Source organism: Aquimarina spinulae (genome assembly GCF_943373825.1).
Taxonomy (GTDB): domain Bacteria; phylum Bacteroidota; class Bacteroidia; order Flavobacteriales; family Flavobacteriaceae; genus Aquimarina; species Aquimarina spinulae.
Window position 1 is genome coordinate 461,372 of the sequence record NZ_CALSBP010000002.1, and the last position, 57,671, is coordinate 519,042.

Sequence of the window (57,671 nt, forward strand, 5' to 3'; positions counted from 1 at the left end):
AAGTATAGCTCTATAGATGAAAAAATCTATGGCAAGCTATTCATTATAAAAATTACTGGTGATATAATTACCGATACTGTACTAAATATTGATTAGTTGTTCATAGTTATTTCCTAAAAACTTCATTTATAGATTATTATTATTATGCAATATGATGACTTAATCTTTGCATAAAACACGAACGAAATATCTCACATAGCAAAAGTTAAAGTGATACTATTGCCTGTACTTTATCGAAAAGTACGATAATCCACTACTACATATTCAAAAAAATAATACTTTCAGAATTATCAATAATTACCTCTTCTTAAAAGCATTTTATTTTAAAAATACATCTAAGTAAAATTGAAATAAAAAAGCGTAAGCACTCCTAATTTTACATTAAAAAATAATCAAATTAATATAAACTAATCTTTTAAAACCGAATCATGAAAAAAGTAGTATTAAATTGTCTGGCCATATTAAGTATTTCTTCAATTTTTGCGCAATCTGAAATAAACGATGTTAAGCAAACCGGCAAATCCAACAGCTTAACTATATCTCAACACGGTGCTCCAAAAGTTCTAAACGTCACTCAAGTTGGAGATAAAAATACATCAGAAATCATTCAAGGACATAAAGAAGATCCATCTGTAGATGGAATAATTATTCAGACCCAAAATGGCAATCAAAATAAAGCATTTATCTCACAAATGGGAGGATACAATAAAATCTACCAGACCCAAAACGGAGATATGAACACTGCTAATGCTTCTCAAGGTTTTGTATCCAACTTCAATCATATTAAACAAATACAAAATGGAACAAGCAATACAGTTACAGCTACTACTAAAAACTATTCTTTAGGAAGCCAAATCAAACAAGATCAAAGCGGAAATGAAAATAACGCAGAAGCAATAAGTTTTGGTGCAAGCACTATACTTCAAATGCAAAATGGTGTCGCTAATACAGCTTTTGTCAAATCTTCGGGTAATCAAGGAGATATTAAACAAAACCAAACCGGATCAAATAATAAAGCTACTGTGAATCAAAGTAGAAATAATAACGTTATTCAAACCCAAGAAGGAGAAGAAAACGACAGTAATGTAACGCAAAAAGGTAGTGGAAACGAAATTTCACAAGATCAAAAGGGTTCTTATAACATTACAATTGCATCACAAGACGAACAAACAAATAGCATACTACAAAGCCAAGATGGACAAGAAAATTACAATAACATAGAACAATCTGGAAGCTTTAATAACACTAGAACAAGTCAAATAGGCGAAAAAAACTCTGTTGTTATAAAACAATCAGGCCTTACTAATTACATTAATAGTAATCAGAATGGAGAACTAAACGGTGTGATTATAAAGCAAAAAGGAGATACAAATCAAATCACCCAAACCCAAGACGGAAACGAAAATCAATCTAATATTGAACAAAACAATGGAGGGAATAATATAATTTCTCAAAAGCAAATAGGTATTAACAATTCTGCTACTTCAACACAAAACGATGGGGCTATTAATGTTATTTCGCAAACTCAAAACGGGGTAGAAAATACTATTTTCACAATACAAGAAGGTGGTGAAAAAAATGAAGCAATAGCTGTGCAAAATGGAGACAAGAACTCTATTACTCAAATTCAAAACAAAGGAAATAATAACCTAATTACAGCTAAACAAGAAAGTACTCAAGGAAACCGTATTAATCAAACCCAAAATGGAGAAAAAAATAGCAGTTTTGCTTCTCAAAAGAATGGATTGTATAATGAAATCCAACAAACCCAAACCGGATTAAACAACTCTTTAGAAGCGACACAACATAATTCTTCTTATGATATTATTAAACAAACCCAAATTGGAAACACTAATATTGCTGAAGCGATACAAGGAGAAGACAGCCTCTTTTCGGTAAGCAATACGATTATACAAATTCAGGAAGGAAATGAGAACAATGTTCTTAGTATTCAAAATGGGATAGAAAACAATATAGAAAGTACTCAAATAGGAGAATTAAACACTGTAAACACTACTCAAATTGGAGAATTAAATACTATAATTCATTCTCAATCGGGTAAAGGGTTATCCAGTATATTATTACAAAATGGAGAAAGTAATTCTATTATATTCTCTCAGAACAAATAATTTATTACTTTAAAAAATACAGAAAGGTCAAAAAGCAGGTGCAGCTTTTTGACCTTTCTGTATTTTATTAAAACAACTGACTTGACTCCTAAATTAACAACAGTCTCTTTCAATATAAACGTAAATATCCTCTAACTCTATTTTTGAGAGTAATTTTAGTTGTTTTTTTTCAAATAGTTTGTCAAGATTATGTAGTGGCGTGGTTAAGTCTTCTGTTTTATAGTTTTTATAATCTACAAAACGTATTCTGTTTATACTTCTTGGATTATAAGCTTCTCTAAACCGTATTCCTCCTCCATTCACGGCATATTTATATGCTAGATAATCTACGGTAAAGTTCTCCTTATGGATCCAGTACATAAACTCATCTTCAAAATCGGTTCCGCCGCCTTCTTGATCAAAAGTTACTTTAATTTTATAATACAAAACTCCATTGATAACCGATTCACCAACTAGTTTTTTATGTACTGCCGGAGCATTAAGCCCATACGGAAGGCTTGCAAAATAATGTACAGAATTTACTCCGTCACTTATTTTTGTGACCAAAGAATCTGCAACTGCCACCGGGCAATTTTCTATAGTTCTTTTCAAACCAGAATTACTTATCACATCATGAGTTACCCCTTTAGATCCTTTTACAAATCTCTCTAATTCATACACTCCTTCTCCTCTTTTACTTCGATATTGTTTCCCTCTAAAAACGAAATGTATAATGGCTCTATCATAATTGGCCCCTCCTGCCTTCTCTATTGTTTTATCTACTATTTCCTGAGCAGAAAACTGAGCAAAAGCAGTAGTAACAGAAGAAAAAACAAATACTAATACTATAAAATAACGTTGCATAAAAATCGCTTTAAAAAACTAAATTAATCTTTCTCTTTTCATTAATTGTAACAATTTTGTTAAACTAAATAACAGATACAACTAATTATTTTTTTAGACGAAAACCCAGTTTTATACTTACTCTATAAATGTGAATTGAAGATTGTTTTTTTTTAATTTTAACGAAAAGATAATTATTTTGCAATACCTAACCTCAAAATGAGAATGCTATGAAATATATAATCTTACTGTTAACTTGTTTTACCATTCAATATGGTTTCGCTCAGGATGCGAGTACTTATGAAAGTACCACAAAGACTTTTCTAGAAAATTATAATGCACAAGATGTAAATGCAATTTTTGAGATGTATACCTCAGAAATGCAAGAAAGTATGACAAAAGAGGGAGTGTCTAATTTTATAAATGGTTGTTATGGGCAATTTGGCAATATGAAAAATATAGCTTTTGTTGAGACCGCCGAAGGGGTTTATAGTTATAAAGTAGCATTTGACAAAGCAATTTTAGGGATGGACCTTCAACTTAATGCTGATGGTAAGATTTCAACAATACAATTTCAAGAGCTATAAAAAGTATTTAGAATATTCGTTTTTTGTTTAAAGCTTTCTTTCAAGAAAGCTTTGTACTTTTGTAAGCGTTTACAAAAGTATTTCGGAATACCCATATGAATCCAAATAAAATCAACATATTAAACCGTAAGGCCAAATTTGAATATGAATTCCTGGACAAATATACCGCGGGAATCAAACTCGTTGGCACAGAAATAAAGGCTATAAGAGAAGGAAAAGCAAATATTGCGGAGAGTTTCTGTGAGTTTAATAACAATGAATTATTTGTTATTAATATGCACATAGAAGAGTATTCTCATGCCACCTATTTTAATCATAATCCCAAAAGTGAACGAAAACTATTACTCAACAAAAAGGAGTTAAAAAAACTTGAAAAAGAAGTAAAAAACTCTGGATTAACCATTATACCCACCCGATTATTCATAAATGATCGTGGATTGGCAAAGCTTAATATTGTCCTTGCACGTGGTAAAAAGATGTATGATAAACGAGAAACAATTAAAGACAGGGATAATAAAAGAAATCTTGATCGTATCAAAAAAGAATATAAGTAATTATACATTTTCGAAAATAATAAACAATCCATGAATCAACCCGATATAATATACCACAAAAAAATTATTTTCGATTCTTCCTATAGTATTTATCAAAATAGAATGACTAAGTAATTAACCCTATATTCATCGCTTTCGCAGATTACACATGGTATTTAGTAGCGCTTATTTTTTACTTCTTTTCTTCCCTTTAACATTACTATTATATTTTATTGTTCCTAAAAAGTATAGAAACCTGGTATTACTTATAGCCAGTATCTATTTTTATACCTACGGCGAGAAACTCTTGGTACTTGTAATGTTGTTTTCTACTTTGGTTGATTACAAGTGCGGCATCCTAATTGAAGAAGGGAAGCGAAAACTTGGTTTAAGAATCTCTATTCTCACAAATTTAGTAACACTTGGGATTTTCAAATATTTCAATTTTGCTATCGATAATTTATACGCTGTATTAGACTTACTTCAAATAGACTCTAGCAGTTTACATAACATTCCAGAAGTTGTGTTACCATTAGGGATTAGTTTTTATGTTTTTCAAACCATGTCATACACTATAGACGTTTATAGAGGAAATATAAAGGCTAATAGAAGTTTACTAGAATTTGCCACTTATGTAACCATGTTCCCCCAATTAGTTGCAGGACCTATTGTTCGGTATATCGATATTCAGCGAGAAATAGCCAACAGAGAAGTCAGCATTTTTAGTTTTGCCAAAGGTTTAGAACGTTTTATAATAGGGTTATTCAAAAAAATGATTATTGCCAATACTTTTGCTCGAATAGCAGATAGTATTTTTACAGAAAGCGGAGGTGATGTTTCAACATATTATGCCTGGTTAGGTGTTATTTCCTATGCTTTTCAGATTTATTATGATTTTTCTGGCTACTCAGATATGGCGATTGGATTAGGCAAAATGTTTGGTTTTAATTTTTTAGAAAACTTTAATTATCCGTATATATCAAAAAGCATTCAAGAATTTTGGAGACGATGGCATATATCGCTTTCTACCTGGTTCAAAGATTATCTATACATTCCTCTGGGAGGTAACAGAAAAGGTAAATATCGAACTTATGTAAACTTATTTATCGTATTCTTTATTACCGGTTTATGGCATGGTTCTGAATGGAATTTTGTAATCTGGGGGCTATTTCATGGTGTATTTATAGTAATAGAAAGAATTGGTTTTAATAAAATTTTAGAAAAAGCCTGGAAACCTTTACGACATCTCTACACATTGCTAATCATACTTGTTGGTTGGGTTTTATTTAGAGCTGATACTCTTGAGCAGGCTATTAAATACCTAAAGACAATGTTTATTTATAACAAAGGGAATGCTTCTGTAAATGATTTTATAACATATTTTAATTATAACACCGAACTCCTATTTACCTGTATATTAGCACTTATCTTTGCAATACCTACATATCCTTATTTTGAAAAAAAACTAAAAAACCCAAAGCTTCTACCTTTTAGATATATTAATATTTTAATACTTCTTATATTATCTATTATATATATAGCTGCTGATTCTTATAATCCTTTTATCTATTTTAGATTTTAAAAAATGAAAAGAAAAATTACGATTTCCTTTATAATTATTTGTGTCGCTATTATTTCGACACCTTTTATCCTGGTTAATCTAAGGATAAAGGTTGATCCGCTTAAAGAAAATGAAAAAAAAATCAGCTTAAATTTTAAACGAAACTTCCCTTTAAAATCTGATTTACTGAAAATTTACACCAATTTTAAAACCAATATTCTGAATGTAAATCCAATTCCCAACAAAGTTATTGAAACAGAAAATGAGTGGAAATTTTTAGGAAATAATTTTAGTAATGCACTATCAGAATCAAAAGGTTTGGTCGTATTCACCAAAAAAGAATTAGCTTCTTTAAAAAAATTTTTAATTCTGAAAAAAGAATGGCTTAAAGAAAGAAATATTGCCTTTTATATTGCAATAGCACCCAATAAGCATACTATTCATAGTGATATGATTAAAATAAAAAAATATGAAAGAAACACAAAACTTCAACAATTAGACTCTTTATGTAAGATTATTGATGTTAACTTTATAAATTTAGGGGCAAATTTCCCTAAAGGAAATGATACAATTTTGTATCACAAAACAGATACTCATTGGAATGGCTATGCTGGATTTTATGCCTACCAATCTAGTATGAATTTTATAACTCGAGACTTTAAAAAAACCATATTTGGCCAATACAAACTGGATAATATGGAAGCATATGTAGAAGATAACAAAATTGGTGATCTAAACAATATGCTAATGAATAATAAGACGGAAGATTTTATTCATCTAAAATTTAAAACTCCCGAAAAAGCAATAGAGCAAACAGATCAATTAACAGTACCTATCGGTTACCATAATGCGGATAGGCTTTATGAAAAACGTTTCCAAAATGCATCTTCCAATAACAACCTCAAAATATTAGTTTTTCACGATTCCTTCTTTCCTTATTATGAAAAATATTTTAGTGAAACCTTTAATCATTCTGTTTTTATCTGGAATCACAAATTCGATAAAGATGTGATCGAAATAGAAAAACCAAACATTCTATATCATGAAATTGTAGAAAGAGATATAGATGTTTTATTAAATCGATAACTTCACAATTAAAATAAGCTATTTTATTCGCGTAATCACCTTCTTAATTAAGTATCACTTAGTAGTTCTTCTATTATTTTCTTTACCGAAATCGAATCGACTATAGACAATAGAGAATAAATTTCATCACATTTTTTAATATTATAATAGTCTGCCAGATATTTTATCAAATTGATATCTTCTAATAAAACTGCTTGATGAAAAGCTGTAAAACCATCATTATCTACTAAGTATAAGTTTGCTTTTTCTTCAATAAAGAATTCTATTAAACTTCTATTTTCTTTACTCACACTTGAAATCAAAGGCGTCGATCCTCTATATTTTTCACTTCGAACATTAATATTTGCTCCCTTCTGCAATAAAATTTTAGCCATTTCTACAGATTGCACCATGAGTAATATAGGATTTTCTTCTGTTATGGATTCAATTCCATTATCGAATAATAATTCTACTAATTCAAAAAAATCGTTATTTACTGCATTCTGTAGGGGAGCTAGAGATGAATTGGGTAAACCATTAGGATTTGCTCCTCTATCTATCAAAAACTTCGCAATTGTTACTCCGGGTAGAATATCATATTCTTTTTTTCTATCTCTTATTCGATATGGCTCTGTGCAATAATTTAGAAAAGGCACATCTAATCCTTCATGCATATCAAGATCAATACCTGTATCAATCAATATTTTTGCAATTTCCATATGATCTCCTTCAATTGCTATTTTCAAGGTTGCCTGCAAACCTTCATCTGCTCCATTTTCTAATAAAAATTCAACTACTTTTTCATCCCCTTTTCGAGCTGCATGCTCTATTGGTAAAAAAATATCGCACTCTACATTTACATCTACATTATAAGACCGCAGAAGTTTCACAACCTCTAACCTTTCTTCTTTTTTCCAGGAAGAAATAACTCTATAAAGTATAGTTTCAAAAGGGTATTCAGGCTCCTGATAATTAACATCTGCTCCTTCTTCTAATAACAATTTAATTTTTGTTATGTCATCAGAGCTATACTTTCTTTTGTCTACAAGCTCAAATAATTCTATTGTGATTGGTTTCTGTCCTTCCATAACACTAATTTTTAAAAGAATATTATTTTAATACTTATTCCTTTTCTAATTTTTATCTTCTAACAAAGGAACAAATCTAAACTCTCCAAATTCTCGTTTTTCGAACTCTGTTTCGCTTTTACGAATAAAAAGTGTCATTATTTGTACATCCTCTCCTACCGGGATTACTAGACGGCCATTAATTTGTAGTTGGCCTAATAATGGTTTTGGAACAAAAGGAGCTCCTGCTGTTACTATAATTCCATTGTACGGCGCATGCTCTGCTAGGCCTTTATATCCATCTCCAAACGACAAGTGTTTTGGTCTATATCCAAGTTTAGACAAAAACAATTTTGTTTTTTTAAACAATTCTTTTTGACGTTCTATACTATACACTTTTGATCCCATCTCGCATAAAACTGCAGTCTGGTATCCCGAACCAGTGCCAATTTCTAACACCTTGTCTCCTTTTTTTATTTCCAATAATTCTGTTTGAAACGCTACAGTATAGGGTTGAGAAATGGTTTGATCTGCTGCTATCGGAAAAGCTTTATCCTGATATGCGTGATCTTCAAAACCAGAATCCATAAATAAGTGTCTGGGTATCTTTCCAATAGCAGATAACACCGTTTTATTTTTGATTCCTTTTTTAATCAATACATCTACTAATTGTTTTCTTTTTCCGGCATGTCTAAGGGTATCTTTCACTATTCTAAGGGTTATTTAGCAGGCTAAAATTACATAAAGATTTTAAAGATTTGCAAACTATTTCTTTCTTCGAACTAAAATTTTGCATTTTAGATATAATTAGGATTTAAAATTTATAAATAATACTATTTTTGTGTAAAATCAATATATTATGCTCAAAGCCGGAGTACTCGGTGCGGGACACCTTGGTAAAATCCATTTACGTCTTCTACAACAATCAGAAAATTATGACCTTATAGGTTTCTACGATGCTAGCGAAATTCAAGCTAAATCCATAGTAGAAGAATTTGGTTATCAACTCTTTAACTCTATTGAAGAATTAATTGATGCTGTAGATGTAGTTGATATTGTTACCCCAACTTTTGCTCATTTTGATGTAGCTAAGCAAGCAATAAAAGCAGGCAAACACGTCTTTATAGAAAAACCAATTACTAATACTGTAGCAGAAGCCCAACAACTTATTGATTTGGCAAATGCGCATCATGTAAAAGGACAAGTAGGACATGTAGAACGTTTTAATCCTGCATACACTGCAGTCGCCAGTAAGATTGACAATCCAATGTTTATCGAATCTCACAGATTAGCAGAATTTAACCCCAGGGGTACAGATGTCCCTGTAGTTCTTGATCTTATGATTCATGATATAGATGCTATACTAAGTGTAGTGCACTCTGAAGTAAAACATATTAGTGCCAGTGGAGTATCTGTAATTAGTGAAACTCCTGATATCGCTAATGCTAGAATAGAATTTGAAAATGGTTGTGTAGCTAACCTTACTGCCAGTAGAATTTCTCTTAAGAATATGCGAAAATCCAGGTTTTTTCAGCGCGATGCCTATATCTCGGTTGATTTCTTTGAAAAAAAATGCGAGGTCGTAAAGATGAAAGATGCCCCCGAAAGTCCAGATGATTTTGCTATGATATTGCAAAATGCTGAAGGTGTGAAAAAACAAATTTATTTTGACAACCCTAATGTTCCTTCTAATAATGCAATATTAGATGAATTAGACACCTTTGCAGAAGCCATAAAAAATGATACTACACCTGTAGTATCGCTGGAGCAAGGAAAAAAAGCATTAGAAGTTGCCTTAAAAATCATTGATTGCTTTACTCATTAAAAACAAAATTTACACATATACATCAAATAAACAATATACATATGAAAAACATTGCAGTAATCGGTGCAGGAACTATGGGGAATGGTATTGCACATACTTTTGCTCAAAAAGGCTTTAAAGTACAGCTTATTGATATTTCTCAGCAATCTTTGGATAAAGGTTTAGCTACAATCACAAAGAATTTAGACAGGATGATTGCTAAAGAAAAAATATCAGAAGCCGATAAAGAAGCTACACTTGCCAATATCTCTACTTATACAAACATCAAAGAAGGAGTAGAATATGCAGGTCTTGTCGTTGAAGCCGCTACAGAAAATGTAGATTTAAAGCTAAAAATTTTCAAAGAGCTTAGTGAGGCATGTCCAGAAGATACAATCTTAGCTTCTAATACTTCATCAATATCGATTACACAAATTGCTGCTGTAACCAATCGTCCTGAGATGGTTATAGGTATGCATTTTATGAATCCCGTGCCTATTATGAAATTAGTTGAGATCATTAGAGGGTACAACACCTCTGATGAAGTAACTTCTACTATCATGGAACTCTCTAAAACACTAGGTAAAATCCCTGTAGAAGTAAATGATTACCCTGGATTTGTAGCAAATCGTATCCTCATGCCAATGATTAATGAATCAATAGAAACTCTATATAATGGTGTCGCAGGAGTATCAGAGATTGATACCGTTATGAAATTAGGAATGGCGCATCCTATGGGGCCATTACAATTAGCAGATTTTATTGGTCTTGATGTTTGCCTTTCTATTCTTAATGTAATGTATGATGGTTTCAAAAACCCAAAATATGCTCCTTGCCCATTATTAGTTAATATGGTTATGGCCGGTAAACTCGGAGTAAAAAGTGGAGAAGGATTCTATGATTATTCTGAAAGCAGAAAAGCAGAAAACGTATCTAAGCAGTTTATATAGTTCGTAATTTAGTATTTACTTCCTGATTTTACGATGAATAAAATCCTGATGCTGATTATAGTTTTAACCTTTATTTCCTGTAAAAACAGAAATGAAACATCTAGCCTTGCTATAGATGAAAATCAAGATCCTTATCAGATCTACACCTCTCTTTTTAAGGAAAATCCAGAATTTATCGCTTCTGATTTTGATTTTCCAATTGGTAAACCAAATGCTGAGGGCTATTATAATGCCCAAAAATTTAGAGAAAACAATCACTTAGGTGATGACTGGAATGGTACTGGAGGAGGTAATACAGATCTGGGAGATCCCATATATACCATTGCTAATGGATATGTTTCCTTTGCTAAGGATATTAAAGGAGGTTGGGGTAATGTTATAAGAGTAATACATAGATACAAAGGAAAATATTATGAATCTGTATATGCACATTGCGATTCTATACTTGTAAAAGAAGGAGATTTTGTAAAAAAAGGTGCTTTAATAGCAACTATAGGTAATGCAAATGGCATATATTTGGCCCATTTGCACCTAGAAATCAGAGATGATATTTTTATGGATATCGGTGGTGGATACGCAAATGACAGATCTGGATATCTGGATCCTACAAAATTTATAAATAATAATTAATGGCAAAAATTCATCCGTTTAAAGCTATACGACCAACAAGAGATAAAGTAAATCTGGTTGCTTCCAGATCATATCAAAGTTACACTTCGTTTGAGCGAGATTCTAGAATGGATTACAATCCTTATTCTTTTTTACACATTGTAAATCCCGGATATAAATACCATAAGGAGATATCGGGAGAAGAACGTTATAAGTTAGTTCGAAATCGATATCTGGAGTTTAAAGAAGATCAAATTTTTATGCAAGAGGATAGTCCTTGTTATTACATTTACAAAATTGTAAATCGTGAACAAGAATCATTTTGTGGTATTATAGCTGCTGCCAGTACAGAAGATTATCATAATGATGTTATCAAAAAACATGAAGATACACTTCAAGATCGTGAAAGTACTTTTAAAGAGTATCTAAAAACGGTTGGCTTCAATGCAGAACCTGTATTACTTACCTATCCTGATAATGATTCTATTTCAAAAATTATTTCAGAAACCGTTGGAGCAAGAGCAGAATATGAATTTACAACTACAAATCGTGATACGCATTACCTATGGAAAATAGAGGATCAAAAATCTATTTGCGAGATACAAGAAGCCTTTTCTTCTATTAAAACTATATATATAGCAGATGGCCATCATCGTTCTGCCTCATCTCACCTATTATCCCAGGATTTAAAAGAAAATAACTCTGAGCATAACGGCAATGAAGCTTATAATTTTTTTATGAGCTATTTGATCCCTGAATCTGATTTGAAAATTTATGAATTTAATCGATTAGTAAAAGATTTAAACGGATTATCCAAAGAAGAATTTCTAATCAAACTAGATGAATGGTTTCGTATCGAAAATAGAGGACCAGAAGTATACAGACCTTCAAAACCTCATCATTTTAGCATGTATATTGACGATGAGTTTTATTCGTTATATCTAAGAAAAACAACTTACGAATTTACAGATGCACTAGAGGAATTAGATGCGCAGATTTTATATAAAACGGTATTAAAACCTATTTTAGGCATAGAAGATTTGCGTACAGATACTCGTATCGAATACTCACATGGTAAGAATGGAATTGTAAAAGTAAAAAGCGATGTTGATAATGGAGAATACAAAGTAGGATTTGGACTTTTTCCTGCATCTGTAGAGCAAGTCAAAAAAATTGCAGACGAAGGATTGAAAATGCCTCCAAAAAGTACATACATAGAACCAAAATTAAGAAGCGGAATCACTATTTATGAGTTTTAACATTAACTAATCATTTTTATTTATAAATAATAAAGGATGCTTGAAATTCAAGCATCCTTTGTCTTTTTTCAATACACTTTGGTTTTAAGAGAATTGAACACTTATATTTTATAAGGTATGAACATAAAACCCAATTCTATCAATATTTGATCCTGAACGGCCATAGAAACCTAATATTTCAAACCCACTAGGCGGGATTGAAGCATTAAAATAACTACCTCCATTACCACCATGGGTAAATGTTTTTTTATTAGTATAGATAGTTAACTTATCCAAACGACTCCCACTTCTTCCTGAAATTCGTTTTATATACTCATCACTGCTAAAAAAATGAAGGTAATAACTCCCTCCATTACCACCTCTATTCACACCTGTATAAATAGTACCAGAAGGTGATTTATAGTAAACGATCAATTTATCTACCCTACTACCTGTTCGCATGGCAATTGCATGAATTCTTGTTCCACTAGGAGGGTTTACGCTAAAAGCACTACCTCCATTACCTCCAAAAGGGCCAATAGAGTACGAATATGCCTTACCACTACTTTCTGTTACATTCTCCTCAAAAGGGATAGCATTTTTTAATTCCTTAGGGAAGCTCTCCCATTCTACCGATAAAGAATTAGTATCATCATAAATAGGTAATTCCTGGGTATTTTCTACACCTTCTTTTATCTCATCTTTCTGACATGAGATCATAAAACTGAACAGTGCTAATACTGTTAAAAAAAATAATTTTTTCATAAAAACTTAATTTAAATTGGTTAAAATAAAATTGTTAATTATCACTTTTAATTTCCTTTTTAAAAGCACATTAAGATACGATCACTACCAAAATCCTTAATATTAATTAACATATATATGAGAGTTGTACGACTTAAGCCACGAATATTTTTGACATCTGTAGAAATTAGAAATATGACCTAAATACTTACCTTTTATCCAAGAAAAAAGAGATTAGTTATTTTATATAAAAAAGATCAAAATTAGCCTTTGATTTATAAATAAATAACGAATAATCAATATCAATAAAAAAATGATTTTAGATATCTTTGCAAACTATGAATGATATCGAAAAAAACCTTCATGAAATAAAAACATCAATTCCTGAAGGAGTTACTCTGGTAGCAGTATCCAAAACTAAACCTGTTTCTGATCTAATGAACGCCTATGATGCTGGTCAAAGAATTTTTGGTGAAAATAAGATTCAGGAAATGACCGAAAAGTGGGAAACCATGCCAAAGGACATTAGCTGGCATATGATAGGACATGTACAAACTAATAAGGTTAAGTATATGGCTCCCTTTGTAGATCTCATTCATGCAGTAGATAGTTACAAATTGCTTAAAGAGATCAACAAACAAGCAAAAAAATACAATAGAACCATTAACTGTCTCATACAAATCAAAATTGCTAAAGAAGAAAGTAAATTTGGTTTATCAGAACAGGATGCTATCGCTTTATTAAACTCCGAAGAAGTTAAGAATTTAACCAATGTTAATATTCAAGGGCTTATGGGAATGGCAACTTTTATAGATGATGAGCAACAAATACACGATGAATTTAAAAAGATTGCTTCTTTTTCTGAAAACATAAAAACAAAATACCCTCAACTAAAAACCTTATCGATAGGTATGAGCGGAGATTACGAAATGGCTATTGACTGTGGAAGCACTATGGTTAGAATAGGAAGTTCTATTTTTGGAGCCAGAAATTACCAATAATATATACTTTTTGATCATTAGTACTTGATTTACCAAATTGATAAATAAAATAATAATAATAATGTCCCTTATTAAACTAAGCTTGAAAAAATAAAGATTACCGAACTATATGTATGCAATTTTAGATATTGAAACAACCGGAGGAAAATATAATGAAGAAGGAATTACTGAAATTGCTATTTATAAATTTGACGGACATGATGTAGTGGACCAGTTTATAAGTCTGGTTAATCCCGAACGTCCCATACAGCCATTTGTAGCTAATCTTACCGGGATAAACAATCAGATGCTTCGCAATGCACCCAAGTTTTATGAAGTAGCCAAAAGAATTGTTGAAATTACTACCGACTGTATTATTGTTGCACATAACTCTAGTTTTGATTACAGAATTTTAAGAACCGAATTCTCGAGATTAGGATTCGAATTCGAACGGCAATCTTTATGTACTGTAGAGCTTTCTAAAAAATTAATCCCAGATCAACAATCGTATAGCTTAGGCAAACTTGTTCGAGGACTTGGCATCCCTCTTTCTGACAGGCACCGAGCCAATGGTGATGCCCTGGCTACAGTAAAATTATTTAAACTCTTACTCACAAAAGATATAGAGAAAAAAATAATTACAGAAACCGTTAGAACAGAGACTAAACGCCAGGTCGATGATAAGCTTCTTAGATTAATTGAAGACGCTCCTGCAGCAACAGGAGTATATTATATGCATCGTGAAAACGGGACTATTATATATATTGGAAAAAGTAAAAACATAAAAAAACGCCTCAATCAACATTTTACAAACGACAATAGAAAATCTAAAAGAATACAAGAAGAAGTTGTTAGTGTAACGTATGAAAATACAGGAAGTGAGCTTTTAGCATTACTAAAAGAAAGTGAAGAGATAAAACGTAACAAACCAAAATATAATAGAGCACTGCGTAAAACAAAATTTGATCAAGCCCTATACCAATTTACAGATGACAATGGGTATATAAATTTCAAAGTTCAAAAAGCAGATCATCGTAAAATAAGCATCACCACTTTTTCTAATAAACAACAAGCTAAGACTTACATGCATCGATGGACAGAAGAGTATAATTTATGCCAAAAATTAATGGGGCTGGATAATGGCGAAAGCAATTGTTTTAACTACACTATAAAACAGTGTCATGGCGCTTGTATTTATAATGAACCTGCAGAAGAATATAATATTAGGGCACAAAAACTTATTTTCAATACCTCGTTTCAAAGTCAGGATATGATCATTGTGGATCGAGGAAGAGATATTGACGAACAAAGTGTAATATTGGTTGAAGAAGGAAAATTTAAAGGTATAGGATACTTCAATCTAAATCATCAAATCAATAATATAGAGATTTTACGCTCTATTATTACCCCAATGACCCATAATAGAGATGCCCAACACATTATCCAAAGTTATGTGCGCACACATAAAAGACTAAAGATTATCAAACTACAAAAAAATGTATAGAACTCTATTCTTTGTATTTTTAACCACTTTCTCTTTTTTAATAAGCGCTCAAGAAGCTTACAATGATAAAAATATGGTTGTGAGCATGATTGATTTACAAAGTACAACATATAAAAAAGACAGTACCGCAACTGCATTTTTTATATACGAAAAAGGGTTTAGCAGAGTAGAAAATGGTGGTGGTTATGATTTGTTAACAGATTATGAAGCAAAAGTCAAAATATTAAATGAGCAAGGGTTTGGTCATGCTACGATAAAAGTTCTTTTATACAGAAATAAAAGGGACAAAGAATCTTTCAATAATCTTGTAGCATACACTTATAATCTGGAACAAGGTAAGATTATTAAAACCAAAGTAGAAAAAGACCAAATTTATTATGAAAAACATGATCAAAACTTCACTTCTGTAAAATTTACATTTTCTAATATAAAGCCAGGATCTGTACTTACTTATAAATACCAGGTAGAATCTCCTTTTATGTATAATTTTAATGGATGGGAATTTCAAGATGATATTCCAAAAATGTATAGTGAGTTTATAGCTGATCTACCCGGTAATTATGTCTACAATATAAAACTCGTAGGAACTCTAAAACTAAATACCAGTGAATCTACTATTAAAAAAAATTGTCTCCAAGCATCAGGTTTAGGATCTGCTGATTGTTCTCATAACACATATATCATGAAAGATATTCCTGCTTTCAAAGAAGAAAAATATATGACAGCAAAGAGCAATTATTTTTCTCGTATTGAGTATGAATTAAAAGAATTTAAAGGATTTGATGGGGTCAATAATAAATATACCGAAACATGGAAAAATGTTGATATCAAATTAAAAAAAGAAATAGCCATTGGAGTACAACTTAAAAAAACGGGGATTACTAAAAATATTCTTCCCGATACTATACAATCAATGCCTAATAACGTGATCAAAGCAAAAGCAATATATCGCTATATTGCTGATCATTATAAATGGAACAAAAAGAATGACATTTTTAAAGGTAACTCTATTTCTGAAGTAATTAACTCTAAATCAGGTAATGTCTCTGGTATAAATATTTTATTACATAACACACTGAAACAACAACAATTTAAAGTTTATCCTGTATTACTATCAACAAGGAATAATGGCTACGCTACAACTATACACCCTGTAATCTCTGATTTTAATTACTTAATTACACAATTAACTATCGAAGATGAAACATTTCTTCTAGATGCTACAGAAAATAATTTAGCGTTCGGAGAAGTACCTTTTAGATGCTTAAACGTGCATGGTAGGTTATTAGATTTTAAAAATGGTAGTTCCTGGATAGATATAAAACCCGCAAAACGTTCTTTAATTTTTCATAAAGAAGAATTAAAACTAAATGAAAAATTAGAATTAGACGGTAAAGCAAAACACGTTTTCGCTGGTTACCATGGATACTACAAGAGAAAAGAACTGGATCAGGTAAACAAACAAAGTTATTTAGACTTAAGGAAAAAGAAAAACTCCGAAGTAAAAATAACCAACATTAGCATTAAAGATGAGAAGGATTATGAAAAACCATTTGAAGAAGAATTTCAATTTACAAGAAATACAGAAACAATAGATAACACGATTTACATAAAACCATTTACTCTACCTTTTTTCAAAGAAACTCCTTTCAAACTTAATCAAAGAACATATCCTGTTGATTTTGGCTATCCAGATTCATATACATACCTAGTTTCTATCGAGTTATCCAAAAATTATGAATTTGTCGACATACCAAATAATTCTTTGTATGCTATTCCTAATCATCTAGGTCAGGTAGGTGTCAATTTTCAGAAAAATGAAAAAAAATTAATTATTACCCATAGAATAACATTTAATTCTTCATATTACCCTGTAGAATACTATAAAACACTTAAAGAATTTTTTAATCTTATTATTGAAATAGAAAATAATACTCTTATCGCCGTTAGAAGGGTACATTAGTTTTTTTAGTATTTTTATTCAAAATCAAGAAATTTGGACAATAATTCATCTCATAAGAACTGGAAAAACCGATTGCACGACATCATTTATGAAGCCGATACTCCGATAGGAAAAATATTTGATGTAACTCTACTTATCTTAATAGTATTGAGCATCATCTTTGTAATGCTCGAAAGTGTAAAAGGGTTATCTGCTGAAACCTACACATTATTATATTACGCAGAATGGATCATCACCATATTTTTTACTTTTGAATATATAGCCCGTATTATTTCTATTAAAAAACCAGCTTCCTATATTTTTAGTTTTTATGGGATCATCGATCTTTTATCTACCTTACCATTATACCTATCATTTTTTATCACAGGCACCAGTGCATTGTTGGCTGTTAGAGCATTACGATTACTTCGGGTTTTTAGAATTTTAAAAATCTCGAGGTATATTGGTGAATCCAACAGATTAGCCAAAGCTATAAAAGATAGTAGAGCCAAAATATTGGTATTTCTATTTGCTGTATTAGTGTTATGCATAATTATGGGTACGGTAATGTATATTATAGAAGGAGAAGAAAGTGGTTTTAAAAGCATACCTATAAGCGTATATTGGTGTATTGTCACCCTAACAACAGTTGGTTATGGTGATATTGCTCCGGTTACTCCGCTAGGACAATTTCTTGCAGCTATTATTATGATTATGGGTTACGGTATTATTGCTGTTCCTACTGGTATTGTTAGTGCCGAATACACGCATCATCAAGCTAGTAAAGTACATTTAAATACTCAATCCTGTAGTCATTGTAGTGAGAATGAGCATCGCGATAATGCTAAATTCTGCCATAAATGCGGAGAAGACTTACATCATGACCATGAATAAAAATCTAATTGTGGTTGTTGGCCCAACTGCTATAGGCAAAACCAGCTTAAGTATTGCACTTGCAAAACATTTTAATTGTGAAATTGTTTCTGCAGACAGCAGGCAGTTTTATAAAGAAATGAGCATTGGTACTGCAGCTCCTTCTCTTGATGAATTAAAACAGGCTAAACATCATTTTATTCAACACATAAGTATTAAGAATGAATACAGTGTAGGTGATTTTGAAAAAGATGCTTTAGATAAACTTAATGCATTATTCAAAAACAATGACTACGCTATTCTTGTTGGAGGCTCTGGGCTTTATATTGATGCAGTAACCAAAGGGTTGGATCGTTTTCCTGAAATAGATATAAAGATTAGGCAAGAACTTCAAAAAGAATATAACGACAAAGGAATCGAAAATTTGCAGCAACAATTAAAAATTTTAGATCCATTGTATTACGAGAAGGTAGACCTAAACAATACACATAGAGTTATGAGGGCTCTAGAAGTATGTATTGGTAGTGGAGAACCTTATTCATCGTTTCTTACTAAACCACGAAAGAAACGATCTTTTAACACTATTAAAATCGGAATTACCGCAGAAAGACAAACTATTTATGACAGAATAAACCAACGCGTAGAGCTAATGGTTGAAGGGGGATTACTAGATGAAGTAAAAAGCCTTTACCCATATACATCATTAAATGCATTAAACACTGTTGGATATAAAGAAATATTTAAATACCTGGATAAAGAATGGGATTTGGATTTTGCTCTTTCTGAAATCAAAAAAAACACCAGACGTTTTGCCAAAAGACAGCTTACCTGGTTTAAAAAAGATTTAGAAATTAGTTGGTATGACTACAAAGAAGATATTAAATCTATTATAATGCATATAAAAAAAAGCTCACTATGATAATTGCACATAGTGAACTTTTTTAGAAGTTAGTTACCGTTACTATTCCTACGATTCTTCGTTTCTTACAACTAGTCTAAATCCTTCTCCATGAATATTAAGAATTTCGACATTTTCGTCTTTCTTCAAATATTTTCTAAGTTTGGCTATATATACATCCATACTACGAGAGGTAAAATAATTATCATCTCTCCATATTTTTGTTAATGCTAATTCTCTAGGCATTAAATCATTAAGATGTAACGCTAGTAAGCGAAGTAATTCATTCTCTTTTGGAGAAAGTTTAATTGGATCTTCTTCTTTAAACGTTAAAAAGCGAAGTTTCGAATTAAGATGAAAGCCTCCAACGTTAAACTCAAACTGTTTACTATCGGCAACAGATTCTGTGCTTTTACGCTGCATAATAGCTTGTATTTTCATTAACAACACTTCGCTATCAAAAGGCTTATTAAGGTAATCATCTGCCCCTACTTTGTATCCTTTCAATACATCTTCTTTCATTGCTTTTGCAGTTAAAAAGATGATTGGTATTTCTTCATTTTTTTCTCTAATCTCTTTTGCTAATGTAAATCCATCTTTATAGGGCATCATGACATCAAGAATACACATATCATAATCATCCTTTTTGAATTTTTCGAAGCCTTCCATACCATTTTTAGCATGCACAACATCATAATCGTTCATTACAAGATAATCCTTTAATACTGTTCCGAAGTTTGGATCATCTTCTACAAGCAAAATCTTTTTGTTTTCTGTTTCCATATTTTAAGATATTAACGGTAATTTAATTATAAATGTGGAGCCTTTTCCCCTTTCACTCTCCACCCATATCTGACCATGATGATCATCTATAATTCTCTTTACGTATGTTAGCCCTAATCCGTGTCCTTTTACATTATGAAGATCTCCGGTATGTTCTCTAAAGAACTTTTCAAAAATCTTTTTCTGTGCTACTTTACTCATTCCAATTCCTTGATCACGAACTTTTAGAACAATACTATTTTTTACATTTTCTGTATATACATCTATTTTAGGCTCATTTTCTGAATATTTTATTGCATTATCCAGAATATTCACAACTACATTAGTCAAATGACTATCATTAGCTAATACTGTTGTTTTAAGCGCTCCTAAATGCATTTTCACATACCCTTCTCTATTTTCTACAAGTAGAGACACATGAGTAATTGCATCTTCAATAATATCGTGCAACTCTTGTCTTTCTTTTTTAATGTTAAGCTCATTTTTCTCTAACTGAGATATTCTTAACACATTTTCTACCTGGGCATGCATTCTTTTATTCTCTTCACGTATCATACTCATATAACGCTGCACTTTCTCTGGATCCCCTCCTATTTTAGGATTCTTTATAGAATCTAATGCCAAATTAATAGTAGCAATGGGAGTCTTAAGCTCATGCGTCATATTATTAATAAAATCTGTTTTAATTTGTGATATCTGCCGTTGCTGCATCAATTGTGATAAAGCACTGGAATATGCAACTACAATAATTAACGTAAATATTATAGATAATATGGCCATTCCCTTGATAGAAGAAAGTACATATTGTTTTTTTCCAGTAAAGTTAACATATAACTGATACTCACTTACACCTTCATCATTTACAAAAAGTGGTATTGCATATGTTGTTGGATAATCCAAACTAAAATCATCAGAACGTACTTTGGTTGCTAAAGCATTACTATATATAGCATATTCAAAGTCTACTTTTATATCTCTCTCTTCCAGTTCTTTCCTTAATAGATAATCTATTTCTCTTTTTTGAACTCTTCTATGTATTGGTATAAAACTGGCAATTTCGCTTATTACTATTTCATAATCCATTCTCTGGAGATCTGTTAACCCACGTATTCTCTCTAGTTTGGATTTAGAATTTTGCCTTACAAAATCACTTTTATCATTTTGTGTAACAGCATCAGTATTACGATTTAAAATATTTTTTAACCGAACCGTATCAATATTTAAATTTATAAAAGACGAAAACAACTTATGGTCTTCTTCTAAAATACCATCTGTATGCGTAAACGACTTTGTCGTATTATCAATACTAATATTTAGAAGCTGACGTATAGTTTTGTTATCAGGCTCTTCTATGCTATCCAGAATCTCTTGTAATGGAAAAAACATCTCTTCAAACTCTCTGTATTGAATTCTATGAGATACAGATATCAATATTTGTTTCGCATTAAAAGAAAACTGTTCTTCATTATTCTCTACAGTGTTGTTAATCCAATATCCCTGAACAAAAATAATCCCAATTAACGATAAACTCATCAGGATTATCAGCAACACGAATAACCTTTTATTCATAACTCAAAAGTAAGACTTTAACATTTAGCTACTTTAGGGTTTAACCAAATGTTAACAAAATGAAAGATTCGGATTACAAACATTTTATAAAGATATTTCCTCATGAACCCTACGCACTTGATTTTCAGTATCTTTCATATTTTCATTATATATTACAAAATCGGCTAATGGGATTTTTCGAGCATCTTCCCACTGATTATTCATCCTAGAAAGGACATCTTCTCTCGTAGTTTCGTCTCTTTTTAGGACTCGTTCAATTCTGGTTTCTATTGGTGCCGATACAAGAATAGTATAATCACATTGTTTATGACCTTCATTTTCAAAAAGTATAGCCGCTTCTTTTACGACATAATTCCCTTTTTGTTTACTTTTCCAGCAATCAAAATGGTTTGCCACAGCAGGGTGAACAATTGCATTTAACTGGAGTAGTTTTGAAGAATCGTTAAACACTACATTTGCTATATATGGTCTGTTTAATTCTTCGTTTATATAAGAATTACTTCCTAATAAGTCGACAATTTGCTTTTTAACTAATGCATCCTCATTCATAAGTCTTTTAGCTTCAATATCGGCTATATAAACTGCAACCCCTAGTTGTTCAAACATTTTGGCCACTGTAGATTTTCCGCTACCTATCCCACCTGTTAAGCCTACTACTTTCATATCCTAACTTATTTCAAAACTACAAATTGAACTTGTTTTACCTGTAACCGTACATCATGAATGTAATCTGGTTTATTTACCAACTCTAAAGTTAAAAACAAACTTTCTTCAGATGCTTTAGCATAATCAGCTACTACCATAAAATCTCTGGGACTTATTTCATTATATTTATCTAATCCTACCCTGTATACTACAGAAATTTCTTTAGGAAAAATCTTAATTTCTGTACCTTCTGGTATATTATTTAATGTGATAGGAATTTTTTGATCTCCCTCTGTAAATTTACTCACCAAAACGTTAGCCTCTACTTGTGCAGGAGTAACAGTAATGGTGGCTGGTAATTCTTCAATATCTATATCTAATTTTGAAGTATAATTAACGTTTAGCCCTTCTAGATTTAAATTTTCTGTTGTTATATATTGTATAGTATCTATAATTTGTGAAGGACCACTAATTGTTACAGAATCAGGAGAAACTACTAACCCCTTATCACTACCATATCCAATAGCATACTGAATTTTCTCGGCGATTTTAACCTGGATCTTTTTTTCCAGATTACGATCTAGTTTTAATCGTATGGTATCTTTTTGCACAGATAAAACCCTTCCTTTAAAGTCTAATTTATTTTTTAACACCGAAGACTCTTTATCAACACGAAAATAATATTGATCTCCGCTATTAATAACTGCATCCTCTACATTAAATTGTAATGTTGGTCTGCTCCAATTATGATTCATCAGTCTAAAACCATTTCCATTAAGGACCATTCTTAATGTTTGGTCACTCTGCTCATTAAAAATTTTGTCTTGTGGTATATTAGTATATCGTATAGCTACTTCTACTTCTTGGGTATAATTTTTAGAGAATTGTATAAATAACCACAAGATTGAAGTAAATATTAGAAAAAACAAAAAGGTTTTTACATTATTCCTTTTTAAGGAAAATCTATTCTTTTTTCTAGCTGACATACAAATTACTTTGAAAAAAACAATTTCTTAAATTTCTTTTCGGGTACTTTTTTCAATAGATGAATATAATAATAAGATTTCAGGAATCCTTTTCCGTATCCATAAAATTGTATCAAAACTGCCAAAATAGATTGCACGCCTATAGACAGATTCTTATATTCTAGCGTAGCGCCTAGAAAAATAATCCCTAAATACATGCCCAAAATAGCAACAAAGTACCACCATCCCAAAAGTGCAGTCACTAAAGAAAATACGATGTATAGCAAAAATAAGGTAGGGAACCAATATGTAATTTTTGCTGTATCTGGATGCCATTGATTTAAAATAGGTCGTACCAATCCAAATTTATTCACCTGGATATAGAATTTTTTCCAGGAAATTCTTCTTTTATGAAACACTTTGGCATCAGGAATTAATGTAGTGTCATATCCTAATTTCCATAATCTTATGGTAAGATCCGGGTCTTCTCCTGGGTGTATGTTTCCGAAACCACTCGAAGCTTCAAAAGCTTCTTTTGACAATCCCATATTAAAACTACGGGGCTGAAATTTTCCCAATGTATTTTTACGCCCTCTAATTCCGCCAGTTGTTAAATACGAAGTCATACTATAACTTATTGCTTTCTGAAGGTTAGAAAAGCTTTGATGGGCGTCATCGGGGCCTCCGTAACAATGTACAAAAGTATTGGATAAAAAACGTTCTGCCTTAGACAAATACTCTTTTGGTAATAGCACATCACTATCGAGAATAACAAAATAGTTACCTTTTGCCTTACGCATACCATAGTTACGAGAATCTCCCGGGCCAGTATTTGGCTTTTGGTAATAGCTTATAGATAACCTATCTGCAAAAGTAGCTATAACCTCCTTTGATGTATCAGACGATCCATCTTCGACAATTACAATCTCATATGGTTTGGTATAATCCATATCCACCATGCTATCCAGCAGCTCTTTAATCTCATTTGGCCTGTTATATACTGGCACAATAAAGGAGAAATATATTTCCATATTGCAAAGGTAAGTGGTCTAAATAAAAAATCCCATTACCAATTAAGAATGGGATTTTTCACTAATTTTATAGTAGTTCTTTTTTAGAAAACCTTTATTATTCTCCTACAAATTTATCCATCACTAACTGGCTTACTCCCATATTAGAAAAACCTCCATCATGGTATAAATTCTGAAGGGTTACTTTTTTGGTTAAGTCAGAGAATAGTGTAATGGTATAATCGGCACATTCTGCTGCCGTGGCATTACCTAAAGGAGACATTTTATTTGCGTATTCTATAAATCCATCAAACCCTTTCACTCCTTTTCCTGCGGTTGTTGGGGTTGGGGACTGAGAAATTGTATTCACTCGTACATTACTATCTCTACCAAAGAAATATCCAAAACTACGAGCAATAGATTCTAGATATGCTTTATTATCTGCCATATCATTATAATCAGGAAACACGCGCTGTGCTGCCATATATGTCAATCCAACTATACTTCCCCAGTCATTCATTGCCTTTTTCTTATATAGGGTTTGCATTGTTTTATGAAAAGAAAGTGCAGATACATCTAATCCTTTTTGTGTCCAGTCATAGTTCTGATCTGTATAATGACGTCCTTTACGCACATTTATTGACATCCCTATAGAATGTAAAACAAAATCAAGTTTACCGCCCAAAATTTCTATTGCTTTATCTACAAGATTTTCTAAATCTTCTAACGAAGTAGCGTCTGCAGGTATAACTTGAGTATTGGTTTTTTCTGCAAGAGTATTTATAGCCCCCATTCGCATTGCGACAGGAGCATTAGTAAGAACAAAACTTCCTCCCTCTTCATAAACACGTTCTGCGGTTTTCCAAGCGATTGAATTTTCGTCAAGTGCCCCAAAAATAATTCCTCTTTTACCTTTTAATAAATTGTATGACATTTAATTATAAATTAAAGTATGGTTATACGAGTGGTAAAGATAATAAAACGACCCAAACCACAACCAATCGAAATAGAATTTAGTTAAGTATGTAAAAAAAATAATTAACAGTGCATGGCAATAAAATATTAATCAAACCTCTACATGATAAACTAATAATATTTCTATCTCTATAAGAAATACAAACCTATGATTGCGATAACTTATAAATAACGTTGGGAGTTTTAAAAAAACCTGACTTTTAAAATCTAAAAAAAATTAATTTATTATCAGTTGATTTTTATCAACATATACCTTATATTTGACATATAATTTTGATTGAGTATTGTTTTCAAAATATCATTAATTTGATATGTAAGATTATGATATGAAACACCCCCCATAGTGTATATTATTTCTCCCCTTAGAAAAAATATACTATTTCATCCCCCCCTTAGTATTGAAATAATTATAGAGTTATTTCTATAACAGAATTTTTAGTTACACAAAGATGATGTACCTATTTCTGAAAAAATTTGTTTTCATTAATACAAGTAGGTAACTAACTTTTAGTAATATAAAATACAGTCGATTTATGTGTTGAAATAATTCTTTATAAAAAAAAATTAACCATTATTAAGAATATACGTTATGGAAAAAAATTACCAAGCTACTTATTATCATTGTCAGATGTTTTCATTTTTTGATTTTTAAACCACTAAAAAAACAGGGGCTTTTTTCTTAGAACAAATTAATAAAACGGGGCATATGAAAATTATTACGTTAACTCTCTTACATAAGAGAATCACCACTCTTATTTGTCTTTTTGCACTACTATTCTCTTCGGTTTGTGTTTACGCACATTATCCTCATGAATACAAGTACACTTCTTTGATCTCAAAGGATACTACTACAATTAATACCAAATATACCAATCCATTAAGTCTTACTATACTAAAAATACAGGATGCTACAACTACAGGAATATGTTGTGATGGTAAAGCCAAAGCTATCGCTTCTGGCGGAAAACCTGGCTACACATATCAATGGAGTGCTTCTGCTAACAATCAAACTACAGCAACGGCAAGCCTTCTTACCAATCGCACCCACAGTGTTACAGTAACCGATACCGATGGAACTCAAGTAACAAAAAGCATTGTTATTCAATGCTTAAATACTTGTGATATTAAAGCTACAAATACTATAACTCATGTATCTTGTAATGGCGATGCTACAGGATCTGTTGATCTAACAGTAGAAAACGGCACTCCTCCATTTACTTTTGCATGGAGTAATGGTTCTTCTAATGAAGATTTAACTAATGTAATTGCCGGAACATATTCGGTAACGATCACCGATGCTTCAAATTGCACTACTACAAGCTCAGCCACCATAACCGAACCCAGTAAAGCAATATCTGCTTCGGCAAAGGAACTAACTCATATTAGTTGTAACGGTTCGGGCCAAATTACTGTAGAAGGAACCGGTGGAGTACCGCCTTATACATATTCTATCGATAATGGAGCCAATTATCAAACCAGCGAAACATTTCTAGATCTCGCACCAGGAAGTTATACTATAAAGATACGTGATGCTAATTGTTGTACCTCTATAGTTTGCACAACAATTTTATTTAATTGCACAGATGCTGTGACAGACATTAACAACACTTTTATTAATACACCCGTTTCTGGCAATGTATTAACCAACGATGAAGATCTCGAAGGAGATACACAAACAGTGACCACTACTACTGTAACTACTACAGAAAGGGTTATTGTTAATATAGAGCCTAATACGGGAGTTTATACATACACCCCTCCTTCTGGGTTTACAGGAGAAGATTCTTTCGAATACACTATCTGTGATGATGGTAACCCAATTGCTTGTGACACGGCTACTGTATACATCGAAGTACTCCCTATTAATGATCCCAAAAACGAAGCTCCCATTGCAAATCCAGATACTGCAATTACCGAAATAAATACTCCTGTAAACGGTAATGTATTAGTTAATGATTTTGATCCCGATGGAGACCCTATTACAGTGACAACACCTACAGTAACTACTACAGAAGGAGTTACCGTAGCTATAGATCCCAATACGGGCACATATAGCTATACACCTCCTCTTGATTTTACTGGTGATGATACTTTTGAGTATACGATATGTGATAATGGTAATCCTGCTCTATGCGATACCACTATTGTAATAATTACTGTTATAAAAAACCAGAATAACAGCACTTTTGCTAATGATGATGCATATTTTGCTGCATGTAAAAATATTCAAGGAAATGTACTGGATAATGACTTTGATCCAGAAGGAGATACACAAACCATAAATATAGTCCCTGTAGATGATGTAGATAATGGAACCCTTACTCTTAACACTAATGGCTCTTTTACCTACATCCCTAATTCTGGATATACAGGCACAGATAGTTTTATTTACACAGTATGTGATAATGGCTCTCCAGTCGCTGCTTGTGACCAAGCCACTGTGTACATTACCATCTCGCCCATCACACCTCCTAACATCACTAATTGTAATGTAACCGATGAAACCATCGAATGCAATGGAACAGATAATGAAACTATAGCCAACACCTGGAACGCTAGTAATATTGAAGAGTTAGAATCCTGCGCTTCTGACACTTGTAATACAGATTTTACTGGTCAAATAACTTCAAATTATGATTTTAATAATTTAGTAAGTTCTTGCGGACTAGGCGGTACTATAGAAGTTACATACACTATTACAGGTGATAATGGAGATACAACAACTCTTACTGCAACTCTTACCCTGCATGATTCTACACCTCCAGACCTAACAAGCTGTACAATTCCTGATTTAACCTTAGAGTGCTCTACAACTAATATTGAAGAAATTGCTAACCAATGGAATAGTGATAATATTGCACTACTGGAAACTTGTGCTGCTGATAATTGTAATGCGAGTGCAACTGTATTAGTAACTTCGGATTATGACTTTAACAATAGTACAGATGGTATCCTGGTAGTAGAATACACTATCACAGATGATTGTAATAATGCAACTACAGCACAAGCTAAAATAACATTCGAAAACAATTCAGTAATCGCAAATGATACGACATTATGTGCTCTGGATGAAACAGAATCGCAAATTTTTGATTTGTTTGATCTATTAGAAGGAGAGTACAGTACTGGTGGAACCTGGGAAGTTATATCAGGGAATACATCTATAGTTGATGATCATTTTTTTGATCCTCTAAGCATAGAATTATTTGGCGAAGATGCCTCTGAGGAGATAGCATTTAGTTACACAGAAAACAACCTGGCTTGCCCAATATATCTCGAAACAACAATAGAAGTACATAATAGATGTGCAGTATTCTCTTGTGGAGAAGATACTATCAAAATTTCAAAGGTAATTACACCAAATGGAGATCCATACAATGAATATTTTGCAGTGAATGGTGTAGAAAATTGCGGTTACGTTGTAGATGTTAAAATCATTAATCGTTGGGGGGCGATTATATACAAATCAAGTGATTATCAAAATGATTGGAATGGCACAGCACATCAATCATCTTTAGGGTCAGCAAACCAAGTACCTAGTGGCACATATTATTGTATCGTAACGATCAACAACAGTGGTTTAAAACCCATTAGTACCCCATTATATATTGGAACAAAATAAAAAAACAACTAATGGGCATTACAAAAAACAAAATAACAGTACTACTAATACTTTACATTAACATTATTGGATATGCGCAACAATTGCCGCAGTTCACGCAATATATGTTTAATACCATATCTATAAACCCAGCCTATGCAGGTAGCAGAGAAGCATTAAGTATTGTAGGCTTACACAGAAGTCAATGGACAGGAATACAAGGCGGTCCTCAAACTCAGACATTATCTGCTCATTCTCCATTACGAAACGAAAAAGTAGGAGTTGGATTATCTGTAATACGAGATACCCCTGGTTTTGAAAACTACTTATATATTTATGGTGATTTCTCGTATTCTATTAATATTACAGATAATTCGAAATTAGCTTTTGGGTTTAAAGCCGGAGTTAGTAATTACAATCTAGATCGGGATTTTTTAAATGATCCCGAAGTATCGCAAGATCCTTTCTTTGGAAATTACGCTAACCGTTGGAATCCCAATATTGGTGCCGGGCTATATCTGCACTCGGACAGATGGTATCTTGGGTTATCATCACCAAGAATATTAAATACCGATAATAATAGTACCGCTGAAACATCCACGGTAGAATATGTAGCCCTAGAACGCGTTAGTTATTATCTTACAGGAGGATATGTGTTTGACATAGGTACAAACACAAAATTAAAACCATCAGCTCTTCTTAAAGCAACTAATGGCGCGCCAATTTCTGTTGATCTAAATGCCAATTTTCTATTCTATGAAAAATTTTGGCTCGGAGGCTCGTATAGGTATAATGAGCATACTGCTTCAATAGGAGCCTTAGCAGATTTTCAAGTAACAAAACAAATTAGAGTTGGCTATGCCTATGAACATTTTATTTCAGACATACGCCCTTATATTGGTGGCACTCATGAAATTTTACTGATGTACGAATTATTTAATGAAAAGCGTGTCAGGTCTCCCAGGTACTTTTAATAGCATACGTATGAAAAATAGAATATTTCTAATTTTAGCACTCCTGTTTAGCACCTTTATTCATGCGCAAAAAATAAAGGTAGCAGATAAATATTTTAGAGATTTCGCATACTTAAAAGCTATTGAATTATACAAAGAAGCATTAAAAAGAGAAGATAGCAGCGAACATGTTCTATCTAGAATAGGAGATTGCTATTATAACAATTCTAACTCAGAACAAGCTTATTTTTGGTATAACAAAGCAGTTAACAAATACAAAAAAATACATCCTCAATACATCTATAAATACATACAGACCTTACGAAGTTTAGGCAAATATGATGAAGCTAATAAATGGCTTAAAAAATTTAAAGCACTTCAACAAAATGGCAAACACACCAAAGATTTTGAAAGCATAAGTCTTGAAAAATTTCAAGAATTATCTACTCCAAAAGATATTCATGTTCGCGTAATAAACCTAAACTCTAATAGCAAATACTCTGATTTTGGTGGGTTTGAACAAAATGGAAATTTATATTTTTCATCCTCTAGAGCAGATAATAATGCCAAAGGCAAAAAGAAAATTTATAAATGGAATGGAGAACCTTATTTAAACATTTATCAATCTACAATTGATCGAATTGATTCAACCATTGTAGTAAACAACATTGCTCCTATTTCTTCAGACGCAGTAAATTTAAAGAATGAACACGAAGGCACATTAACAATCACTAATGATGGTAAAACACTCTTTTTTACCAGAAACAACATTAATAAAAGAAAAAGAACATCTTATGATAAAGAAGGTAATTCTAATCTAAAATTATATAGAGCCAAGCTTAAAGGCAATCAATGGACAGCTATTGAAGAATTACCATTTAATGACAAAACTTTTTCTACAGGACATCCAGCGTTAAGTCCTGATGAAAAGACCTTGTATTTTGTGTCAGACAGAGAAGGAGGATATGGACAATCAGATATATACAAAGTAGCTATAAACGATGATGGTTCTTTTGGAGCTGTAAAAAATTTAGGAGATAAAATCAATACCGAAGGCCGGGAAGTTTTTCCTTTTGTAGCAAAAGACTCTACATTATATTTTTCATCAGACAGCCATATAAATCTTGGTTTTTTAGACATTTACAAATCTAATATACTTAAAAAAAGAGCCGATGAAGAGGTCGAAATTAAAAACCTGGGAGCCCCATACAATAGTGGTTATGATGATTTTGCTTTCTTTTTAAATACAGATAGTGATTCTGGGTATTTTTCTTCTAACAGAATTGGAGGTAAGGGTAGCGATGACATCTATATATTTGACAAATATGAATGTAAGCAAGTTTTAACCGGGGTAACATACGACAAACTCACCTTAAAACCACTTGCAGAAGTTACCGTTAAAATCATTGATGAAACAGGTAAAATTATTAACACTACCCTATCTGATAATAACGGCAACTACATTTTTGAAGAGATATCATGCGGAAAAACATATTCTATTCTTGCTACCAAAGCAAATTACAGACCAGATTCTAAACAATTTTCTACAACTACAACTAATAGAAGTAAGATCAAATTAGATCTATACCTAACTCCCCTAATCATAAAAAAAGAAATTGTAGTAAATCCTATTTTCTTTGATTTTGACAAATATGATATTCGTGCAGACGCAGCATATGAATTAGAAAATATTGTTAATGTGATGCGAGAAAACCCAAAAATGATTATAAAAATTGAATCTCATACAGATAACCGTGGTAGTGCCAAGTATAATATGAAACTTTCTCACAAACGAGCTAATGCTACTAGAGATTATATTTTATCAAGAGGGATTGCCGAAGATAGAATCCTAAGTGCTATAGGCTATGGTGAATCACAATTATTAAACAAGTGTGGTATAGATAACAAACCTCCTTGTACAGAAAAAGATCATGATGAAAACAGACGTTCTGCTTTTTTGATACTCAATGACTATGAATAATTGAAGTCATTAAGAAGGTTATCTTTTAATAAAAATATTAGTACAGTACATCACACCATCTTCATTTTGTTCTATAGAAATATCAAAATCCGTAAAATCACCTTCTATAGTAGTTCTATGACTATCACTTTTTATCCATGCATTAACAATAGATTCTGCCGAAGAATAGCCGTATCCAACGTTTTCGGCTACTTTACTTGCTCCTGCATTCGCAACAAGATATGATTTACGCTCATAAAAATAATCGTGAGATATATTATTTTGCTTAATCATGTAATCGGTATGACTATAGGCTTGTGATTTTATAATATCTAGAGATTTAAGAGTATTTAAATTCTTAGAAACCCTATAGCTATTTATAAGATCTAAAATTTCAATTTCTATTGATTTTACTTCAGGAACAGTAAATTCCTTGTTAGAAGAGTCTAAATTATCTTCAACATTTTCTGCAGAACAGGAATATAACAACATTGCCATACAAGCAATATAGATTACTTTAATAGGTGATTTCATAATTTGGGGGCGTAGGTTTGGGGCTACTTGCACAAACTACAAAATAAAAGAAAACAAACTAGGTCAAAAATGTTAAAATCGACGAAAAACACCCTTTAAACGAGTTATATTGCAAATAATCGATAAAATACACATTTTTAGTACTTTAACACTTGTTTTCAATCATTAAATCAAAGAAAGCAAAAATCTACTTATTTATGATAGACTTACAACTTTGCTCTACTTAATTTGAGGCTGAATTTAATAATGATTTTGCATGGGTTAATGCCGAATCAGAAATGTTTTTGCCACCAATCATTTCGGCAATTTCTTTAATTCGTTCTTCCTCGCTTAGCAATTTAAGCTGAGTAATAGTAGTATTTTGTATATCTTCTTTATATACTTTATAATGGTTTTGACCATTAGCAGCGATCTGTGGCAAGTGTGTAATACTAAAAACTTGTAGGTTCTTACTCATATTCATCATTAAATCTGCCATTTTATGAGCAACTTCACCCGATACACCTGTATCTATTTCATCAAAAATAATTGTAGGTAGCTGTGTGTATCTAGACAAAATAGATTTAATCGCAATCATAATTCTTGATAACTCTCCTCCTGAAGCCACTTTTTTAAGTTGCCCAAAAGCTCCTCCTTTATTGGCAGAGAACAGAAATGTTAGCACTTCTTTTCCGTTAGACAAATACTTTTCCTGTAGTTCTAAAGAGGCTTGAAATGCTGCATTTGGCATTCCCAGTGCTTTAAGAATATCTTCTAACTCCTTTATAAGTAAAGGAAGTGCCTTATTTCGTTTCTTATGAATCTTTTCTGCAACTTTATCTAATTGAGACTGAATAGTAACTATTTCTTTTTTAAGTCTCTCTATATCTTCTGACAGCGATTCTGTTTTAGAAACTTTTTCTCGTAATGTATCCGTTATTACGATCAATTCTTTTATATCTGATACCGCATGTTTTACTTGTAGATTGTGTAATAATTGCAAACGCTGGCTAACTTGCTCTAATCGCTCAGGGTCTGCTTCCAGTTTTTCTAATTCATCAAGTAAAGAGCTACTTATATCATCTAACTCTATATATACACTCTGAATTCTTTGAGAAAGTTCTTGCAAAGGTCCAGAATACGATTCTATTTTAGAGATATTATTTTTGATTGTATTTAATTGATCAGATACCCCAACTTCTTCTGAAGACATTACAGCAACAGATCCTGATAATCGTTCCTGAATTTCTTCTATATTATTAAGTTGATCGTATTGTTCTTCTAATTCTTGTAGTTCACCTGGCTTAAGCTTTGCTTCTTCTAATTCATTTAAAAGAAAAGCATTGTAATCATATTCTTTTGTAAAATTTTCTTGATCAGCTATAAGAGCACCTACTTCTTTTTCTTTTTGTTTTAAAAGCTCTAAACCTCTTTTGTAAGATTTTATTTCACGATCTGCATCAGCCAATGCATCTAATACCTCAAACTGAAAATCATTTGTAGTTACCTCTAATGTTTGATGTTGACTATGGATATCTATTAATCTACTTCCTAGAGACACCAATGATTGTAAAGTGACAGGCGTATCATTTATAAAAGCTCTGGATTTTCCCGATGGCAAAATCTCTCGTCTAATTATAGTTTGATCTTCATAATCAAGCGCTTCTTCTTCAAAAAAAGAAGTAAGCCCATATTTTTTCACATCAAAAACTCCCTCTATTACACATTTTTGAGTATTATCTTTAACACTACTTAGATCTGCTCTTTTTCCTAATAACAATCCCAAAGCACCAAGCAATAAAGATTTACCCGCTCCAGTTTCTCCTGTAATCGTTATTAAACCAGAATCAAAAGCTACTTGTAGCTCTTCTATTAAGGCGAAGTTTTTTATAGAAAGACCTCTTAGCAAAGGATAGAAAAATTTTTGTTGTTTTTAAAAAAGTAAAGATACCATTTACAATAATTAAAAATAAAGCATTTTTTAAAACTTTATAGTTTTCCAGTTTTCTGAATATGTAGGTCCTACTTTATTAAGTATTTCAACGGTTTCTGCAATATTAACTGAAGGTCCTCCAGAAAGAACACTTGAAATCTCATCTGCTTTGGCATCAAAAAACACTCTCATTATATAAGAATTAGGTCTGGTATTATGCATTTCCTCAAGCGACTTCATAGATTCAGTAATTGTTTCTTTCCCTTGTTTCACATTATTATACATAACATCTAACCCCTCTCTATGATAGGCATACATCGTTTTTCTATACCCTTCATATGTTCCCGAAAGAAGATCATCATTAAGTCTAAATCTATTAGGGTTTTGTTCTCTGGCCCAACCAAGTGTATTACTCCCTTGAGCATTACTAACAATATTTTTAGCTTCCTGATAATAGCTGGTTCCACTATTTAGCTCAAAAGTATCTGCATCTATACCTAAAATGGTATACAAATAAAATGCAACTACAGAGATTAAATTTGACTCAAAGCTATTTGGATTATAATTTAAAGGTTGAAATTCTAAGTAGTTAAAATTAAACTGCTTATCATTTATATTAAAGATTGTAGTATTATAACTAGATCCGTATACCGGACGGGATGCCTGCACTTGTACAGTAGCCGAAAAAAAGTCATTATCGTAACTGCTTATAGTAATAAAAAAACTACAATTGATTCTTTCTTCTGTTCGATAATCTATAGAAGTCCACTTCGAATTATTAATAAATTCGGTTAATGCACGCTCTAAGGTTTTAAAGACTTGTAAATTAGGATTACCCGTTTGCTCTGCATTAACAACCACAGTAGCATTAAACTCCTGAGCATTAACCCCTAAGCTAACTACAAATACGATAACAAGTAACAACCTATTCATTGTTCAATGTATTAATTTCATTAAATATATCTTGTGCAACTTCTGACTTTGTCTTTAAGTCAAACGCTTTAATCTCCAATTTATGATTAATCAATGTTACTTTATTCGTTTGCCCTTTAAAACCAGCTCCTTTATCATTAAGAGAGTTAAGAACAATTAAATCTAAGTTCTTATTCTTTAATTTATTCTTCGCATTCTCCTCTTCATTTTCTGTTTCTAAAGCGAACCCAACGAGAAATTGGCTTTTCTTCTCTGCTCCCATCCATTTAAGGATATCGGTTGTTCGCTCTAATTTAATAGAAAATTCTGTATCTGCCTTTTTTATTTTTTGATCTGATATTGCCTTTGGTCTATAATCTGCAACTGCTGCAGATGCAATTGCAATATCACAATCATTATACACAGAAACTACAGCTTCATACATATCTTTGGCACTAACTACATTAATCACACGAATAAGACCATGGTTAATTTTAAGAGCAGAAGGTCCTAAAACAAGAGTTACTTGTGCTCCTAAATTAGCAGCGGTTTTAGCAAGTTCAATCCCCATTCTGCCACTAGAGTGATTACCTATAAATCTTACCGGATCAATTGCTTCATATGTAGGGCCTGCCGTGATCAGAACCTGCTTATCTTTTAAAGGAAGTTTATCTAAAATATCTTTTTCTACAAATTCAATAATAGTAGAAGGTTCTGCCATACGTCCCTGACCGATCAAACCACTTGCCAATTCTCCTGATTCTGCAGGGATCATGGTATTACCAAACTCTTGTAATTTTTTAAATGTTTGATGCGTAGAAGGATGATTATACATATCCAAATCCATCGCTGGAGCAAAATAAACAGGGCATTTTGCAGATAGATAGGTTGCCAACAGCAAGTTATCACTATTACCTGTTGCCATTTTGGATAATGTATTAGCAGTAGCTGGTGCTATGATCATAAAATCTGCCCATAATCCCAAATCTACATGATTATTCCAAATTGCATTTTCATCTTCATCATCGAAAAAAGAGAAATGAACTGGATTTTTTGATAGTGTAGACAATGTAAGCGGGGTTACAAAATCCTTAGCAGCAGGGGTCATTATTACTTTTACCTCTGCTCCTGATTTAATAAATAAGCGCACTAAGCTTGCTGTCTTATAAGCAGCAATACCAGCGGTGACACCAATTAAAATCTTTTTACCGCTTATTATAGACATAAATTTATAGAGACCCTGAGTCTACTTTTGTATTTCTGTGATAAATCTTACCTTCTAACCATTCTTGTACTGCCAAAGCATGTGGTTTTGGTAATCTTTCATAGAATTTAGAAACTTCTATTTGTTCTTTATTTTCAAAAATCTCTTCTAAACTATCATTATAAGTAGCAAACTCATCTAATTTTTCAAGAAGCTCTTTCTTGATATCGGTATTGATTTGAGTTGCTCTTTTTGATATTATCGAAATTGCCTCATAGATATTATCTGTTGGCTGATCGATACGATTTTTATCAATAGTAGTTGTATTTACCGGCGCATTACTTTTTTTCAAATCCATCTTCTACTTTATTTTCTATTTATATTCTTCTAATCTTGTCTTTATATCTTCTCCTAATTCTTCTGCTTTTTCTAGATACTCTCCTTCTGTTTTATAATATTTTTTATAACTATTATAATACCCTTGGGCAATTTCTAAACGCTCTCTTACCAAACTTTCATAACTACCTATTGCTAAAAGATATTCTGATTCTAATTTGTAATATAATACTTTTTCTCTATAAGGAGATCCTGGATGATCTATGAGGAAATTATCAAAAGCGGAAATAGCAACTTTATAATTCTCTCTATGATGATATTGTTTAGCTACTTCATAAGTCTTTCTTTCTTTCTTTTCTCTAAGTTCTGCAACTAACTTATTTGCTTCTTTTAGATTCTCACTTTCTGGATATGAATTAATATATGCCTGAAGTTTTTCGAGTGCTTTATCTGTATCTTCCTGATCCAGACTATATCTTGGAGACAAATCATAATAGCTTTTAGCTCCTTTATAAAATGCTTCTTCTCTTTTTTGACTCTTTGGGTAAGATTTAGCAAATCTTTCAAATTGGTATCCTGCAAGATAATAATCTTCTAACTGATAATAAGTATCTGCGTAATAGAACATTACTCTTTCTGCTTGTGGCTTTCCTCTATATTGAGGTACAATCTGTTCAAAAAGCTTTAAGGCCTTTTTGTACTTCCCTTCTTTGTACAAGTTTTCTGCAGCTTTATATTTAGCAGCTAAATCTTCGCCTCTTACTACCTTTTGGTATTCACTACAAGATCCTAAAAATAACACGCAAACAAGTAAATACAATAATCTCTTCATATCTTAAAAAAACATCTGGCAAAAGTATATATTTCTGCCGTATTACAAAAACTTTAATTCATCTATTCACCTGCTACTCTCTATTGTTTCTAGAATTAAGCTGGTAGAATTGGCTAATAAACATTTCTGTCTATATCATTTTATTGATTTTAGCTCATTTCAATAACTATATAATTAATGGTATGTTGCAGGATTAATAGTATTTAACACTATAAAATAGTTTTACAAAATTAAGTAGAACTATGCGGTAAGGTCTTATCCAGATTATCATGATCCAGAATTGTATAGCCTTCTTCATCATAATAAAATGCTGGAATAAAACTTTGATCTTGTTTTAAATTCTTCAATACATAAGAATGAACCTGATGAACTTCCTGCGCAAAAGATTCATCATAATAACTAGCTAATATTAAAATTTCTCCGTTTAATTTTTGCAACTGCTCTTTACTAAATTCTTTTAACGGGCTCAATTCATCAATAGGATGCACAATAGTCCAGGTTGTAGGCAAGTATGTAATCGAATTTCTTTCCAGCTTTAGGCTGTAAAAATTATTGATGTATTTTTTGCCTTTACTTTCCTGAGACAAAGAGAGTGTAGCTTCAATTTTAGGCCGAATCATTACATTAGCACTTCTACTCATTAACCTAAACATAATACAATCTACTCCATTATGTTTTCTAAATACCATACTGCTACTAAACCTAATATTTGCTCTTGGCCTAGAAAACCTACCATATAACAACCCTGTGATAAATGAAAAACTTAACAACCCTATAAGAGCTTCAAAAGAAGAAATAATACCAAAAACAAGCCCTTTTGGTGCCATCGCTCCATATCCTACAGTTGTAATAGTTTGAGCCGAAAAAAAGAAGGCATTAAGAAAATCTTTTAAAACGCTCCCTGTAGATTCTGTAATATTTGATATCCCTAAAAACGTATAGATCATAGCAAATAACGCATTGATCAAAGTATACCCCAATACGACCCATAGGAAAAATTTGGTCCAACTAATACTAATCAGGTAGTTATAGCTCTCTGACAAAGAGCTTGGTCTATTGATATGTTTTATATTAAAAGAGCCATCTGGATTGATAAATCGTTTAGCGTATTTATTAGAGGACTTACCTATACCAGGATCTTTTATTTTTTTAGCCATCACTTCATTTTTGAAAATGATTAATCTTCAACAAACTCTTCTATTTTTTTTGCTAAACCTTCTGAAACGGGTATTAGTGGTAAACGAAGATTGTCTTCGCACACCCCTTTTACTTTCAGGATATTTTTTATTCCGGCAGGATTTCCTTCTTCAAAGGCATAATCTATTGCTGGTAATAATGTATATAGTTTTTCAAATGCTTTTTTTGTTTCTCCTGATAACCCTAATCGTATCATTTCTGAAAATGATGCCGGAAACCCTTGACCAACTACACTTATCACTCCGTCTCCGCCTGCTACCACAGCCGGCAATGCTAATGCATCATCGCCAGAAATCACAAGGAAATCAGAAGGTCTATTTTTGATAATTTGTAAAACCTGAGTAAAGTCTCCCACTGCTTCTTTAATTCCGATTATTTTATCTAATTGAGCAAGGCGTAAAGTTGTTTCTGCTGTCATATTAGTTGCTGTTCTAGATGGAACATTATACAATATAACAGGTAAAGTAGCACTATCATTTATGGCTTTATAATGTCTATAAATGCCTTCTTGACTAGGTCTATTATACATAGGAACGACAGAGAGAATAGCATCAAAATCAGATGAGTTGATTTCTTTAATCTCATCAACAACTGCCGATGTATTATTTCCTCCTACTCCAATTACCAAAGGAAGTCTTTTATTATTTACCTCTACTATATGTGCTGTTAAATTCTTCTTTTCTTCTTTAGAGAGCGTAGCTGACTCTGCAGTAGTTCCTAATACAACCAAATATTCTACGTTCCCTTCTATACAAAAATTAACTAATGATGTAACACCATCATAATCTATCGATCCATCTTTATTAAAAGGAGTAGCTAATGCTATACCTGTTCCTCTTAGAAAATCATTCATACTATATAATCTGTAAAATTTTTAAATATTTCTTAAGCTCTGATATAAAAAGATTGGTGTCATTTGTGGTTGATCCAATAATCAAATCGTTAATTCGATTATCTACTTCTGCAAAACCAACTTTAAACTTAGCTTTAGAAGCTGCTGCTACATAGTTTAGCTCTACAGAATTTTTTTCATAAAAATTGATCAAAACATCAAAATCTTTATCTACAAAATCTTGTAAAGACTTACTTTTTATTGCACCGTTTACCCCAAAACTCTTATCATTATAATAAGCCGCATCTTTATCATCTATAATTTCTTTCTGATCTTCTTTATAGCCTATCACTTTTAGTTCTTCAGATTTCACTCCTAATTCATTAGCAAGTTTCAATAATGAAACGATATTAATCGATTGAGTTGCATCAATAAGAACTGCAAGGGTTTTTAAATTAGAAATGTTTTGAGATCTGGTTTCTCTTTCTTTGAGATATGCTTCAGCACTTTTCTTTATTGCATTTCTTTTAAGACCTTTTAAAATCATTTATTAAAAAAATTAATAAGCCACAAATGTAGCCATTTTACAAATTAAAATCATCTGGTATACTTCGAGAAAAAACAAAAACTTCCCAATTAACACAACTTAGTGATTTTTGTTAAATCTATAAATATTTATCTTCTAAACGTTCCTTTTTAACAAGTTTTGTTTCCACAAAAAAAATAGTAAAAAAGTATAACCCTGCAATTTCTACAATATTAATCATTGTAGTAAATAACCTACTGTAATAATACAATTCATTTATTGCAAGAAACGCATCTACAAATAAGGTACAGCACGAAGCTATAAAAAGATAAATTGATTTCTCGTATCGATTAGCAACATAAATAAAAAAACAAACTGTAACAAATAAAAGAAGACTTACTATGATCAATATTACTGATTCTATAGAATTTATAATTTTGGGCAAAACCAATCTGGTAATAGAAAAAATAAGATACCCTATCAAAAACACACTAACTATAACCTGAAGAGATATTAATTTATTTAGTTTTATTTCCTGTATCGATATGAAATTCTTTAACAAAAGCAAACACAAAGTATAGAATAAAGCAATTAGTATTGCAATAATTGAAAAATACTTCGCAAAGTCTAAATACACAAAAACATCGGTTGCTGCAATTACAAGCATACTTAAAGGAAATAGAAGACTGGTTTTTTTCACAAACCTTTGATACAAAACTATTAATGATAAAGAAACAATTGGTTTAACATATACCAACACCCATTTATCAAAAAAGATAGCTACACATATAACGATCAAAAAAGCAAAATAGGTTAATAGATATGTAATATTTATTGTTTTCAAGGAATTTTTTAGAAGATTACAAGATTCATATAAAGTAATTAATTTAGATAATATGTATTTCTGTGTTCAACAGTTAGCGTTTCGTTATTTAAAATCAAAACCCTTCGAACTCTTCAGATTTAAGAACTAACGATTTAGTTATCATATAGTTTACCAAAAAAAGAAGAGCAATCGGGCTGCATATTAGCATAAGAACATTAAGCTCTTTAGATCGTAGATAAAATCTATCGATTAAAAACATAAAGTCACTAAATGCAAAATTTAACATAGATAAAAAAAACCATAAAGATTTTTCTGATCGTATGTTTATATAATGCATTGCTCCTACAATTAGTAAAACATAAATTAGTAACAAATAAAGAAACCCCAATACTCGCATTTCTTCCATAGGGTCTTTAAGCTCCAGGTAAGCCATAAAAAATATAATGGTAAACAAAGAACTGCCTAATACCAATGTAAAAACATCTCTGCTATTATATACGAATGACTTATGATTATAATACAAGAAATAAAATAACAGGATATAGACCACAATATGCGCCTCTATCTGAAATTTCACAACATCATCAATAGCATAAAATACACCTAACTCTTTTATAAAAAAAATCAAAAGAACAATAACTTTAAACGTTCTTATTCGTTTAGAATTTACAAAATAAAGTGTGGCTATCAATACAACAAGAATCAAACTAGTGTATGTGTTTAAAAAATCATTTTGAAACACACATCCTAATACTTGTATAATAATTAAAAAAGAAATTAAAAGCTTTAGTAGTTTTCCTCCATTCATTAATTTTAATTTGCATCCCGAAAAAAATCAATATAATTCTCTATAGGACACTTTGTTACACAATCATAAAATTTTCCCCTTACACAAGATACTAAATTTTGAGACAACTCAAAACAGTCATAGAAAATGCTCTATTACAATTTATTTAATTTTAAAGAAGTCGAACTAGATATCTTAAACTGTACAAGAAAAAAAACAGCCAATAATTGGTAAATAGAATTAATAATTTCAAATTCAATTGAAGACACATAAAACTTGTTTAATGCAAAACAAGCATCACTAATCACAAAATTTAACACCGCAATCAAAAACCATAACGACTTGGTTGACCTAACATTTACGTAATGAAAAACGGCTCCTATAAACAACACATATAAAATTAGTAAATATACTAACCCATAGTGCTTAATATCCCCCATCCCTACATGTATTGCATCATAAATTTCATAAACAATAAGAGACCATACCACAAAGAAAATTGACACATAAGCGATATCTGTACCATCATAATCTATAGGTTTATGATTCTTATATAAGAAATAGAACAACAACAAATAACAAACACCATAACTTAACAATACATATATAAAACTATGCTGAAAATCTGTAAGCAGAAATATATCTCCCAGAAAACAAAGTAATAAAACCAGTAAAAACGGAATACTTATACGCTTTGTATTAAACCAATACAACATAAAAAACAAAGGCACAGTGGTTGGCTTTATATACAACTCTAAGTCGGGCCAGTTCATAGCAGTACTCAATACACAAAGCCCCCCCGTAATGAGCAATAACACCTTAATAAGAGTTCTTATTTTCATGCTATTTTACTAAGAAATTCGTCTTCACTAATAATAGGAATTTCTAGTGCTTTTGCTTTTTCTAACTTACTGGGTCCCATATTAGCACCTGCAACAATAAAAGAAGTTTTAGAAGAAATAGAACTAGATATTTTACCTCCATTATCTTCTATCATTTTTTTAAGTTCATTACGTGAAACTTTTTCAAAAACCCCTGACACCACAAATGTTTGTCCTTGTAGAGTATCTGTTTGATTTGCTAGTTTTTCTGCAGAAATTTCTAACTGAACTCCGTATTGTTTTAACCTGTTAATTAAATTTTTATTTTCCTCTGAAGCAAAAAACTCTACAACACTTTGAGCTATCTTTATTCCTATCTCATCTACATTTACCAGTTCTTCTTCTGAAGCTTCGATAATAGCATCAATAAACTTATAATGTTTTGCGAGTTTCTTTGCTACGGTTTCTCCCACATATCGAATTCCCAATGCAAATAAAACACGTTCAAAAGGGATTTCTTTAGATTTTTCTATTCCGGCAATAAGGTTTTCTGCACTTTTTTCTGCCATCCTTTCTAAAGGAACAACTTGCTCTTTTTTTAATTCATAAAGGTCTGCATAGTTTACAATCAGGTTTTCATTAACCAACAGTGCTACGGTCTCTCCTCCCAGCCCATCGATATCCATCGCTTTACGAGAAATATAATGCTGTATACGTCCAATTATCTGAGGCGGACACCCTTGGTAATTAGGGCAATAATGCTGAGCCTCTCCTTCTTTACGTATAAGATCGGTATGACATTCTGGGCACTGTGTTATATATACTGTTGGTTGCGAATTGTTGTCTCTTTTTTGAAAATCGACTGCTATTATTTTTGGAATAATCTCCCCTCCTTTTTCAACAAAAACCGTATCTCCAACACGTATATCCAATTTCTCAATCTGGTCGGCATTATGCAAAGAAGCTCTTTTTACTGTAGTTCCTGCAAGCAATACGGGTTCGAGGTTAGCTACCGGCGTAATTGCCCCCGTTCTACCTACCTGATATGTAATTTCATGAAGGGTTGTAAAAACCTGCTCGGCTTTAAATTTATAAGCCATAGCCCATCGAGGAGCTTTGGCTGTAAACCCCAGTTCTTCTTGTTGCTGAAGATCATTTACCTTAATCACCACTCCATCTGTTTCATATGGTAAATTATGACGATGCTCATCCCAGTATGTTACAAAATCTAATACCTCATCGATCGAATGTACCAATTTGGATTCTACAGGAACCTTAAATCCCCATTCTCTAGCCTTTTCTAAACTTTCAAATTGAGTTACAATTCCTAACCTATTCCCTATAATACTATATAACAAACAATCTAGTGGTCGCTTAGCTGTTTCGCTACTATCCTGTAATTTTAAACTACCAGAAGCTGTATTTCGAGGATTAGCATAAGGGTCTTCTCCTGCTGCTATTCGTTCTTCATTCATTTTTGCAAAACCTTCATAAGGCAAAATAATCTCTCCCCGAATATCAAATTTTGGAGGAAAACCATCTTTCAGTTTTAGGGGTACAGAGTTAATAGTTTTTACATTTGTCGTAACATTATCTCCCTGAATACCATCTCCTCTGGTTACCGCCTTTACCAACACTCCATCTTCATAAGTAAGACTTATAGATGCTCCATCATACTTAAGTTCGCAGGTATAACTAACCTCACCATCAACCAACTTTTTAATACGTTTTTCCCAATCTAATAAATCTTCCTTTGAATATGAATTATCCAGAGAATACATTCGATGCTCATGAACTACCGTTTCAAAATTCTTGGTTACTTCGCCCCCAACCCTAAGTGTTGGAGAATTAGGATCGTAATACTCTGGGTGTTTTTCTTCTAATTCCTGTAGTGTTTTGAGCTTCATATCAAACTCATAATCACTTATTACAGCAGCATCCAGTACGTAGTAGTTATAATTATGCTGCCTTAGTTCTTCCCTTAATTGATTGATGTGTTGTTCTGTATTCATTGGTACTTATATGTCTTGTTTTTTAATGGTCAGACAGAATACCCACCGTATCGGCAGGTTTAATGATTAAGACAATTATTCTTTATTGTTTTTTAATGTTGTTATAAATGGTTTCGTTTTCATTTAGCTTTTATGAATATCATGTTCTCTCTGGTTTTAACCATTTTGGCACTTGTATCGGCTTAAAGGCCCTCATTTTCCCTAATAACCTATCTATATCATCATCAACAAGGAGCAACTCATAATTTTCCATTTTTAAAAACCCTCTTCGCACCATGTTTTCTAACAAAGCTAACAGGTCATTATAAAACCCTCCGGTATTTAAAAGTCCAATTGGTTTTTGGTGCAAACCTAACTGAGACCATGTTATAATTTCAAACAATTCTTCTAATGTCCCAAACCCTCCCGGTAATGTAATAAAACCATCACTAAGCTCTTGCATTTTCATCTTTCGCTCGTGCATATTAACCGTAGTAATTAGTTTATATAATCCCTGATGTACTACTTCTTTCCGCTTTAAAAATTCTGGAATCACTCCTATCACTTTTCCTTTTTGCTGCATCACTCCCTGGGCAACCTTCCCCATTATCCCAATTTTTGCAGCACCATACACCAGAGTAATTTTTTGTTCTGCTAGTTTTTCTCCTAATAATAATGCCTCGGCAATAACCCTGGTATCATTCCCCTCACTGCTTCCACAAAATACACAAATTGAATTCAGACTGTTCATAGTAATAGATTTTAATTTAAACGAGCTCTTATCATACGTTCATTACCATATATATCCTTACGTACTTCTACAGATTTAAATCCTTTGCTCTCGATCATACTCTTGGTTTCTATACCCAGGTATTGATTAATTTCAAAATATAAACTACCATTTTCTCTCAATTTTCTCTTAGCCAGATCTGTAATCTTCTTATAAAAGAGTAAAGGCTCATCATCAGAAACAAACAAAGCCTGCTGTGGTTCATTATCAAGCACATTAGATTTCATTTCTTTTTTCTCTAGCTCTCGTACATAAGGCGGGTTAGAAACTATGATATCAAAATCTCTAAATAGATCTTCGATTTCCAGAACATCTGTTTTAATAAATGTGACATCTACCTGGTTTTTCCTGGTATTTTCTTTGGCCACCTGTATGGCTTTTTCTGATATGTCTATCGCATATACTTTGGCTTCAGGTATTTTTTTTGCTAAAGAAATAGCTATACAACCACTTCCTGTACCAACATCTAGTATTGTTATTGATTGTTTCTCCTTTTTTTGATCTTTCAAAATCCAATCTACCAACTCTTCGGTTTCTGGTCTCGGAATCAATACATGTTCATTAACCATAAATGGTATTCCAAAAAAATAGGTCTCACCAATTATGTATTGAATAGGTTCTTGTTTTTCGAGTCGTTTTATAGCGTTATCAAAATTCGCTTTTTCACTAACAGTGAGTATTTTATCAAGACACATAGCAACATCTACTCTTTTAAGTCCTAAAATCTCTTCGGAAAGCATATAAAAAAAAGACAATATTTCTTCAGAATCATAGATCCCGGATAAAGAATTTGTAAAACTAACTCTAAGGTCTTTTATCTTCAATTTGAAGTTTATTTTTAGATTATAGATCTTTTATCATCCATGCTTGGCAACTATAATGCCCGGTATCTCCAATCGGCTCTTCCAAAGGGATAAAGCCTACTTTTTTGTATAATTTCCTGGCAGACTCCATATAAGGCATTGTTTCCAAATAACATTTGGCATACCCTTGTTCTTTCGCAAAATCGAGACATTTATTTATCATGGCATACCCAACTCCTTTGCCTCTCGCCTGTGGTAAGAAATACATTTTTTGCAACTCGCAAATATCTTTAATAACTTCTCCCTCTAATGGAGCAATACCTGCCCCGCCAATGATTCTCCCCTCTTCTTCGACTACGTAATACTTCATTCTTGAATAGTTATAAGTTTCATACATACTATCCAAAGACTTATCCTCATAAGCAGTACCTACCTTAGGCACTCCCATTTCTATTAAGACTTCTCGTATTACCGAGGCAATTACTTTATTATCTTTTGACTGTATTGCTCGTATTTTTATATCATTCATTATTTTTAAAATACTATTTTTGTGGTATCACCAAGAAGATTCTTCTAATCTTCATTTAACTAAAAAATTAGCTTCTTAAAAGGTATTGAAATATACGTTAAATCTAACAAGGAATCAATGAATAAGTTTCTATTATTATCAACATTACTTATAGGCATTACCAGTTGTTCTATTTCTAAAAAACCAGAATTTAAATATATCGATAATATCGAGGTTAAAAATGTCAGTATGCGCAATATAACACTTAAAGCAGATGCCATTTTTAATAATCCAAATCACATAAAAGGAAAGCTTTCTATAGACAGCATACACATTTTTGTTGATAACATAGATGTCGGAGCACTCTCTTCTCAAGAGTTCGATGTTCCTTCAAAAAATGAATTCACCATTCCGCTCGAAGGAACTTTTTCACTTTCTAAAGTCTATAAAAAAAATAAAAGCAACATACTTGACAGTGTACTAAAAGTAATTCAAAGTGATTCGCTTGACATACAATATAAAGGCGTAATTCGATATCATTTTGGAAATTTTTCTTATCCTTATACAATTGATAAACAACAAAAGGTAAGATTAAAATAAAAACAACAATTCTACACAACATGATTTGGTGGTTTTTCACTGAAAACAGGGATTCCAAACCTATATCAAGTAACTATATTTGTGCTACACGTTCAATATTCTTAAACGCAGTTTCTTTCTTGACAATTGCACTATCATAAACCGAATCCCATCAAGTCTCATATTAATTAATCTTGAAAATAAAATGATTAAGCAGATTAAAAACTTTATTTTGATTGTAATTTTTTTTCCAGTTACAAACTCTTTTAGTCAAACTCAGAATACATCCGAAATTATTGAAATCACCCCAATAAAAACAGAACCATTTAAATATTATCAACTCGAAGCCAAAACAACTGAAGGCGTAGAAGGAAAAATTTATTTAAATGGCAAAAAATTACATGAATTTGAAAAATCGGCAAGCCAGGTAAGCAACAATAAAGCTCAAAAACTTATTAAAAGCGGCACCAATGAAATTGTACTCAAAATATCTTCGGTTGACGAGAATGTAGAGAAAGGCTATTTTTCTAAATGTGTTGTTTTTATAGCTATACATGGTGTTAATGAAAAAATCTTCCCTTCTAAGGAAACTCAAATAATTCATATCAAATGGAATCCTAAGAAGGATCAAAAAAAAGGTGTTATCAAGTATGTGTTTGAACTAAAAAGATAATTAATCAATACTACAGGTCTACAATACCACATAAAACACATAGTTTTACTTATTTTTGCTATTTGCAAAAGTGAAAACACACGAAAAATACATAAAACGCTGCATACAGCTTGCCAAAAACGGACTAGGAACAACCTATTCCAACCCTTTGGTAGGTAGTGTAATTGTGCATAATGATAGTATCATTGGTGAAGGGTGGCATTATCAATCGGGTAAACCTCATGCCGAAGTAAATGCTATTGCTTCGGTAAAAGATCACTCTCTTTTAAAAGACGCTACCATCTATGTTAGCCTTGAACCTTGTAGTCATTTTGGAAAAACACCTCCTTGTAGTGATCTTATTGCCGAAAAAGGAATCAAAAAGGTAGTTATCGGCACAATAGATACTTTTGCAAAAGTATCGGGTGCAGGAATTCAAAAGTTAATGAATGCTGGTTGTGATGTAATTGTTGGGGTTCTAGAAAATGAATGCTTAGCATTAAACAAAAGGTTTTTTACTTTTCATAACAAAAAACGACCATATATCATTCTAAAATGGGCAGAAACTACAGATGGTTATATTGCACCGGTTTCTACTAACAAAAGAGAGCCTGTCTGGATTACAAATACATATTCCAGGCAAATTGTACACAAATGGCGAGCAGAAGAACAAGCTATTTTGGTCGGTAGTCAAACCGTTATAAAAGACAACCCTAAACTTACTATCAGAGATTGGGGTGGTCAACATCACCCTACTAGAGTTGTCATTAACAGATCAGGGAAAATCCCTAAAGATTCTGCCGTGCTGGATCAATCAGTAAAGACCATAGTGATTACTTCAGAAAAGTTAAAAAAAGACAATAACAATACTCTTATTTATGAAGTTGTCGATTCACAAGAGAATCTTGCCAAGGAAATATGCAACATTCTCTATAGACACAACATCCAATCAGTGATCATAGAAGGAGGCTCCTATACAATACAATCTTTTATTGATAAAAACCTCTGGGATGAGGCGAGGGTTTTTGAAGGAAATATTACTTTTGGAACCGGAATAAAGGCACCTACACAAAATGGAAATCTAATTTCTGAACAAAAAATCATGACAGACACCCTAAAGACATATCAAAATGATTAAAACTATAATTTTTGATTTTGGAGACGTCTTTCTTAATTTAGACAAGTCCGCAACAGAAAGAGAATTATATAACCTTAACAACGAAAAGCTTACTACAGAATTACGAGAGCTTAATATCTTGTATGAAGCAGGCAAAATTACTACGAAAGAACTTATAGAAAATCTTCAAAAGTATATTCCAGAAGCTTCAGAAAAGCAACTTATCTATGCATGGAATGCTCTTTTACAGGATTTTCCTAAACATCGTCTAGAATTTATTCAGAAACTAGCTTCAGAACAACGTTACAAGTTGATCTTACTTAGTAATAATAATGAATTGCATATTAATTGGATTAAGGAACATATTAGCTTTTTCCCTGCTTTCAAATCATGTTTTGATGCTTTTTACCTTTCTCACGAAATCAATTTACGAAAGCCAGAACCTTATATTTTTGAATTTGTTCTAGAACAACATCAATTAAACCCAAGTGAAACACTTTTTATTGATGATACAAAGGACAATACAGACACTGCTGCTGCATTGGGAATGCACACCTGGAACAACAACCCTGTAACCGAAGATGTTGCAGATTTATTTACCATAAAATCTGATTTATTTTGATCTATTTAGCTCTAAGTGTATTAGCATCTACTCTGATTTTTATTATCTTCAAGTTGTTTGCTAAATACCATGTAGATACACTTCAGGCAATTGTTGTTAATTATATAGTGGCTTGTGTTTCAGGAATTATAGCATATTCAGAACCAATAGATTTACCTTCTGTATCTGAAAAAGGATGGTTTTTTGGAGCAATGATCCTGGGGGTAATATTTATATCTGTATTTAATCTTATGGCAATTACTACACAAAGAAATGGTCTTTCTGTGGCTGCTGTAGCTACCAAAATGAGCTTAGTAATCCCCATTATTGTTGGGATTATTGCCTACCAAGAAAGCACAGGTATCATAAAAATTGTAGGAATTCTAATTGCACTTATCGCGGTTTATCTCACTTCGATCAAAACTACCGGAGGAATTCCTATTACAAAAAAGAATCTTATTTTTCCATTACTGGTTTTTATCGGAAGTGGAGTTATTGATACCAGCATTAAATTTTTAGAAACACATTATGTGGCTAAAAATGATATTCCGGTTTTTTCTGCTACCGTTTTTGGATTTGCTGCCATTGTTGGAATTATCACACTAGCATCTAAAGCAATAACAGGAACATTTAAAATTGCATTTAAAAACATTATTGCAGGAATTGTATTAGGTGTTCCTAATTACTTTTCGATTTATTTTCTGATTCAGGCATTACGCCATGACAGTATGGATAGCTCTACAGTATTTACTATTAATAATGTAGCTATACTTTTGGTTTCAACTCTCGCAGGGATTCTGTTTTTTCAAGAAAAATTAACCTTTAAAAACTGGATAGGTATTATTCTGGCGATTATTAGCATTATCTTAGTTGCCTTTTCTATATAGCATATATTCATTGGAAATAAAAGACACATATAAAACAATTAACACTCCTGGAGAGGAAGCTCTTTTTAAAGATAGGAATAGCAAGTTTTTTGGATATACATTTCCTATTACTACAGAAGAGGATGCCAAACATATTATTGCTGATCTTAAAAAGAAACATCACGCTGCCCGACATTGGTGTTATGCATGGAAAATAGGGACCGAACCTGCCACATACCGTATTAATGATGATGGCGAACCTTCTAATTCTGCGGGCCAACCCATCTATGGTCAGATCCTATCTTTTGATGTTACTTATATACTAATTGTTGTAGTGCGTTATTTTGGAGGTGTCAAATTGGGAGTTGGCGGATTAATTAGTGCCTATAGAACTGCTGCTCAATTAGCACTTGAAGCTTCAGATATAGTCGAAAAAACAATTAATATTGATTTTGTACTTATTTTCGAATATAAAGACATGAATAAAGTGATGAGGATTATTAAAGAACATACTTTAAAAATCACGAAACAAGATCATAAATTGAATTGTAAAATTCATATTTCGGTAAGAAAAAAGTTTGCAGATAAAATAAAAGATGTTTTTTCCCCGTTGTATGGTATAGAAATTAGAAAAACACAAGGTTAATAGTTTTTTATTTTTTCAAGCAAGTAAGAGGGACATGGAATAGGCTTTCTTGTTTTACTATCAACAAAGACTAAAGTTGTAGATGCTGTTGTTAGTAATTCATTATTTTTATTAAAAATCTCAAAATCGAAAACGATTTTTGCTGTAGGAATTTTCTTCAGCGAAGTTTTAACAATTAATTCATCGTCGAAAAAGGCAGATTTCTTAAATTTAAAGTCTAATGTAAACACAGGAAGCATAACGCCATTTTCTTCCATTGATTTATATGAGACCCCTAATCGGGATAACCAATCAATTCGTGCCAATTCTAAATACTGCGCGTAGTTACCATGATATACTACACCCATCTGATCGGTTTCAGAGTATCGCACCTTTAGTAAAGTTTCTGAAGTGATTAGCATATTTTAAAAATAAGGGGTTATTTAGTTAAATTAAAAAGTAGTGATATCAAATTATGCAAAAAAAATAATTAATATTCAACCCCTAAATCGTTTTTTTTTTACATTTTTTGTTCACATATTTGTCATGCAAAAACAGTAAGGAGTTTTTCAGCAATTTCTTTTTAGTACCTTAATATAACAAAAAGTAAACCTGACCACAAGAATGAATGTAACCGCGCAATCAGTTTGGGATAGTTGTTTGTCTTTCATAGAAGACAATATTACACCTCAAGCTTTTAAAACTTGGTTTGAACCAATCAAAGCTGTAAAGCTTACGGATAGCGCTCTCAGTATTCAGGTTCCTAGTAAATTTTTTTATGAGTGGCTAGAAGAACATTACGTAAATCTACTTAAAGTATCCTTAACCCGAGAATTAGGAGAAGGTGCTAAGTTAGTTTATGTTATCAAAATGGAAAACACGTATGGCAATAAAAAGCCATTTACCGAAAAAATCCCAAGTTCTAACCGAACTCCTGTTAACTCACAAGAAGTTGACGTCCCTATTAAAAGTAAAAATCCCGAGTTAAAAAATCCATTCGTTATTCCCGGAATACGAAATGTAAAAATAGAATCTCAATTAAATCCAAGTTATAATTTTGAAAATTTCTTAGAAGGAGACTCTAACCGATTAGCTCGTTCTGCAGGTATGGCTGTAGCCAATAAACCTGGAGGCACCTCTTTTAACCCTTTACTTATTTTTGGAGGAGTTGGTTTAGGAAAAACACACCTGGCTCATGCCATCGGTGTTAACATAAAAGACAATTATCCAGAAAAAACAGTCCTATATATTTCTGCCGAAAAATTCACACAGCAATATATAGAATCTGTAAAAAAGAATAACAGAAACGATTTTATTCATTTTTATCAGATTATCGATGTTTTGATTGTTGATGACATTCAACTATTATCTGGTAAAGCAGGAACTCAAGATGTATTCTTTCATATTTTCAACCATTTACACCAAAACGGAAAGCAAGTAATTCTAACAAGTGACAAAGCTCCTGTAGATATGCAGGATATAGAACAACGATTACTTTCTCGTTTTAAATGGGGATTATCTGCAGAATTACATCAACCTGATTTCGAAACCAGAATTTCGATTATTAAAAACAAACTGTATCGTGACGGCGTAGAAATGCCTGAAGAAATAGTTGAATTTCTAGCAAACAATATTAAAACCAATATTCGAGAATTAGAAGGCGCAATTATATCATTAATAGCTCATTCTTCTTTTAACAAAAAAGACATCACAATAGACCTTGCCAAAGCCATAGTAGACAACTATGTTAAAAACACAAAACGCGAGGTATCTATTGATTACATCCAAAAGGTAGTAAGTGATTATTTCCAAATGGATGTAGAAACACTACAATCAAAGACTCGAAAACGTCATATTGTGCAAGCAAGACAACTAGCTATGTTTTTTGCCAAAAAACTAACCAAAGCCTCTTTAGCCAGTATTGGTACACAAATAGGAAAAAGAGATCACGCTACTGTCCTACATGCCTGCAAAACAGTAGACAACCTATCATCTACAGACAAGCAATTTAGAAAATACGTAGAAGATTTAGGAAAGAAGCTCACACTATAATGTTACATTGTTTATAAACAGATCAACACTAATAATCTAATTACATTATTAGAGAAAAACATATACCACATCTAAAACAACAAAACAAACTACATGAAAGTTAAAATTCTAATGGTATGTTTAGGTAATATATGCAGATCCCCTTTAGCAGAAGGTATTTTAAAATCTAAACTCGACTCACGTTTTTATAACGTAGCATCTTGCGGAACCAGTAGTTACCACATCGGAAGCAAGCCTGATCAACGCTCTATTGATATTGCAAAACAATATGATATTGACATCACAGACCAAAGAGCTGCCCAATTTAAAATTAGTGATTTCACAACATACGACCACATATACGCTATGGATAGCTCTAATTATCAAAACATAATTAATCTAGCCAGCAATGATCATGAAAAAAATAAAGTGAAGCGCATCTTAAACGAATCACATCCCAATAGCGATCTTGATGTTCCCGACCCATATTACGGAGGTGAGCAAGGTTTTGAAGAAGTCTTTCAAATGCTTGACAAAGCATGCGACAATATCGTCACAAAACTCAAAGATTCTAATCACTCATAAGACACAACAATAACCAAACAACGTGGCTAACATCAATATCATTTCCCGCCGCTATATACTATCATCACAAATAATAGCGTTACAATAGATAACAATAAAAAAAATAATACTATTTTAGTATACACCCTACCAAGGGCATAAACGTTCTTAAACCTTAAAGATTAATTTATTGATAATTCACAAAATACAGATACACATTACAACAACACTATCAACAAAAAGGTCTTTAAAAAACCAGTTAAAATAACCTATGGAATTTAAACCCCTAGATCCCAAAGGAAAATTATACCTAATCCCAACACGATTAGGAGATGATGTCCCTTTAGAAGTACTTCCTATATCCATTAAAAAGGTATTAGAGCAAGTAAATCACTATATCGTAGAAAACGAAAAACCTGCACGACGATTTATAAAAAAGGTAAGCCCCAGCAAGTCTCAACGATCTATTGTTATACATACTGTTAACAAATACACGGATATCTCAGAGATACCAAGCTATCTCACACCTTGCCTTAATGGGGAATCTATCGGTTTATTATCTGATGCCGGATGCCCCGGAATTGCTGATCCTGGAGCAGAAGTTGTTAAAATAGCTCACGAAAAAGGAATACCAGTAACACCTCTTGTAGGACCATCATCGATACTACTAGCCATGATGAGTAGCGGAATGAATGGTCAAAACTTCACCTTTAACGGCTATCTCCCCATCGATAAAAACGAAAGAAAGTCAAACATAAAGCATCTGGAGAAAATCTCTTTAGAAAAAAATCAAGCACAGATATTTATTGAGACCCCTTATCGAAATGACAAAATGTTTTCTGATCTCAAAACCATACTAAATACCAATACCAGACTATGTATTGCATGCGACATCACATTAACTACCGAATTTATTGCTACCAAAACGGTTGAAGAATGGAAAAAAGAAGAAATAGATCTTCATAAAAGGCCAACCATATACATTATACAAAGAGATTAAGCCTTAGAAAAAGAAACTAGATTGCTTTTGCTTTTTTGTTAGGAACAACAAAAGAAGTATCATACCCTCCAAATCGTTTCATATAATAACGAATTGTAGTACCAAAAGCATCTGCAAACCCTTCTACTCCGCCGCTACGTAAATATTTTTTTACCGCACCTGGCCCAGATAGATGAGCAGCAGCCAGAATCCCCGACTCTGTCACTTCTATCCCATTTATCCTTCTACCAACATACCATTTTATATCCCTACGTAGTACCCACTTATTTCTAGACAGATTAGCATAAAATGCTTTTTCCTGAAGAACAGGATTGCCAAGAAATTTATTTCTTTTTACATTTTTAATACCTATCAAATCAAGTGTTCCTTTACCAAATTGATATTTCCCCAAATAACCAAATTGATTAACCACACCATAATCTCCACGAGACTCCTTAAAAGCAACAGCCTCTTTAAACCCTATATAAGATTTACCAAGCTCTGGAGAGATAACTATATTATCGTCTTCTATTTCACTAAAATTCGGTGCGATGTAATACAGATCCAAACCTTCTGTACTATAAGAACTAAGATCTATACTTTCTTTTGTCTTAAAACTTAGCAAGAGTATTCCCCCAATTGTAAGTAATACAGATAATCCTACTATCTTCTTTATCATATAAAAAATTTCTAAGTAGCCATCATAAATGACGTCCCCCACTACTTAAATTTTTGCCGTGCAAATATACAACTTTTTTCAAAAATAAAAAGAACTAAGTGTTAAAATAATTATAATACTGAAAAACAGTGTTTTACAACAAAAAATAGGCTTAAAAATGGTTAAATCTTCAGTAAAAAACCCTAAAAATTACACTTAAACGTCAAACCTAGTGTTTTAATCGAGAAAAAATAAATCCTCCCATTTGTAAGTAATTCACAAAAAAGAATGCACTTTTGTTAATAAATTCGTGTTGCTTTTTGTTCAAAAAGAAGAAATTACTGTTTTTTTCCTACAAAAAAACAGGTCGACAATCATCGTTTTACCCCCTGTTTATTAATCCAATTAACATATTGTTTTTTATTACGATTATGCTGGCTGATTGTCTTGGCAAATTTATGATATCCAAAGTTTTCTACATTAGCTACAAAAAAGTAATATTCATGCTTTTCGTAGTTAAGAACCGCATCTATTGACGAAATATCTGGCATCGCTATTGGCCCTGGAGGTAAAGAAGCATATTTATAAGTATTATAAGGGCTATCCAGCTCTAAATCTTTATATAACACCCGTTTTATAATTACATCCCAGTCATTGCGATGTTTTTTAATTGCGTAGATTACGGTCGGGTCTGCATCTAATTTCCAATTATTATTATACCTGTTCATATAGACTCCTGCTACTCTTGGGCGTTCATCTACTTTTGCCGTTTCTTTTTGCACAATAGAAGCAATAGTAATCACCTGATTTTGGGTTAACCCAATTTGCTTAGCTTTTGACACTCGGGATTCGTTCCAAAATCGTTTATACTCTTTCAACATTCTTTGTCTAAACTGTTCTGCAGAAGTATTCCAAAAGAACTCATACTTATTAGGAATATACATCGATAAAGCAGTTTCTAAAGAAAAATCATTTGCCTCTAAAAAAGATTCTTCTTTAAATGCTTTTAACAAAGAAATACTATCCGGCTCGATCTGAGAAGCAATTCTACCAGCAAGGTTCTCCAGCCTTTCTTGATTATTAAAGCTTACATGTATAGGTGAATTTTTACTTCGTAAAACATTTATAATATCATTATTATTAAGGCCTTTTTGTAAAATATATCGTCCTGCCTTAATGTTATCAATATATCCTTTCCTTCTTGCAATCCTATCAAAACTGTAAATGTCGTTAACCACGGGACTAATCGTTTCAATAAGTTCTGTATAGGTAGCTCCTGTGGGGATATAGATGGTTGCTGTTTTAGTTTCAAAATTCGTATTAGGAGAAAAAACCGCCTGATAGACATAATATGCAAAAATTCCTCCTGCAATTAAACCTAATAATGCAATAACTAATAGTATTTTCTTAATGTACATATACTAACTGATATAAAAATTCGTCTTTATAAATATCTTTTACTCGATTCCACTCTTTCTTCACCCCAACTTTATTAAACCCTCTATTTTCAAATAATTTAATACTAGTCTCATTATCTTCAGAAATATTTGCATACAATTGATGCAAATGCAAGTGAGTAAAACCATAGTTTACAATAAGTTCTAAAGCTTCTGCTCCATAACCCTTGCCTCTATTTTCTTTTTCTGCTATTAAAACGCCAACTCCCGCTCTATTATGCATAGGGTTGAAATCAAACAAATCTATCAAACCCAGTGTAGCATGATCATTAGAACAAATAACCAATCGTAACTGTTTTACCTCATAAATATCTTTATGCGAATTCTCTAAATACTCTTTAATCAAAAATCGAGAGTATGGAGTCTGGGTAGAGCTCATTTCCCAAATCTGTTCATCATTTTCTACAATATAAACAAAATCAAGATCTTCGGGTTCAAGAGCCCGTAAATAAATATTTTTCCCTTTTAATGTTACCATGCAATCTCCCCTTTAAAAACCTGTTCTGCAGGTCCTATCAAAAAGATATTCTTATATCCATTTCCATTTTTTTGAAAAGTAACTTTTAGTCTTCCTCCTTGGGTATGAATATCAATTTCCTGATCATTTGTTAATTTGGTCGCATGCATAGAAAGAGCCACTGCAGTAACTCCGGTACCACACGATAGTGTTTCATTTTCTACTCCCCTTTCATAAGTACGCACAGCAAATTCGTTCTCATTTTTCTTTTCTACAAAATTCACATTACTGCCAGCTTCAAAATAAGGAGCTCCTTTTCGTATCGCTCTTCCTTTATTTTCTACATCATAATTCGTTAAATCTTTAACCATTGCAACATGATGAGGAGAACCTGTGTCCAAAAATAAATGTGTATCATATTTCTCTATCTCAGACACATTCTGCATTTGCAAATACACCAAACTATCTTTTATTTCAGCTTTATGCTTACCATCAATTGCAGTAAAG

Annotated in this window: 57 protein-coding genes (2 of these 57 running past the window's edge); 27 read left to right on the forward strand and 30 right to left on the reverse strand. The window is 32.1% G+C overall.

The annotated features are described in order from the left end of the window. Window positions 1-96, forward strand: the end of a protein-coding gene (locus NNH57_RS07630) for a SixA phosphatase family protein (protein WP_108809339.1). The gene continues 417 nt to the left of window position 1, outside the view; the window shows 96 of its 513 coding nt (coding positions 418-513); its start codon lies off the left edge, out of view; its stop codon occupies window positions 94-96. Between the two features lie 332 nt (window positions 97-428). Beyond that, a complete protein-coding gene (locus NNH57_RS07635) occupies window positions 429-2,129 on the forward strand; it encodes a hypothetical protein (RefSeq protein WP_108809338.1) in 1,701 nt (566 codons plus the stop codon). A gap of 93 nt (window positions 2,130-2,222) precedes the next feature. Here NNH57_RS07635 and NNH57_RS07640 read toward each other — a convergent pair whose 3' ends face one another. After that, a complete protein-coding gene (locus NNH57_RS07640) occupies window positions 2,223-2,972 on the reverse strand; it encodes a DUF6503 family protein (protein ID WP_074409353.1) in 750 nt (249 codons plus the stop codon). Window positions 2,973-3,181: 209 nt separating this feature from the next. On the opposite strand from NNH57_RS07640, the gene NNH57_RS07645 reads away from it, so the two are divergent. From NNH57_RS07645 to NNH57_RS07660, 4 genes are all read left to right on the forward strand, one after another. Then, window positions 3,182-3,538: a DUF3887 domain-containing protein gene (locus NNH57_RS07645; protein WP_074409354.1), complete on the forward strand. Its 357-nt coding sequence runs from the start codon at window positions 3,182-3,184 to the stop codon at window positions 3,536-3,538. A gap of 95 nt (window positions 3,539-3,633) precedes the next feature. Next, window positions 3,634-4,092: an SsrA-binding protein SmpB gene (gene smpB, locus NNH57_RS07650; protein WP_034245510.1), complete on the forward strand. Its 459-nt coding sequence runs from the start codon at window positions 3,634-3,636 to the stop codon at window positions 4,090-4,092. Window positions 4,093-4,240: 148 nt separating this feature from the next. Then, window positions 4,241-5,653: an MBOAT family O-acyltransferase gene (locus NNH57_RS07655; RefSeq protein WP_074409355.1), complete on the forward strand. Its 1,413-nt coding sequence runs from the start codon at window positions 4,241-4,243 to the stop codon at window positions 5,651-5,653. 3 nt (window positions 5,654-5,656) lie between these two features. Next, entirely contained in the window at window positions 5,657-6,718 is a 1,062-nt protein-coding gene (locus NNH57_RS07660; RefSeq protein WP_108809337.1) for an alginate O-acetyltransferase AlgX-related protein, read from the forward strand. Between the two features lie 47 nt (window positions 6,719-6,765). Here NNH57_RS07660 and NNH57_RS07665 read toward each other — a convergent pair whose 3' ends face one another. Both NNH57_RS07665 and NNH57_RS07670 read right to left on the reverse strand, forming a co-directional pair. Next, complete coding sequence (locus NNH57_RS07665) at window positions 6,766-7,785, reverse strand: ankyrin repeat domain-containing protein (RefSeq protein WP_074409357.1); 1,020 nt, start codon at window positions 7,783-7,785, stop codon at window positions 6,766-6,768. A 45-nt stretch (window positions 7,786-7,830) separates the two neighbouring features. Continuing rightward, window positions 7,831-8,472, reverse strand: coding sequence for a protein-L-isoaspartate(D-aspartate) O-methyltransferase (locus NNH57_RS07670; protein ID WP_074409358.1), 642 nt, complete (start codon window positions 8,470-8,472; stop codon window positions 7,831-7,833). A gap of 151 nt (window positions 8,473-8,623) precedes the next feature. Between NNH57_RS07670 and NNH57_RS07675 the strand changes: the two genes are divergently transcribed. From NNH57_RS07675 to NNH57_RS07690, 4 genes are read left to right on the forward strand one after another with little or no spacing between them, the layout of a single operon-like run. Then, window positions 8,624-9,589, forward strand: coding sequence for a Gfo/Idh/MocA family protein (locus NNH57_RS07675; protein WP_108809336.1), 966 nt, complete (start codon window positions 8,624-8,626; stop codon window positions 9,587-9,589). Window positions 9,590-9,630: 41 nt separating this feature from the next. After that, window positions 9,631-10,518 (forward strand): 3-hydroxybutyryl-CoA dehydrogenase, encoded by an 888-nt coding sequence (locus NNH57_RS07680; RefSeq protein ID WP_074409360.1) that lies wholly within the window; start codon window positions 9,631-9,633, stop codon window positions 10,516-10,518. A gap of 33 nt (window positions 10,519-10,551) precedes the next feature. Next, window positions 10,552-11,148, forward strand: coding sequence for a M23 family metallopeptidase (locus tag NNH57_RS07685; protein ID WP_074409361.1), 597 nt, complete (start codon window positions 10,552-10,554; stop codon window positions 11,146-11,148). Further along, entirely contained in the window at window positions 11,148-12,386 is a 1,239-nt protein-coding gene (locus tag NNH57_RS07690) for a DUF1015 domain-containing protein (RefSeq protein ID WP_108809335.1), read from the forward strand. The genes NNH57_RS07685 and NNH57_RS07690 overlap by 1 nt, the downstream gene beginning before the upstream one ends. Before the next feature lie 108 nt (window positions 12,387-12,494). Here the strand turns inward: NNH57_RS07690 and NNH57_RS07695 are convergent, their stop codons facing one another. Further along, window positions 12,495-13,130, reverse strand: coding sequence for a jacalin-like lectin (locus NNH57_RS07695; protein ID WP_082994976.1), 636 nt, complete (start codon window positions 13,128-13,130; stop codon window positions 12,495-12,497). A 317-nt stretch (window positions 13,131-13,447) separates the two neighbouring features. Here NNH57_RS07695 and NNH57_RS07700 point away from each other — a divergent pair, with 317 nt between their 5' ends. From NNH57_RS07700 to miaA, 5 genes are all read left to right on the forward strand, one after another. Next, entirely contained in the window at window positions 13,448-14,110 is a 663-nt protein-coding gene (locus tag NNH57_RS07700; RefSeq protein ID WP_074409363.1) for a YggS family pyridoxal phosphate-dependent enzyme, read from the forward strand. A 109-nt stretch (window positions 14,111-14,219) separates the two neighbouring features. Next, window positions 14,220-15,593 carry an exonuclease domain-containing protein gene (locus NNH57_RS07705; protein WP_074409364.1) on the forward strand — a complete coding sequence of 458 codons (1,374 nt, stop codon included), beginning with the start codon at window positions 14,220-14,222 and terminating at the stop codon, window positions 15,591-15,593. Further along, on the forward strand, window positions 15,586-17,556 hold the full coding sequence (locus NNH57_RS07710; RefSeq protein ID WP_108809334.1) for a DUF3857 domain-containing protein: 1,971 nt from the start codon (window positions 15,586-15,588) through the stop codon (window positions 17,554-17,556). The genes NNH57_RS07705 and NNH57_RS07710 overlap by 8 nt, the downstream gene beginning before the upstream one ends. A 33-nt stretch (window positions 17,557-17,589) precedes the next feature. Continuing rightward, complete coding sequence (locus NNH57_RS07715) at window positions 17,590-18,429, forward strand: ion transporter (RefSeq protein ID WP_074409366.1); 840 nt, start codon at window positions 17,590-17,592, stop codon at window positions 18,427-18,429. Then, complete coding sequence (gene miaA / locus NNH57_RS07720; protein ID WP_108809333.1) at window positions 18,422-19,327, forward strand: tRNA (adenosine(37)-N6)-dimethylallyltransferase MiaA; 906 nt, start codon at window positions 18,422-18,424, stop codon at window positions 19,325-19,327. Before NNH57_RS07715 ends, miaA begins: the two co-directional genes overlap by 8 nt. A gap of 48 nt (window positions 19,328-19,375) precedes the next feature. Here miaA and NNH57_RS07725 read toward each other — a convergent pair whose 3' ends face one another. The 6 genes from NNH57_RS07725 to NNH57_RS07750 form a co-directional block, all read right to left on the reverse strand. After that, window positions 19,376-20,089, reverse strand: a complete 714-nt coding sequence (locus NNH57_RS07725) for a response regulator transcription factor (protein WP_025664007.1) — start codon at window positions 20,087-20,089, stop codon at window positions 19,376-19,378. 3 nt (window positions 20,090-20,092) lie between these two features. Then, a complete protein-coding gene (locus tag NNH57_RS07730) occupies window positions 20,093-21,658 on the reverse strand; it encodes a sensor histidine kinase (protein WP_108809332.1) in 1,566 nt (521 codons plus the stop codon). Between the two features lie 84 nt (window positions 21,659-21,742). Next, complete coding sequence (gene coaE, locus NNH57_RS07735) at window positions 21,743-22,321, reverse strand: dephospho-CoA kinase (RefSeq protein ID WP_108809331.1); 579 nt, start codon at window positions 22,319-22,321, stop codon at window positions 21,743-21,745. Window positions 22,322-22,329: 8 nt separating this feature from the next. Continuing rightward, window positions 22,330-23,289: a CdaR family protein gene (locus NNH57_RS07740; RefSeq protein ID WP_108809330.1), complete on the reverse strand. Its 960-nt coding sequence runs from the start codon at window positions 23,287-23,289 to the stop codon at window positions 22,330-22,332. 5 nt (window positions 23,290-23,294) lie between these two features. Next, complete coding sequence (locus NNH57_RS07745; RefSeq protein WP_108809329.1) at window positions 23,295-24,299, reverse strand: glycosyltransferase family 2 protein; 1,005 nt, start codon at window positions 24,297-24,299, stop codon at window positions 23,295-23,297. Between the two features lie 97 nt (window positions 24,300-24,396). Further along, window positions 24,397-25,212 (reverse strand): enoyl-ACP reductase FabI, encoded by an 816-nt coding sequence (locus tag NNH57_RS07750; protein WP_108809328.1) that lies wholly within the window; start codon window positions 25,210-25,212, stop codon window positions 24,397-24,399. Between the two features lie 747 nt (window positions 25,213-25,959). On the opposite strand from NNH57_RS07750, the gene NNH57_RS07755 reads away from it, so the two are divergent. The 3 genes from NNH57_RS07755 to NNH57_RS07765 are packed head-to-tail and all read left to right on the forward strand — an operon-like array spanning window position 25,960 to window position 31,788. Next, a complete protein-coding gene (locus NNH57_RS07755) occupies window positions 25,960-28,875 on the forward strand; it encodes an Ig-like domain-containing protein (RefSeq protein ID WP_108809327.1) in 2,916 nt (971 codons plus the stop codon). Window positions 28,876-28,886: 11 nt separating this feature from the next. Continuing rightward, window positions 28,887-29,828 carry a PorP/SprF family type IX secretion system membrane protein gene (locus NNH57_RS07760; protein ID WP_108809326.1) on the forward strand — a complete coding sequence of 314 codons (942 nt, stop codon included), beginning with the start codon at window positions 28,887-28,889 and terminating at the stop codon, window positions 29,826-29,828. A gap of 10 nt (window positions 29,829-29,838) precedes the next feature. Further along, entirely contained in the window at window positions 29,839-31,788 is a 1,950-nt protein-coding gene (locus tag NNH57_RS07765; protein ID WP_108809325.1) for an OmpA family protein, read from the forward strand. A gap of 18 nt (window positions 31,789-31,806) precedes the next feature. Here the strand turns inward: NNH57_RS07765 and NNH57_RS07770 are convergent, their stop codons facing one another. The 15 genes from NNH57_RS07770 to NNH57_RS07840 all read right to left on the reverse strand — a co-directional run bounded on the left by NNH57_RS07770 (window position 31,807) and on the right by NNH57_RS07840 (window position 46,599). Continuing rightward, a complete protein-coding gene (locus NNH57_RS07770; RefSeq protein ID WP_074409376.1) occupies window positions 31,807-32,301 on the reverse strand; it encodes a CAP domain-containing protein in 495 nt (164 codons plus the stop codon). A 223-nt stretch (window positions 32,302-32,524) separates the two neighbouring features. Further along, window positions 32,525-34,189: a DNA repair protein RecN gene (gene recN / locus NNH57_RS07775; RefSeq protein WP_074409377.1), complete on the reverse strand. Its 1,665-nt coding sequence runs from the start codon at window positions 34,187-34,189 to the stop codon at window positions 32,525-32,527. A gap of 72 nt (window positions 34,190-34,261) precedes the next feature. Next, window positions 34,262-35,146 (reverse strand): type IX secretion system protein PorD, encoded by an 885-nt coding sequence (porD, locus tag NNH57_RS07780; RefSeq protein ID WP_074409378.1) that lies wholly within the window; start codon window positions 35,144-35,146, stop codon window positions 34,262-34,264. Continuing rightward, window positions 35,139-36,350, reverse strand: coding sequence for a bifunctional phosphopantothenoylcysteine decarboxylase/phosphopantothenate--cysteine ligase CoaBC (gene coaBC / locus NNH57_RS07785; protein WP_074409379.1), 1,212 nt, complete (start codon window positions 36,348-36,350; stop codon window positions 35,139-35,141). The genes porD and coaBC overlap by 8 nt, the downstream gene beginning before the upstream one ends. Window positions 36,351-36,354: 4 nt before the next feature. Further along, window positions 36,355-36,687: a DNA-directed RNA polymerase subunit omega gene (locus NNH57_RS07790; RefSeq protein ID WP_074409380.1), complete on the reverse strand. Its 333-nt coding sequence runs from the start codon at window positions 36,685-36,687 to the stop codon at window positions 36,355-36,357. 15 nt (window positions 36,688-36,702) lie between these two features. Then, window positions 36,703-37,497, reverse strand: a complete 795-nt coding sequence (locus NNH57_RS07795) for an outer membrane protein assembly factor BamD (protein ID WP_074409381.1) — start codon at window positions 37,495-37,497, stop codon at window positions 36,703-36,705. 230 nt (window positions 37,498-37,727) lie between these two features. Next, entirely contained in the window at window positions 37,728-38,654 is a 927-nt protein-coding gene (locus NNH57_RS07800) for an ion channel (protein WP_025663992.1), read from the reverse strand. 20 nt (window positions 38,655-38,674) lie between these two features. Continuing rightward, window positions 38,675-39,547, reverse strand: coding sequence for a 4-hydroxy-tetrahydrodipicolinate synthase (dapA, locus tag NNH57_RS07805; RefSeq protein WP_108809324.1), 873 nt, complete (start codon window positions 39,545-39,547; stop codon window positions 38,675-38,677). A 1-nt stretch (window position 39,548) separates the two neighbouring features. After that, window positions 39,549-40,073 carry a DUF6913 domain-containing protein gene (locus NNH57_RS07810; RefSeq protein WP_231389225.1) on the reverse strand — a complete coding sequence of 175 codons (525 nt, stop codon included), beginning with the start codon at window positions 40,071-40,073 and terminating at the stop codon, window positions 39,549-39,551. A gap of 917 nt (window positions 40,074-40,990) precedes the next feature. Further along, complete coding sequence (locus NNH57_RS07815; protein ID WP_108809323.1) at window positions 40,991-41,686, reverse strand: lysoplasmalogenase family protein; 696 nt, start codon at window positions 41,684-41,686, stop codon at window positions 40,991-40,993. 134 nt (window positions 41,687-41,820) lie between these two features. Further along, the gene (locus NNH57_RS07820; protein ID WP_108809322.1) at window positions 41,821-42,507 is read right to left on the reverse strand and encodes a lysoplasmalogenase family protein; all 687 of its coding nucleotides are present in this window, start codon (window positions 42,505-42,507) and stop codon (window positions 41,821-41,823) included. Beyond that, window positions 42,504-44,498 carry an NAD-dependent DNA ligase LigA gene (ligA, locus tag NNH57_RS07825; protein WP_074409386.1) on the reverse strand — a complete coding sequence of 665 codons (1,995 nt, stop codon included), beginning with the start codon at window positions 44,496-44,498 and terminating at the stop codon, window positions 42,504-42,506. The genes NNH57_RS07820 and ligA overlap by 4 nt, the downstream gene beginning before the upstream one ends. 139 nt (window positions 44,499-44,637) lie before the next feature. Beyond that, entirely contained in the window at window positions 44,638-45,228 is a 591-nt protein-coding gene (locus NNH57_RS07830) for an LOG family protein (RefSeq protein WP_074409387.1), read from the reverse strand. Between the two features lie 11 nt (window positions 45,229-45,239). Next, on the reverse strand, window positions 45,240-46,091 hold the full coding sequence (gene prmC, locus NNH57_RS07835) for a peptide chain release factor N(5)-glutamine methyltransferase (RefSeq protein ID WP_074409388.1): 852 nt from the start codon (window positions 46,089-46,091) through the stop codon (window positions 45,240-45,242). A 19-nt stretch (window positions 46,092-46,110) separates the two neighbouring features. Further along, window positions 46,111-46,599, reverse strand: coding sequence for a GNAT family N-acetyltransferase (locus tag NNH57_RS07840; RefSeq protein ID WP_074409389.1), 489 nt, complete (start codon window positions 46,597-46,599; stop codon window positions 46,111-46,113). A 117-nt stretch (window positions 46,600-46,716) separates the two neighbouring features. Here NNH57_RS07840 and NNH57_RS07845 point away from each other — a divergent pair, with 117 nt between their 5' ends. From NNH57_RS07845 to NNH57_RS07870, 6 genes are all read left to right on the forward strand, one after another. Beyond that, complete coding sequence (locus NNH57_RS07845; RefSeq protein ID WP_108809321.1) at window positions 46,717-47,178, forward strand: hypothetical protein; 462 nt, start codon at window positions 46,717-46,719, stop codon at window positions 47,176-47,178. 184 nt (window positions 47,179-47,362) lie between these two features. Further along, window positions 47,363-47,830: a hypothetical protein gene (locus NNH57_RS07850; RefSeq protein WP_108809320.1), complete on the forward strand. Its 468-nt coding sequence runs from the start codon at window positions 47,363-47,365 to the stop codon at window positions 47,828-47,830. A 70-nt stretch (window positions 47,831-47,900) separates the two neighbouring features. After that, window positions 47,901-48,947 (forward strand): bifunctional diaminohydroxyphosphoribosylaminopyrimidine deaminase/5-amino-6-(5-phosphoribosylamino)uracil reductase RibD, encoded by a 1,047-nt coding sequence (gene ribD / locus NNH57_RS07855; protein ID WP_108809319.1) that lies wholly within the window; start codon window positions 47,901-47,903, stop codon window positions 48,945-48,947. Continuing rightward, complete coding sequence (locus NNH57_RS07860) at window positions 48,940-49,548, forward strand: HAD family hydrolase (protein ID WP_108809318.1); 609 nt, start codon at window positions 48,940-48,942, stop codon at window positions 49,546-49,548. Before ribD ends, NNH57_RS07860 begins: the two co-directional genes overlap by 8 nt. After that, a complete protein-coding gene (locus NNH57_RS07865) occupies window positions 49,545-50,414 on the forward strand; it encodes a hypothetical protein (protein WP_108809317.1) in 870 nt (289 codons plus the stop codon). The genes NNH57_RS07860 and NNH57_RS07865 overlap by 4 nt, the downstream gene beginning before the upstream one ends. A 10-nt stretch (window positions 50,415-50,424) precedes the next feature. After that, complete coding sequence (locus NNH57_RS07870; protein WP_108809316.1) at window positions 50,425-51,039, forward strand: IMPACT family protein; 615 nt, start codon at window positions 50,425-50,427, stop codon at window positions 51,037-51,039. Here NNH57_RS07870 and NNH57_RS07875 read toward each other — a convergent pair. Next, the gene (locus NNH57_RS07875; RefSeq protein ID WP_074409396.1) at window positions 51,036-51,440 is read right to left on the reverse strand and encodes an acyl-CoA thioesterase; all 405 of its coding nucleotides are present in this window, start codon (window positions 51,438-51,440) and stop codon (window positions 51,036-51,038) included. The genes NNH57_RS07870 and NNH57_RS07875 overlap by 4 nt on opposite strands. Window positions 51,441-51,642: 202 nt before the next feature. Here NNH57_RS07875 and dnaA point away from each other — a divergent pair, with 202 nt between their 5' ends. The 3 genes from dnaA to NNH57_RS07890 all read left to right on the forward strand — a co-directional run bounded on the left by dnaA (window position 51,643) and on the right by NNH57_RS07890 (window position 54,613). Further along, window positions 51,643-53,070 carry a chromosomal replication initiator protein DnaA gene (dnaA, locus tag NNH57_RS07880; protein WP_025663975.1) on the forward strand — a complete coding sequence of 476 codons (1,428 nt, stop codon included), beginning with the start codon at window positions 51,643-51,645 and terminating at the stop codon, window positions 53,068-53,070. A 93-nt stretch (window positions 53,071-53,163) separates the two neighbouring features. Continuing rightward, window positions 53,164-53,634, forward strand: coding sequence for a low molecular weight protein-tyrosine-phosphatase (locus NNH57_RS07885; RefSeq protein ID WP_074409397.1), 471 nt, complete (start codon window positions 53,164-53,166; stop codon window positions 53,632-53,634). A gap of 250 nt (window positions 53,635-53,884) precedes the next feature. Further along, window positions 53,885-54,613 carry an SAM-dependent methyltransferase gene (locus NNH57_RS07890; RefSeq protein WP_074409398.1) on the forward strand — a complete coding sequence of 243 codons (729 nt, stop codon included), beginning with the start codon at window positions 53,885-53,887 and terminating at the stop codon, window positions 54,611-54,613. 16 nt (window positions 54,614-54,629) lie between these two features. Here the strand turns inward: NNH57_RS07890 and NNH57_RS07895 are convergent, their stop codons facing one another. The 4 genes from NNH57_RS07895 to dapF form a co-directional block, all read right to left on the reverse strand. Continuing rightward, a complete protein-coding gene (locus tag NNH57_RS07895; protein ID WP_108809315.1) occupies window positions 54,630-55,271 on the reverse strand; it encodes a peptidoglycan-binding protein LysM in 642 nt (213 codons plus the stop codon). A gap of 353 nt (window positions 55,272-55,624) precedes the next feature. Further along, window positions 55,625-56,668 (reverse strand): endolytic transglycosylase MltG, encoded by a 1,044-nt coding sequence (gene mltG / locus NNH57_RS07900; RefSeq protein WP_074409400.1) that lies wholly within the window; start codon window positions 56,666-56,668, stop codon window positions 55,625-55,627. Next, a complete protein-coding gene (locus NNH57_RS07905; RefSeq protein ID WP_074409401.1) occupies window positions 56,658-57,185 on the reverse strand; it encodes a GNAT family N-acetyltransferase in 528 nt (175 codons plus the stop codon). The genes mltG and NNH57_RS07905 overlap by 11 nt, the downstream gene beginning before the upstream one ends. After that, window positions 57,179-57,671: the 3' portion of a diaminopimelate epimerase gene (gene dapF / locus NNH57_RS07910; protein ID WP_074409402.1), read on the reverse strand. The gene runs 293 nt beyond the window's last position; only the last 493 of its 786 coding nucleotides appear in the window; the start codon falls outside the window, past its right edge — the gene reads right to left on this strand; its stop codon occupies window positions 57,179-57,181. The genes NNH57_RS07905 and dapF overlap by 7 nt, the downstream gene beginning before the upstream one ends.

What these genes read in the sequence shown, in the direction of transcription:
- NNH57_RS07760 (WP_108809326.1), top strand. Translation starts at nt 28,887, where the DNA reads ATGGGCATTACAAAAAACAAAATAACAGTACTACTAATACTTTACATT.
- NNH57_RS07725 (WP_025664007.1), bottom strand. Translation starts at nt 20,089, where the DNA reads ATGGAAACAGAAAACAAAAAGATTTTGCTTGTAGAAGATGATCCAAAC.
- NNH57_RS07755 (WP_108809327.1), top strand. Translation starts at nt 25,960, where the DNA reads ATGAAAATTATTACGTTAACTCTCTTACATAAGAGAATCACCACTCTT.
- NNH57_RS07730 (WP_108809332.1), bottom strand. Translation starts at nt 21,658, where the DNA reads ATGAATAAAAGGTTATTCGTGTTGCTGATAATCCTGATGAGTTTATCG.
- NNH57_RS07635 (WP_108809338.1), top strand. Translation starts at nt 429, where the DNA reads ATGAAAAAAGTAGTATTAAATTGTCTGGCCATATTAAGTATTTCTTCA.
- porD (WP_074409378.1), bottom strand. Translation starts at nt 35,146, where the DNA reads ATGAATAGGTTGTTACTTGTTATCGTATTTGTAGTTAGCTTAGGGGTT.
- NNH57_RS07830 (WP_074409387.1), bottom strand. Translation starts at nt 45,228, where the DNA reads ATGAACAGTCTGAATTCAATTTGTGTATTTTGTGGAAGCAGTGAGGGG.
- NNH57_RS07680 (WP_074409360.1), top strand. Translation starts at nt 9,631, where the DNA reads ATGAAAAACATTGCAGTAATCGGTGCAGGAACTATGGGGAATGGTATT.
- NNH57_RS07675 (WP_108809336.1), top strand. Translation starts at nt 8,624, where the DNA reads ATGCTCAAAGCCGGAGTACTCGGTGCGGGACACCTTGGTAAAATCCAT.
- NNH57_RS07640 (WP_074409353.1), bottom strand. Translation starts at nt 2,972, where the DNA reads ATGCAACGTTATTTTATAGTATTAGTATTTGTTTTTTCTTCTGTTACT.
- NNH57_RS07885 (WP_074409397.1), top strand. Translation starts at nt 53,164, where the DNA reads ATGAAAGTTAAAATTCTAATGGTATGTTTAGGTAATATATGCAGATCC.
- NNH57_RS07800 (WP_025663992.1), bottom strand. Translation starts at nt 38,654, where the DNA reads ATGGCTAAAAAAATAAAAGATCCTGGTATAGGTAAGTCCTCTAATAAA.
- NNH57_RS07890 (WP_074409398.1), top strand. Translation starts at nt 53,885, where the DNA reads ATGGAATTTAAACCCCTAGATCCCAAAGGAAAATTATACCTAATCCCA.
- NNH57_RS07765 (WP_108809325.1), top strand. Translation starts at nt 29,839, where the DNA reads ATGAAAAATAGAATATTTCTAATTTTAGCACTCCTGTTTAGCACCTTT.
- NNH57_RS07770 (WP_074409376.1), bottom strand. Translation starts at nt 32,301, where the DNA reads ATGAAATCACCTATTAAAGTAATCTATATTGCTTGTATGGCAATGTTG.
- ligA (WP_074409386.1), bottom strand. Translation starts at nt 44,498, where the DNA reads ATGAATACAGAACAACACATCAATCAATTAAGGGAAGAACTAAGGCAG.
- NNH57_RS07665 (WP_074409357.1), bottom strand. Translation starts at nt 7,785, where the DNA reads ATGGAAGGACAGAAACCAATCACAATAGAATTATTTGAGCTTGTAGAC.
- NNH57_RS07700 (WP_074409363.1), top strand. Translation starts at nt 13,448, where the DNA reads ATGAATGATATCGAAAAAAACCTTCATGAAATAAAAACATCAATTCCT.
- dapA (WP_108809324.1), bottom strand. Translation starts at nt 39,547, where the DNA reads ATGAATGATTTTCTAAGAGGAACAGGTATAGCATTAGCTACTCCTTTT.
- NNH57_RS07740 (WP_108809330.1), bottom strand. Translation starts at nt 23,289, where the DNA reads ATGTCAGCTAGAAAAAAGAATAGATTTTCCTTAAAAAGGAATAATGTA.
- dnaA (WP_025663975.1), top strand. Translation starts at nt 51,643, where the DNA reads ATGAATGTAACCGCGCAATCAGTTTGGGATAGTTGTTTGTCTTTCATA.
- NNH57_RS07895 (WP_108809315.1), bottom strand. Translation starts at nt 55,271, where the DNA reads ATGATAAAGAAGATAGTAGGATTATCTGTATTACTTACAATTGGGGGA.
- NNH57_RS07655 (WP_074409355.1), top strand. Translation starts at nt 4,241, where the DNA reads ATGGTATTTAGTAGCGCTTATTTTTTACTTCTTTTCTTCCCTTTAACA.
- NNH57_RS07875 (WP_074409396.1), bottom strand. Translation starts at nt 51,440, where the DNA reads ATGCTAATCACTTCAGAAACTTTACTAAAGGTGCGATACTCTGAAACC.
- NNH57_RS07850 (WP_108809320.1), top strand. Translation starts at nt 47,363, where the DNA reads ATGATTAAGCAGATTAAAAACTTTATTTTGATTGTAATTTTTTTTCCA.
- NNH57_RS07815 (WP_108809323.1), bottom strand. Translation starts at nt 41,686, where the DNA reads ATGAATGGAGGAAAACTACTAAAGCTTTTAATTTCTTTTTTAATTATT.
- NNH57_RS07660 (WP_108809337.1), top strand. Translation starts at nt 5,657, where the DNA reads ATGAAAAGAAAAATTACGATTTCCTTTATAATTATTTGTGTCGCTATT.
- mltG (WP_074409400.1), bottom strand. Translation starts at nt 56,668, where the DNA reads ATGTACATTAAGAAAATACTATTAGTTATTGCATTATTAGGTTTAATT.
- NNH57_RS07840 (WP_074409389.1), bottom strand. Translation starts at nt 46,599, where the DNA reads ATGAATGATATAAAAATACGAGCAATACAGTCAAAAGATAATAAAGTA.
- NNH57_RS07860 (WP_108809318.1), top strand. Translation starts at nt 48,940, where the DNA reads ATGATTAAAACTATAATTTTTGATTTTGGAGACGTCTTTCTTAATTTA.
- NNH57_RS07790 (WP_074409380.1), bottom strand. Translation starts at nt 36,687, where the DNA reads ATGGATTTGAAAAAAAGTAATGCGCCGGTAAATACAACTACTATTGAT.
- NNH57_RS07810 (WP_231389225.1), bottom strand. Translation starts at nt 40,073, where the DNA reads ATGATTTTAAAAGGTCTTAAAAGAAATGCAATAAAGAAAAGTGCTGAA.
- NNH57_RS07750 (WP_108809328.1), bottom strand. Translation starts at nt 25,212, where the DNA reads ATGTCATACAATTTATTAAAAGGTAAAAGAGGAATTATTTTTGGGGCA.
- NNH57_RS07710 (WP_108809334.1), top strand. Translation starts at nt 15,586, where the DNA reads ATGTATAGAACTCTATTCTTTGTATTTTTAACCACTTTCTCTTTTTTA.
- NNH57_RS07745 (WP_108809329.1), bottom strand. Translation starts at nt 24,299, where the DNA reads ATGGAAATATATTTCTCCTTTATTGTGCCAGTATATAACAGGCCAAAT.
- NNH57_RS07820 (WP_108809322.1), bottom strand. Translation starts at nt 42,507, where the DNA reads ATGAAAATAAGAACTCTTATTAAGGTGTTATTGCTCATTACGGGGGGG.
- NNH57_RS07695 (WP_082994976.1), bottom strand. Translation starts at nt 13,130, where the DNA reads ATGAAAAAATTATTTTTTTTAACAGTATTAGCACTGTTCAGTTTTATG.
- coaE (WP_108809331.1), bottom strand. Translation starts at nt 22,321, where the DNA reads ATGAAAGTAGTAGGCTTAACAGGTGGGATAGGTAGCGGAAAATCTACA.
- NNH57_RS07905 (WP_074409401.1), bottom strand. Translation starts at nt 57,185, where the DNA reads ATGGTAACATTAAAAGGGAAAAATATTTATTTACGGGCTCTTGAACCC.
- NNH57_RS07645 (WP_074409354.1), top strand. Translation starts at nt 3,182, where the DNA reads ATGAAATATATAATCTTACTGTTAACTTGTTTTACCATTCAATATGGT.
- NNH57_RS07685 (WP_074409361.1), top strand. Translation starts at nt 10,552, where the DNA reads ATGAATAAAATCCTGATGCTGATTATAGTTTTAACCTTTATTTCCTGT.
- smpB (WP_034245510.1), top strand. Translation starts at nt 3,634, where the DNA reads ATGAATCCAAATAAAATCAACATATTAAACCGTAAGGCCAAATTTGAA.
- NNH57_RS07690 (WP_108809335.1), top strand. Translation starts at nt 11,148, where the DNA reads ATGGCAAAAATTCATCCGTTTAAAGCTATACGACCAACAAGAGATAAA.
- NNH57_RS07845 (WP_108809321.1), top strand. Translation starts at nt 46,717, where the DNA reads ATGAATAAGTTTCTATTATTATCAACATTACTTATAGGCATTACCAGT.
- coaBC (WP_074409379.1), bottom strand. Translation starts at nt 36,350, where the DNA reads ATGTCTATAATAAGCGGTAAAAAGATTTTAATTGGTGTCACCGCTGGT.
- NNH57_RS07795 (WP_074409381.1), bottom strand. Translation starts at nt 37,497, where the DNA reads ATGAAGAGATTATTGTATTTACTTGTTTGCGTGTTATTTTTAGGATCT.
- NNH57_RS07705 (WP_074409364.1), top strand. Translation starts at nt 14,220, where the DNA reads ATGTATGCAATTTTAGATATTGAAACAACCGGAGGAAAATATAATGAA.
- miaA (WP_108809333.1), top strand. Translation starts at nt 18,422, where the DNA reads ATGAATAAAAATCTAATTGTGGTTGTTGGCCCAACTGCTATAGGCAAA.